The organism is Streptomyces avidinii (assembly GCF_014650695.1).
GTDB lineage: Bacteria > Actinomycetota > Actinomycetes > Streptomycetales > Streptomycetaceae > Streptomyces > Streptomyces avidinii.
Genome location: NZ_BMVL01000002.1, coordinates 701,416 through 755,647 on the forward strand (window position 1 = coordinate 701,416; position 54,232 = coordinate 755,647).

Below are 54,232 nucleotides of genomic sequence, written 5' to 3' on the forward strand. Positions count from 1 at the left end.
ACGACCGGGTCCACGGCCTCACCGCGCCGAAGGGCTGTGTCGAGGCCGAGGGCGGCGGCGCCCGGGCGGTCACCAACGGGACCCGGGGCTCGGCAACGCTCTTCGAGGGCCCCCGGTGCTCGGGCCGGGCCCTACGGGTCCTGCGGCCCGGGGAGGTCGGCCAGGTGCGGCCGTACTTCGCCTCCGTCCGGTTTTCCGTCACCGGGTAGGCGCAGGGGCCGTGACCCCTGGGCCGCCCCCGCGTTGTATGCCATGTCAAATGCCACAGCTTCTGTGGCGCCCCACATATCTCACGAGGAGATCTTGATGTCGCGTATCGCGAAGGCATTCGCCATCACCGCTGTCACCGGCAGCGCCGTTGTCGCCGGTGCGGGTCTGGCTGTCGCCGATGCCGGAGCGCACGGTGCGGCGGTCGGCTCCCCCGGTGTCCTGTCGGGCAACCTGCTCCAGGTTCCGGTGCACGTCCCGGTCAACGTCTGCGGCAACACCGTGAACGTGATCGCTCTGCTGAACCCGGCGTTCGGCAACACCTGCGTCAACGCCTCGGGCGGCGGCGACCACCACACCGAGGGTGGCGACTACGGCCACTGATCGGCTGATCGGCTGATCGACGGAAGGGCCCCCGCCGGACGGCGGGGGCCCTTCCCCGTGTGCGTTCCCGTGGGCGCGGGCCGCGGGGGTCATTCGTAGCGGTACAGGCCCTGGTGGTCGGACATCTCGCGCGGGGTGACGTTCCACGGCGGCATCGGCTCGTCACGGGCGATCACGCGGCCGCGCTGGAGGTCGCCGACGGCCAGGGGCGCGGCGGGCAGATAGCCGGAGCCCGGGTGCCGCTGCTGCCAGCGGTCCCAGATCAGGTCGACGAAGGCGTGGTGCAGCCAGAACGCCGGGTCGTTGGGCGCCGTACCACCCGTCATGTGGCCGCCGATCCACTGGTGGACCTTGTTGTGGTTGCGCCAGCGCTCGCTCTTGGGCGCCGCCCAGCCCTCCAGCTTGTTGCGGAAGCCGCCCGCGGTGGCCGTGGAGTCCCAGGGCGAGACGTCGTAGGTCGGATCGTCCATCGCCCACTGGAGCTCGGCGGCGGTGGGCAGGGCGATCGGGTTCTGCGGCCGGCCGAGGTTGCGGGTGAGGAAGGCGGACTCCGTGATGCCCACCGTCACCGTCCAGTTGCCCTTGTCGTAGGCGAACGGCCCGGTCATCACCTTGCGGTCGCTCGCCCGCCCCGTGCCCCCCAGGAAGTCGTCGGCCCAGAGGGAGGAGACGGGGCTGGTGTCGGTGGTCCAGTCCCAGTAGGGGACGCTGACGCCGGGGTCGATCTCCTGCAACTGCCTCTCGAACTCCAGCAGATAGCGCCGGTGCCACGGGAAGAAGGAGGGGGACATGTGCCCGACGCGCAGCTTGCGGTCGCGGTCCGGCACGAAGTACTTGTCGTGGGTGCGCACCAGCGCGTCGTAGGCGCCGCTGCGCTTGAGCTCCAGCACCGCCGCCGTGAAGCGCTTCTTCTGGGCACTGGTGAGGTTCTTCTGGTTCTGCCGGGTGTGCAATTGCGGGGCTCCTCCCGTTCCCGTGGGTCTGTCAGCCGTGGTGCGGGGCCGCGAGGGCGAGCTGGGTCGTGCCCAGTTCGTCCACGGCGGCCCGGGCCAGTTCCAGTGGCGTCGGATAGGACTGGAAGTGGTTGATCCCGCTGAGGTAACTGCCGTCGGCCCGGCGCATGACGTGCAGCGGCCGCCCGTCGATGCGGACCCCGGCGACGTCGACGGCGATGTGCCGGCCGCGGTACGTCTCCTCGGCGAGCGGCGCCGGGGTGAGGGTCTGCCGGGGGCGCCGGGCGCGCAGCACGGGGGCCAGGGCCGCACCCGTACCGGCGAGCACCGCCGCGGTGAACGCCGTACGGAGAAGCGCGCGACGGGTCAGGGGTGCGGCGGGCGATGCGGCGGACATACGGTCTCCCTCACTCGGTGGCCGGCGGCTACGGGTCTAACGCCGCGCGGCGGACGAGGTCACCCGTGCGCGCTCCGGAGCTGCTTGTAGAACAGGGTCGTGGGGTGCAGCCGGCCCTCGGGGTCGCTGGCGTAGTCGGGGATGGTGCCGGCCTCCGTCCAGCCGGCGGAGCGGTAGACCCGCTCGGCGCCGCTCCCGGTCTCGGTGTCCAGGAACAGCAGCACCACCCCGGCGCGGGCCGCGGCCGCCTCGGCCTCGGCGAGCAGGGCGCGGGCGGTGCCGCGGCCGCGGGCCGACGGGTGGACCATCAGCTTGCGCAGCTCGGCGCGGTGGCGGCCGTTCGCCTTGGTCTCCCGGTACCAGCTGACGGTGCCGTCGATGCGGCCGTCGCCACCGGTGCGGGAGACCCACAGGGCGAGCGAGCCGTCCTCGACCGCGGGCAGCAGCGAGTCCCACCAGGCGGCGGCGTCCCGCTGGTCGAGGCCGGCGAGGAAGCCGAGGGACGAGCCGCCGTCGACCACGGCGAGCAGGAGGGAGGCGAGTTCGTCGCGGTGGGCCCGGAGCCCGGTGGCCGTGAGCGCGGTGATGGTGGCCGTCATGGGCCGAGGATAGGGATCGGCCGGGGGCCCGTAGCAGGCGGGGGCGGCGAGCGCCGGGCAACCACCACGGCGGTGATCGCGACGGCGGTGCGACGGGAAGCGCGAACGCTCTCGCGGGAAGGCGACAAGTACGGGGTGAGGCCGCTACGGCAGGCGGCCGGGGAGGGGAACGCGTGTGAACGCGGACGAAGACGAGCTGCTGACCAGGTCGGCCCGGGACACGGACGCCTTCGAGGCGGTGGTCATGGGGCTGTCGCCGCACCTGCACGGCTATCTGGCGCGAAGAGCGCCGAACGCGGCGGACGACCTGCTGGCGGTCCCCGGAGGTCCCGGGTCGGACAGCGGGGCCGACACGTTCTCGGCCTACATGGCCACCCTGAACCGCCTGCTCACGTTCGCGCCCCTCGCACCACGCCAGCGTGCGGCGGTGTACGAGGTCCTCGCGGACATGCCGGGGCTCCGGCTGGTCGGGCCGGTCCAGGACAGCACAGGCCGTACCGGGACCGCCGTGGAAGCGGACATCCGCAGCGCGCGCATCCGCATGATCATCAGCCCCGGACGGGCGGACTGCTGGAGCAGACCATCCACTACCGCGGCGGGAAGTACGACGGGAAGGCCGCCAAACGCTCGACGATCCTGTCGGCCGGCCCCCAGCAGAGCATCCCCCCGTACCAGGAACGGCTGCCGAAGGGGAGCGCCCTGCCCGGTACGGGCACACCGGCCTCCTAGGGCGCCGGGAGTTCCGCGAAGTCCGCCACCAGGCCCCGGTGGTGGCCCGCCGTGCCGAGCGCCAGGGAGTCGGCCTTGGCCCGTTTGAGGTACAGGTGGGCCGGGTGTTCCCAGGTCATTCCGATGCCGCCGTGCAGCTGTACGCACTCCTCGGCGGCGCGGACCGCCACGCCCGAGCAGTAGGCCTGGGCCACTGCGACGGTCAGCGGGGCGTCGGGGGCCGCCGTGGCCAGAGCGTCGGCCGCGGCCCTGGCCGCCGCGCGCGCGGAGGCCACGTCGAGCCAGAGCCGGGCGAGGCGGTGCTTGAGGGCCTGGAAGGAACCGATGGGGCGGTTGAACTGGTGGCGGCCGCGGACGTGGCCGACGGTTTCCGTCAGGCACCACTCGGCGAGCCCGAGCTGCTCGGAGGCGAGCAGTCCGGCCCCGGAGAGCAGGGCTCCGGCAACGGCCGCCCGGGCCGTTCCCGGGTCGGCGAGGCGGGTACCCGCCGCCGCGTCCAGCGTGACCGTGGCGAGGGGGCGGGTCAGGTCGAGGGGGACCTGCGGGGTCAGCCGGGCCGAGGCGGCCAGGACGGCGTAGAGCCCGGTGTCGGCCAGGACCAGCAGCACGTCGGCGGCCACCGCGTCCGCCACGGAGGTGACCGTGCCGGTCAGGCTCCCGTCGCCGAGGTCCCGGACGGGGGTCGGCGGGGGTGCACCCGGGGCGAGGGTCAGGGGCACGGCCGGTGCGCACACCGTGCGGCCCGAGGCCAGCTCCCGCAGCAGCGAGGTGGCTTCCGCGTTGTCGCAGCCGAGCAGGATTTCCGTGGCGAGCACGGCGCTGGTCAGGTACGGGACGGGTGCCACGGCCCGGCCCAGCTCCTCCAGGACCACGGCCGCCTCGCGGTGGCTCGCGCCCTGCCCCCCGAGCTTCTCGGGCACGAGGAGGCCGGCCGCCCCGATCCCGACGGCGAGGGTGCGCCACAGTTCGGGGTCGTGCGGCCGGTCGGTCTCGGCCCGGGCGAGGACGCTCTTCGCGTCGCAGCGGTCGGTGAGGAGCGCGCGTACGGCGGAGCGGAGCTCTTCCTCGGTCTCCGAGTAGAGCAGGTCGGTGGGCGCCGCGGGGGCCACCGGGGTCGTCGGCGCGGGCGGGGTCGTCGGTGCCGTCGGTGCGGTCATCGGGCGAGGTCCTTCCAGGCGAGGTCCTTGTCGTCGCGTGGCTCGGGGGGCAGGCCGAGGACGCGCTCGGCGACGATGTTGAGGAGGATTTCGCTGGTGCCGCCCTCGATGCTGTTGCCCTTGGCACGCAGGTAGCGATAGCCGGCCTCACGGCCGGTGAAGTCGACGCCGTCGGGGCGACGCATGGTCCAGTCGTCGTACAGGAGCCCGTCCTCCGCGAGGAGTTCGACCTCCAGCCCGCTGATCTCCTGGTTGAGCCGGGCGAAGGTGAGCTTCATGCCCGATCCCTCGGGGCCCGGCTGTCCGGCGACCAGCTGCTGGCGCAGCCGTTCGCCGGTGAGGCGGGCGACCTCGGCCTCGACCCACAGTTCCAGCAGCCGCTGGTGGAGGGCGTGGGTGCGGAGCTCGGGGCGGTCGCGCCAGGCGGCGGCGACGGGGGCGATCATGCCGCCCTCACGGGGGATGCGCATGCCGCCGATGGAGACCCGCTCGTTCATCAGGGTGGTGCGGGCCACGGCCCAGCCCTCGCCGACGGCGCCCAGCCGGTGGGTGTCGGGGATGCGGACGCCGGTGAGGAAGACCTCGTTGAACTCGGCCTCGCCGGTGATCTGGCGCAGCGGCCGGACCTCGACGCCGGGGGCGTGCATGTCGCAGAGGAAGTAGGTGATGCCCTGGTGCTTGGGGAGTGCGGGGTCGGTGCGGGCGATCAGGATGGCCCAGCGGGCGGTGTGGGCGCTGGAGGTCCACACCTTCTGGCCGTTCACGATCCAGTCGCCGGAGTCGGTCTCGCGGACCGCGCGGGTGCCGAGCGCGGCCAGGTCGGAACCGGCGCCGGGCTCGCTGAAGAGCTGGCACCAGACCTCCTCGCCGAGCCACAGGGGGCGCAGGAAGCGGTGCTTCTGCTCCTCGGTGCCGTAGGCGAGGATCGTGGGCGCGGCCATGCCGAGGCCGATGCCGATCCGGCGCGGGTCGTTGTCGGGCGCGCCTGCGGCCTCCAGTTCGGCGTCGACGACGGCCTGGAGGGAGCGGGGCGCGCCGAGGCCGCCGAGGCCCTCGGGATAGTGGACCCAGGCGAGTCCGGCGTCGAAGCGGGCGCGCAGGAAGTCGGTGCGGTCGGTGTCGGCGGGCGGGTGGGCGGCGAGCAGGCCCCGGACCCGCGCGAGCAGCTGGTCTGCGGTGATCGCGGTCATCGGGACGCACCGGGCTGCCGGGGCATGGCCAGGACCACGCGGCCGGTGGTGCTGCCGTCGGCGAGGCGCTGCACGGCGTCGGCGACGGCGGGGAGTGCGATGAGTTCGCTGATCAGGGGCTTGATGGTGCCTTCGGCGGCGAGGCGGGTGAGTTCGGCGTGGCAGGCGAGGATCGCGCCCGGGTCCTTGGCCGCGTAGAGGCCCCAGTGGAGGCCGAGGATCGCGTAGTTCTTGACGAGGGCGTGGTTGAGGGCGGGGGCGGGGATGTCGCCGCTGGCGAAGCCGACGACGACGATGCGGCCCTCGAAGGCCACGCACTTGGCGGAGGCGGTGTACGAGTCGCCGCCGACGGGGTCGTAGACCACGTCGGCCCCGCGTCCGCCGGTGAACTCCTTGACCCGGGACACGACGTCCTCGGTCGTACGGTCGATGACCAGGTCGCATCCGAGTTCCTCGGCCGTACGCGCCTTGGTCTTGCCTCCGACCACTCCGATGACGGTGGCTCCGGCGGCCTTGCCGAGCTGGACGGCGGCGCTGCCGACCCCGCCTGCGGCGGCGTGCACGAGGAGGGTCTCGCCCGGCTGGAGACGCGCCCGGCGGTGCAGGCCGAACCAGCCGGTCTGGTAGCCGATGTGCAGGGCCGCGGCCTCGGCGTCGTTCAGGCTCTCGGGGGCCGGGAGCAGGGCCCGCTCGGAGGCGATCACGTACTCGGCGAAACCTCCGTGGGGCAGGCTCGGGGTGGCGATGACGCGGCGGCCGTCGTCGGTGAGGCCGCAGATCTCGACGCCGGGGGTGAAGGGCAGCGGTGGACGGATCTGGTACTGGCCGCGGACGAGCAGCGCGTCGGGGAAGTTGAGGTTCGCCGCGAGCACCTGCAGCCGCACCTCGCCCTCGCCGGGGACCGGTTCGGGAATCTCTTCGAGGCGCAGGGCCTCTCGGGGTTCGCCGGGGGTATGTACTCGCCATGCCTGCATCCGGGGCCTCCAGCCGCCGTCGAGGAACCACGCTCCGCGGGCATACTAAGCAGTCGCTTGCCTCTCTGGGAACCGTCGGTCGGGGTGGGGAGCCCCTCGGTCCGAATCAACCCGTGCCATTCAGGCCACATCCGGCTCAAGATCAGGCAACATGTGGCGTGCACGTGTCATGACTCAACGGGGAACAGCACCTGTCCAGGGGGGACCACCTACATGAGAAGAAGCATGTCCGCGGCCGGAGCCGCCATCGTTCTGGCCGGCCTGATCACCGCGGCCGGCCCGGCCGTGGCGGCCGACGCGAAGTGCGCACCGAAGATCCAGGTGCTCGGCACGATCGGGAACGAGTCGTACGCCCGCGACGTCCAGCGCAGCCAGGGGGTCTTCGACCTCGGCGCGGGCGACCTCGCCGTCGGCGTCTCGGGCTACCGGCCCGCCTACTGGACCGGCACCACCGTGCACCCGGTCCCGCTGACCGACCCGAACGTCACGGGGCAGGTGCTCGCCGTCAACGCGCACGGCCTGATGGTCGGTGTCCTCCACCACTCCGGCGCCGCCTCCCTGTTCACGTACCGGGCGGGCGCCGCGGCAATCACCCCGCTGCCGGACAGTGACGGCTCCGACCTCGAAGCCGACATCAATGACGCCGGGTACGTGGTCTCCCGCTCCGGCAGCGGGATCGGAACCGTCTGGAAGGACGGCCAGAAGGTCCGCGACCTGCCCGTACCGGCCGACGCCGGACCGGGGACCCGGATCACGACGGTCACCGGCATCAACAACCAGGGCGACATCCTCGGCATGGCCACGCAGGACTACGAGGTCCCGGAGACCGGCGCGCACCTGGAGGGCACCCGCCCGGTGCTGTGGCCGGGGGACGGCTCCGCCGCCCGGCTGCTGGCTCCGGCCGTGAACGACAGCTACGTGCAGGACCTCGACGAGAGCCGCCGGATCGTCGGCTACGACTGGGCCGGACCGTGGCACGAGTACCAGCCGCTGGTCTGGGAGCCGCCGCTCACCGGGCCCGCGACCTCCCCCGGTGGGCTGAGCTCGCACCCGTACGCCACGTTCGAGGCGATCAGTGCGACGACGAATGTCAGCGTCGGCACGGCCAAGTTCCACCCGGACGAGATGACCCGGCCGGACCAGGCCCTGCTGCGGGCCGGCTCCGGACCGGTCAAGGCCCTGCCGCGACTGGCCGCGGGCGGGGCGAGCATGGCCGATGCGGTCTCGGACGCCGACCGGGTCGGCGGGGCGGCCGTGAACGCGAAGGGCAAGCTCAAGCCGGTGATCTGGACCTGCGCGACCAGGCAGGCGTACAACCCGGGGAGTTAGCCCGGTAGCGGCCGGACGGAGGCCGGGCACCGTGCGGGCATGGCGATCTGAGCGCCCACGCGCTATCGATGGGCGCATGGAGAACCCTCTGCACGGGCTGCCCGCGCCACCCGCCCTCGGCGCCGCCGCCCTGCCCCCCGGGACCTACGCGGGGCAGGTGGTCCTCGTGACCGGCGGCGGCACCGGGCTGGGCAAGGCCATAGCGGCCGAGTTCGCCCGGCTCGGCGCCGACGTGGTGATCGCGAGCCGGCGCGCCGAGCAGCTCAAGGCGGCGCGCGAGGAGCTGGCGGCCGTACCCGGCGCGGGCCGGGTGTCGGCCGCCGTCTGCGACATCCGGGACCCCGAGCGGGTCGCCGAGGTCTTCGACGCCGCGCAGGCGGCCTTCGGTCTGCCGGACGTGCTGGTCAACAACGCGGCCGCGAACTTCCCCTCCCCGGCGGAGGACCTGTCCCCGAACGCCTGGCGGGCGGTGGTCGACATCACCCTGACCGGCACCTGGTTCATGACCCGCGAATTCGGCCGCCGGCACCTCACCGCCGGCACCCCCGGCTCGATCGTGAACATCGGCGCTTCGTACGCCTGGACGGGCGGCCCGGGGTTCGCCCACAGCTCCGCCGCCAAGGCCGGGGTGAAGAACCTGGTGGAGACGCTCGCGGTCGAGTGGGGTCCGTACGGCATCCAGATCAACGGGCTCGTCCCCGGGCTCGTCCCGCACGCGGACATGACCGAGGACATCCGGGACGGCCTGGAGCGCGCAGCGCCCGACGCGAAGGACGCCCGGCAGCCCGCGCTGCGGGTCGGCGCGCCGCGCGAACTGGGCTGGGCCGCCACCTTCCTGGCCTCGCCGTACGCCCGGTTCATCACCGGGCACACGCTGGTCGTGGACGGGGCGAACTGGCAGCGCCGGTCGGTGGTCAACCCCGAGGTGGTCCCGGTCCGTACCCAGCTGGGCCGCGGCCCGTTCGCTTCGTAGGCCGGCGCCGAGGCCCTTCCCTTCCGGATCCTGCCGGGCATCGGCTACGGTCCATGGCTGTGAACCGTACCGAGCGCCTGTACGCCCTGGTGGAGGAGTTACGTGCGGTCTCGCCCCGGCCGCGCAGCGCCCGGTGGCTCGCCGATCGCTTCGGCGTCAGCACCCGCACCATAGAGCGCGACCTCAGCGCTCTGCAGCAGTCGGGAGTGCCGCTCTACGCCGAACCGGGCCGCAGCGGCGGGTACGCGGTGGACAAGGACCACACCCTGCCTCCCCTGACCATCACCCCGGCGGAGGCGGCGGCCCTGGCCGTCGCCCTGCACGGGCTGTCCGGTACCCCCTTCGCCGCGGACGCCCGCTCGGCGCTGCACAAGGTGTTCGCCGTCATGCCGCAGCGCGACCGGCACGCGGCGCGCGATCTCGCCGCCCGGGTACGGCTCGCCGCGCCCCCCGTTCGGCCGTCCGCGCTCCCGCACACCCTGCGCGTGGCGCTCTCGACCCGCCGGCTGCTGCACCTGCGTCATGCCGATGCCCAGGGACGGGTCACCGAGAGCACCGTCGAGCCCCTGGGCTTCCTCGGGGGCGACCACTGGTACCTCATCGGCTGGTGCCGGCTGCAATGCGCCGTACGGGACTTCCGCCTCGACCGCATCCATGCGGCGCGGGCACTGGAGGAAACGGCGGAGCCGCGTCCGGTGGACCTGTCCGAACTGGACACCCCCGGAAAGGATTTCGTCGCACTCGACGAACTCTATGGTTTCGCTTGAGTCCCCTCCCGGAGGTCCAAACACCGACAGGGGGCTGTCGCCGACGGCCCGGAGGCTGGGTGACCACGAACCGACCATGGAAGGCACCGCGCCCATGTCTGTGACGACGACCCCCGCCATCGATTCCGCACCGCTGACCCGGGAGGCCGGCACCCGGCTGGTGGAGGGCTGGACGGCGCTCTGGAACGGAGACGTCGCCCTCGCCGAGCAGATCCTCGCCCCCGGCTTCCGGCTGCACTTCGCGGACGACTTCGACGGTACCGGCTCCGCCTACTCCTTCGGCCAGGAGGAACTGACGGCCTTCATCTCGGCCAACAGCCTTGCCCTCACCGGCCTGACGTTCGCCGCCGAATCCGCACCGCTGGTCGACACCGAGCGCGGCGAGATGGCCTGCCGGTGGACCGAGAGCCACGCCGACGGCGACGGAGAGGTCGCCGTCAAGAGCGGCATCGACATGTTCGCGGTCACCGACGGCCGGATCTCCGCCGTGTGGTCACTCACGGGCAACCGCCGCTTCGCCGCCTGACCCGCACCGGAAGCGGCACCGGTAGGGTCCGCGGAGCGGCTCGCCTCCCCCGGGCCTCCCCCGGGCCTCCCCCGGGCCGCTCGTTGTCAGTGGCCGGTGCGAGGATCGGGGTATGTCTCTCCCCGAACTGACCCTCGACCGCTGGCGGTCGCTCGACCTGGCCACCGCCGGACGCATCGCGCACGAGGCCGCCGCGCAGGTGGGCGGCCGGGTGGTGCTGCTCGACGTCGTCGAGCACCTGGGCGGTCCCCTGCACCGCGTGCGCATCGAGCGCGAGGGGCAGGAGTTCGCCCTGATACCCGGCGGGACGGTGCGGCTGGGGTTCGACCTGGACGCCTTCGTCCCGACGCCCGCGCAGAGCGCCGACTACGCGGAGAGTGCGGAGGAGGGGTACGGGTACGGGCGGCCCGACCTGAAGTCCTATCTCGCCGATGTGCTCAGCCCGCTGCGCACCGCGACGCTGGCCACCGTGTTCATGGCCGTGGCGGACGAGGCCCTGACCGAGTCCCCGGACGACATGCCGGCGGCCCTCGCCGCGCGCGGGCTGCGCATGCCGGGCGCCGACGAGTGGGAGCACGCGTGCGGGGCCGGGGCCGGCACCCTGTTCCGCTGGGGGAACGAGTGCCCCCTGGACCAGCCGTCGTACGGGGGCAGCGGCGGCCCGCGACACGAATCGAACGCCTTCGGACTGCACATCGCCTACGACAGCTACCGCACGGAGCTGAGCGGCGACCCGACCGCCGTGCACGGTGGTGACGGCGGCGAAGCCGTCTGCGGCGGATACGGCGACCTGCTCGGGTGGCTGCCGCTGGCCACCGCCAACCGCAATCCGTACACGGCCGAGTTCACGTACGGGCCGGACGGCGTGGGCGTGTACGAGGAGTTCTCGACGCGGCCGGTGCTCAGCCTCCGCTGAAGCGCGGGGGCCGACGGGCCGCCTTGGCCGTGTAGCCCTCGCTGCAGTCCTCCGAGGTGAGAGTCAGGGCCGCGGTCATCGCCACCCGGTCCAGGGCCGCGGGGAGGGCGGCATCGGCGTAGGCGTCGATCGCGCGCTTGATGCCCTGGACTGCGAGGGGCCCGTTCGCGGCGATCTCCCGTGCCACGGCGCGCGCGGAGGACTCCAGGTCCTCGCCGGGGACGACCAGCTGGACCAGGTTGAGGCGCAGCGCCGTCGCGGCGTCGATGCGGCGGCCCGTCAGGGCCAGGTACTTGGCCCAGCCCGCACCCGCCTCGCGGGCGATGCGGAGGTCACCTCCCGCGTCCACCGCCACCCCCAGGCCGGCCTCCGGCAGCGCGAAGACGGCGTCCTCGGCCGCCACCCGGACGTCGGCCATCAGCGCCAGCTCGAAGCCGAAGCCGAGGCAGTAGCCCTGGACGGCGGCCACCACCGGCTGCGGGAGGCGGGCGAGGACCGCGAACCGCTCGTGCACCCAGCGGATGCCCTCGTAGTAGTTGCGGGTGCGCGCCGCCGGGGATCCGCCCGTGATGGCGCCCCCCGGGGCGGTCACGTCGATGCCCGCGCAGAAGGCCCGGCCCTCGGCCCGCAGCAGCACCGCCCGCACGGACGCGTCGAAGCGGATCCGGTCCGCGAGCAGGCCGAGCTGACGGGTGGACTCCCAGCTCCAGCCGTTGAGTTTGTCCGGACGGCACAGGGTGAGGACCGCGAGACCGTCGGCGACCTCCAGCCGGATGCGCTCCTCACCCTCCGCGATCTCCGTGGAGATGGTGTCGATCACTGTGTCCCGCACCCCCGGCCCGATGGCTGACGACCTGACGAACTGACGAATCGTCAGACTAGGGGTGGCCGGTCAGCGGGGGAAGACCTCGAACGGCACGGCCGGACGACCGCCGAACCGCGCCGCCGCCTGCTGGGCGTTCCCGGTGAGGAAGGTACGGACGTACTCCTCGGGGTCCTGGTCCGTGAGCACCTCGATGTACGCCTTGTGCTCCAGCAGGGACTTCACCGAGCGCTCAAGCCCCGGGCCGGCGTCGGCCGCGTGCGTGGGCGTGCTGGATCCGGCCACCGCGACCCAGCGCACGCCGTTCCACGGCTGCAGCCCCTGCTCGATGAGCTCGGGGAAGATCCAGCGGTTGCCGGCGTCACCGGCCGCGTCCAGCACGGCCCGGCCGACGGCCTTGTGGTCGGGGGTGTTCCAGTAGCCACCGCCCTGCGCACCGCCCCACGTGTCGCGGTGGTTGAGGGTGACGATCAGCTCGGGGCGGTGCCGCCGGATGGCCGCGGCGATGTCCCGGCGCAGGCCGAGTCCGTATTCGATGGCGCCGTCGTGGTAGTCCAGGAACTCCACCTCGGACACGCCGACGACAGCGGCGCTCGCCCGCTGCTCCGCTTCGCGCAGCGGACCGCATTCGTCGGGGGCGATGCTGTCGATGCCGGCCTCGCCGCGCGTGGCGAGGAGGTAGACGACCTTCCGGCCCCCGTCCGTCCAGTCCGCGATCGCCGCGGCGCACCCGTACTCCAGGTCGTCGGGGTGCGCGACCACCGCGAGGGCGCGCGTCCAGTCGGTGGGCATGGGCTGCAAGGCGGGCTGCTGATCAGGTTGTTCGGTCATGTCTCGCACAATAGGCGAATGGACCGTCATGGGCAGGTGGTGGCGCTGCTCGACGCCACGGGGATCTTCTTCGAGCCGGCCCGTACCGCCTTTCCGGGGGCGGAGGAGGTCGCGTGGGCCCGGGCCGCGGAGCTGGATCCGGGGGCGTTCGGGCCCGACGGGGCGTGGGCACTGGATTTCCGGTACTTCGCGATCTCCCGGCCCGGCGGGCGCTGGGTGCTGGTGGACGCCGGGGTCGGCCCGGCCCGGTCCCCGGCCGCCGCGTGGGCCCCGGTGCCGGGGCGGCTGCCGGACGCACTCGCGGCCGCCGGTATCGCTCGGGCCGATGTGGAGGCCGTCGTGCTGACCCACCTTCACGAGGACCACGCGGGGTGGTCGTCGGGGGACGACGGGCGGCCCTTCTTCCCGGCGGCCCGGTACGTCGTGCAGCGCGCGGAGGTGGCCGCGCTGCACCGGGCGGACCCGGTGTGGGACTGGACGGTGGCTCCGCTGCGTGCGAGCGGGCAGTTGCACGAGGTCGACGGCGCCCACCGGTTGGCGCCCGGCATCACCCTGTTGCCGACGCCAGGGCACACCCCGGGGCACCAGTCGGTGCTGGTGGATCAGGGGGAGGGAGCGCGGGACGTGGTCGTCACCGGGGACGTGCTGGTGCACGCGGTTCAGCTGGGCGACCCGGCGGTGCCGTACTCCCACGAGCGCGACCGGGACACCGCCCGCGCCTCCCGCCGGGCCCTGCTGGCGCGGGCGAGGGAGCGCGGCGCACTTCTCGCCACCGCACACCTGACCCGCGCCTTCGTCGAGCCGCCCCCGGAGACGACAGCGGGCCGGCGCCCCTGAGCGGAGACGACAGCGGGCCGGCGTCTCTGAGCGGGGACGCCGGCCCGGCCGGTTGACGTGGGATCAGCCGATCGGCCGCGGGGTCGCGTCGATCCCGGTGGCCGTCGCCCGGAACCAGACGGCCTTGCCGTCGGCGCCGACGGCGGACAGGTCGACCAGACCGTCGCGGTCGAAGTCGCCCGCGGAGACCAGCGTCGGGTAGGCCGCCCGGCCGAAGCCCGAGCCGATCTTCACGCGCAGCGCCGTTCCCCAGCTCCTGGGGTCGAGCTGCCCGGCGGCGTCCTTGGCGCCCTTCACGGCGAAGAGGTCGCCGGAGGCGTCGTCGCGCACCCACAGGTCGGCGGCGCCGTCACCGTCGGTGTCGCCCGGGACCAGGACCGCGACCGTGTCCCAGCCGCCGTCGCCGACGAGGACCGGGGCGCCGTTCATGTCGAGGTAGCCGGAGCGGCTGCCCGTGTACGCCCAGAGCTTCGCACCCTGCTTGACCAGCAGGTCGGGCTCGCCGTCACCGTTCAAGTCACCCGCGTCGGCGATGTCCTGGGCGTCCGACCAGTGATCGTTCCCCTGCGCCGGGTCGTCCTCGATGACGCTCAGGACGATGCCGTCGTGCGGACGGACGCTGCCGAGGCCGTTGTTGGGGAAGAGCCGGAGCTGCTTGGCCCCCAGCCCTTCGACCGACTCGAGCACCAGCAGGTCGTTGTATCCGTCCTCGCCCCAGTCCCCGCCGGCGGCGATGCGGCTGCCGGGGGCGAAGGACGCGCCGCCGTCGACCGGTGCGGCGAAGGTGCCGTCGGCCCGGCCGGCCGAGAAGCGGAGCCTGCCGTCGGGGTCCAGGGTCCACAGGTCGCGCAGACCGTCGCCGTTCAGGTCGCCGGCGGCGTCGCGGACTCCTCCGTTCCCGAGGGCCCAGAAGTGGTAGACGGCCTGGTCCGAGCGCCGCCCGGCCTTGTCGACGCTGTACGCGTAGAGCATGTGGGGACCGGAGCCGGTGGGCGTGATCACGGCGCTGGCGCCCGGCGCCACAGTGACCTCGCGCGGCTCGAACTCCGACCAGTACACGATCTTCTCGATGTTGGTGGCGCCACCGGTGCCGAACGTGAACGTGCCCGGGGTGCGGGCCTTGCCGGTGTTGGCGGGGGCGCCGTTCGAGGCGTCGGGGAACTCGGGTGAGCTGATCACCGGCGGCGCGGGGCGGCCGATGGTGGTCTCCAGCTTCGCGGTCGCCGGGGCGAAGCGCTTCCAGGCCGAGGCGTCGGACTCGTTCGCGGCGAACAGACCGACGGTGACGGAGGTCCGGGACTTGGCCGCGGCCTCCGTCACCAACGCGGTGGCGTCGAATTCGAGGTCGCCGGCCGCGCAGCCCTCACGGCCCTTGGCGTCCGTCACCGTCGCCAGCCGGACGGCCTTGGCGGGCTGGTTGTTCCACGTGGTCTTCGCCGAGACGGCGCCGACGCTCCACAGCTCCACCGGACGGCCCGTGCAGGACGCGGCCCCCGTGTTGGTGATCCGGAAGGTCGCCTTGGATACCGTGGCGCCCGCCAGCGCGGTGGTGTCCAGCCGGAGGTACGCGCGGGACAGCCCCTCGGTGCCGGCCTCGTTGCCGACGCGCAGGTCGCCGGCGGCGTTCCAGTAGGAGTGGTTCGGGTACTTCTTGGACACGCGCGTCCAGGCCTGTGCGCCGACGGGGGTCTCCCCCGCCCCCCCGGCGCTGACGGCCGGCGCGGCGACGGCGGCCGTCGCCGGTCCCGCCGCCACCCCGGCCACGGCCAGTCCGCCGGCCAGGGCCAGCGAGACGGCACTCGACATCCTTCTCAGCATGCACGCTCCACACATCGGTCGGTTCCTCGGGTGAGAGCACCCACCCTAACCGTGTGATCAACTTCTGCGGGAACGATTAATCGGGGGCCCCATCACACCCCTGACCTGCGCGGACCGCGACTCACGCCTCGTCGCGGGCGAGGGACAGCAGGCGGTCCAGGACACGGGGGCCGCCGGCACGGACGCCGTCGTGCTCGAACTCGTCCGTCACCCAGGTCCGCAAGCCCCGGATGGAGCGGGCCGTCTCCAACGAGTGCGCGGTGTCCACGTACATGTCGTCGTGGTAGACGGCGGCGGCCACCGGCACCTCATTGGCGGCCAGGCGGGCCGGATCGTAGAGGGGCTGCCAGCCGGTGCGGGCGGCCAGGAGTTCGGCGGTCTCGCGCAGCGGGGCGAGGGCCGGGTCGGTGGTGAAGTGCCAGGGGTGGATGGTCTCGCCGGTGAAGAGCAGCGGCTCGTCGCCCGCGAGGGCCTTGTCCGCGTCGAAGCGGGGGTGGCCGGCGCGCACGCGTTCGGCGGCCCAGGCGGTGGGGGTGGCGGGGTCCTGGGCGTAGATCGCCTCATGGTGCAGCGCGTAGAGGGGGTGTCCGGCGAAGGAGAGCAGGCCGCGGGCGCTCTCCAGGAAGGCGTCGGAGAGGGCGGGTCCCGCGGGGGTCGGGACGAAGGCGTCCTCCAGCAGGTAGTGGAGCTGGTGGCTGCCGTCGCCCCCGCCGAGGAGGATGCCGAGGGACTGGAAGCCCTCGACGGTGAGGCGGTGGCCGCCGGGGAGTTCGGCCGGTGCTTGCGCGAGGTGGGCGGCGATCCGGCGGGCGCGTTCGACGTCCATCGGGTAGCGGGCGTAGTGGGCCAGGTTCTTGCGCTCGATGCGGGGGTACGCGGCCTCGTACACCTCGTCGGCGGTGGCGGTCAGGGACGGCAGGCCACCGGTGATCAGCGCGGCCGTGAGGCCTTCGGGCGCGGTGGAGAGGTAGCGGGTCGCACAGAAGCCGCCGAAGCTCTGGCCGAGCACGGTCCAGGGCGCGCCGCCGGTCAGGCCGGGCCGGATGGTTTCGGCGTCGCGCACGATGGAGTCGGCGCGGAAGTGGCTGAGGTACTCGGCCTGCCGGTCGGGGGTGCCGCGCAGGGGCAGGGTCTGCCGGTTCACCGGGGTGGAGCGGCCCGTTCCGCGCTGGTCGAGGAGGAGTACCCGGTACTCGGTCAGGGCGCGCTCCAGCCAGGCCTGGCGGCCGATGAAACGGCGGGCGCCGAAGCCCGGACCGCCCTCCAGGTAGAGCAGCCACGGCAGCGTCTCGGGGTCCTTGCCGGCGGCGACGACCTCGCGGGCGTACAGCTCGATCCGCTCCCCGTCCGGGCGCGCGTGGTCCAGGGGGACGGAGAACCGGTGGTCGGTGAGGACCGTGCCGGGCTGGCGGTAGCTGTGTGCGGTGGTCACGGACGGCCCCCAGGGGTACGAGGTGATGAAGACCGCGCCCCGGCCGGGTGGCGGCGGGGGCGCGGGGTGGTGGCCCGATTCTAGGCGGGCCGGGTTCGGCCGGACGGGCCGGCGGTGTGCCGGACCGGTGTTGCCGGACGGGGCGTCAGAACTCGACGACCGAGCGGAGGACCTCGCCGCGTTCCATCCGGGCGAAGGCGTCCTCGACTCCGTCGAGCGGGATGGTCTCGGAGACGAAGGCGTCCAGGTCGAGCCGGCCCTGCAGGTAGAGGTCGATCAGCAGGGGGAAGTCGCGCTCGGGCAGGCAGTCCCCGTACCAGGAGGACTTCAGGGCGCCGCCGCGGCCGAAGACGTCGAGGAGCGGGAGTTCGAGCTTCATCTCCGGGGTCGGCACGCCGACCAGGACCACCGTCCCGGCGAGGTCGCGCGCGTAGAAGGCCTGGCGGTAGGTCTCGGGGCGGCCCACGGCGTCGATGACCACGTCCGCGCCGTTGCCGCCGGTCAGGCCCTGGATGGCCTTGACGACGTCGTCGGTCCGCCCGTTGACGGTGTGCGTGGCGCCCAGGCCCCGGGCCCATTCCAGCTTCCGGTCGTCGAGGTCCACGGCGATGATCCGCGAGGCGCCCGCCAGGCGGGCTCCGGCCACGGCCGCGTTGCCCACTCCCCCGCAGCCGATGACGGCGACGGAGTCGCCCCGCCCGACGTTGCCGGTGTTGAGGGCGGCGCCGAGGCCGGCCATCACCCCGCAGCCGAGGAGGCCGGCGGCGGCCGGGGCGGCGGCCGGGTCCACCTTGGTGCACTGGCCGGCGGCGACCAGGGTCTTCTCGGCGAAGGCGCCGATCCCCAGGGCCGGGGAGAGCGGGGTGCCGTCCTCCAGGGTCATGGGCTGGGTGGCGTTGTGCGTGGCGAAGCAGTACCAGGGGCGTCCGCGCCTGCAGGCGCGACAGGTGCCGCACACCGCACGCCAGTTGAGGATCACGAAGTCTCCGGGCGCCACGGAGGTGACGTCCGGGCCGACGGATTCGACGATGCCGGCGGCCTCGTGGCCGAGCAGGAAGGGGAACTCGTCGTTGATGCCGCCCTCCCGGTAGTGCAGGTCGGTGTGGCAGACCCCGCAGGCCTGCACCCGGACGAGGGCCTCGCCGGGTCCCGGGTCGGGCACGAGGATCGTCGTCGTCTCCACCGGTGCGCCCTTGCTCCGGGCGATGACCCCTCGTACGCGATGCGTCACGTCGTACCCCGCTCTGATCGAATCGGTCTGGATCAACGAACGTACACGGGCGGCACCCGGTACGGGAGTTGTGTCACGTCACGGCGCGCGACCCGGCCAGATCCGGTGGTACGGCGGCCCGAAGTGCCGCGCCGAAGGCCGCCACGGCGGGGTGGGCGCCGGCGCCGCTGCGAAAGGCGAGGTTGGTACGGCGCTGCATGAGCAGGCGCGTGAGGTGTACGGCAGGCCGGTCCGGGCCGGTGACCCCGAGCTGGGGCACGACGGCCACGCCCTGGCCCGCCGCGACGAGGGCCAGCACGGTGGCGAACTCGTCGACCCGGTGGCGGACGCGCGGGGTGAAGCCTGCGGCCTGGCAGGCCCGGACCGTCATGGCGTGGCAGAGGGTGCCGGGGGTGGCGGTGATCCAGGGCGCCCGGGCGTGGGTACGCAGGGCCGCTCCCTGGTCCGGTTCCGGTACCCCTGGCCGGCCGGAGGCCGGGTCGGCGGGCGCGGCCAGGTACATCGCCTCGCTGTACAGCGGTTCGGTGGCCAGCCCCGGCTCGGGCTCGGCCGGTACGAAGTCGTACTCGTGCACCAGCGCCACGTCCAGGTCCCCGGCTCGCAGGGCGTGTGCCACCGCGGCCGGGTCGGTCTCCGAGACCATCGGCTCCAGCCCCGGGTGGCGCCGGGCGAGGGCGATCAGCGCGGCCGGGACGATGGCCCGGGTCGCTGTGGGGAAGGTGCCGATCCGCAGGGCACCGGCGAGCCCGCCGCGCGCCTCGGCGAGATCGGCCTCGGCCTGTTCCAGCTGTTCGAGGACGGCCTCGGCGTGCCGGACCAGGTTCTGGCCCGCCGGGGTGAGCCGGACCCGGCGGCCGGTGCGCTCCAGCAGGGGCAGGCCGGCTTCGCGTTCGAGGACGGTGAGCTGTTGGGAGACCGCCGAAGGGCTGAAGGCGAGGGCGTCGGCGACGGCGACGATGGTGCCGCGGCGGGCCAGTTCGCGCAGCAGGCGCAGGCGTCGTACGTCGAGCATCGGCTCAGCTTACGGTTCGGGTAAGAAACGCGAACTGGATTTGATCCTTTCCGCGGGCCAGTCTCGTCGACATGGCACAGGACACCGCAGACACCGCAGACACCGCAGACACCGCAACGACAGCAACGACAGCAACAGCCCTTCCGGCCCGACCCCTGCAGGGGATCCACGTACCGCTCGTCACGCCCTTCACCCGCGCCGGGGAGGTTGCAGCCGAGGCGCTGGAGGCGCTCGCCCACGAGGTGCTCGACGCGGGCGCCACCGGGATCGTCGCGCTGGGCACCACCGCGGAGGCGGCATGCCTCGACGAGGCGGAGCGCGACCTCGTCACCGCCGTGTGCGCCCGGGTCTGCGGAGAGCGGGGCGCGCCGCTGATCGTCGGGGCGGGGGCGAGCGGCACCCGGGCCGCCGAGGCCTCGCTGGCCCTGCTGGCCCGGTGGCCCGCGGTGCGGGCGGCGCTGGTGACGGTGCCGGCGTTCGTCCGACCCGCGGCCGCCGGTGTACTGGCGCACTTCGCGCGGCTGGCCGGTGCGAGCCCGGTCCCGCTGATCGTCTATCACGTCCCGTACCGCACCGGGCAGCCGCTGGACGCGGCCGCGCTGCGGGCGCTCGGATCGCTGCCGGGGGTCGTCGGGGTGAAGTACGCGGGCGGCGGCATCGGCGAGGACGCGGTGGCGCTGCTCGGTGACCTGCCGGCCGGATTCGAGGTGCTGGCGGGTGACGACGTGTACCTGTCGCCGCTGCTGGCGCTGGGTGCGGCGGGCGGGATCCTGGCCTCGGCACATCTGGCGACGGGCCGTTTCGCGGAGCTCGCCGGGGCATGGCGGGCGGGTGACGTGGCGAAGGCCCGGCCGCTGGGGCACGCGCTGGCCCGCATGTCGGCGGCGGCCTTCGCCGAGCCGAATCCGGCGGTGCTCAAGGGCGTCCTGCACGCGCAGGGGCGGATCCCGACCCCGGACGTCCGGCTGCCCCTGCTACCGGCCTCGGAGGGAGCCGTGAAGGCGGTGACGGCAGCGCTGGAGGGGCTGGAGGGGCCGGTGTGACCCGAGGGGTGAACCGGCCGCCGAGCGGAGGTGAGCGGGCGGCGGAGCATCAGCCCCGGACGGCCGGCAATCCGCCGGAAAGAATCCCTAATGGGCGATTCGCCGCCTACGGGCCGGTCGCCCGAATGCGGCACCCGGAGAGCGGACTTGCCCGAATTGGGCGCCCGGTCGTCGACCCGTGATATGAGCCACACCGAACACCTCAACATCATTTCCCGCAAATAGCCGGTCCCCTTTTCCGGAAAGGGAATCGGCTATTGCGCCATGCCGCCTTCAAGGTCATTTACCCGACCGAAAGCGAGATGTCGATCTATCGGTGGAATTCGGGGCTTGTTCGGGCACGGCGCGCTCGCCTACGGTCACCTCGTTCCTGGTGGTCAGGTGCCGAATCCGGCCCCCGCCCGGGATCTCCCGTCCCCCCACGTGAGGAATTCCGCCATGCCTGCAAAGGGTAAGCACCGTCGGCCGAAGCACTACCGGATCACCCGCAAGCTGGCTCTCGCCGGCACCGGTGGCGCGGCCCTCACTCTCCCGCTGATCAGCGCGACCACCGCCGGAGCGGTGGAGACCGCCGCTCCCATGACCTATTCCGTGGTCGCGGGCGACACCCTTTCGGAGATCGCGGCGCAGCATTCCCTCAGTGGCGGCTGGCAGCAGCTCTACGACGCGAACAAGACCGTCGTCGGTGACAACCCGTCGGTCATCCGCCCCGGCATCAAACTGACCATCGGCAAGCAGGCGAAGGCGGCCGCGGCGGCCAAGACCGCCGCCGTCAAGCCCGCCACGGCCTACCCGAACAATCTCGACGGGTGGATCCGAGAGTCCCTCGACGTCATGGCGAAGCACGGTATTCCCGGCTCCTACAACGGAATTCACCGCAACGTGATGCGCGAGTCCTCCGGCAACCCGCTGGCGATCAACAACTGGGACATCAACGCCCGGAACGGAATCCCGTCCAAGGGCCTGCTCCAGGTCATCGACCCCACCTTCCGCGCCTACCACGTACCCGGCACCGCGCAGGACTCCTACGACCCGGTCGCCAACATCACCGCCGCCTGCAATTACGCAGCCGCGCGCTACGGCTCGATCGACAACGTCAACGGGCCCTACTAGGAAACTCCCTGCACCGGTTCACACCGGGCGACGCCGGGCGGCGCGGACGAGGATCCGCAGGGGCGCCGCCAGGCCGTACCCGGTGTCCCGGCGCAGGGCGGCGACCCCCGCGCGCTCCACGGCGGTCAGCTGGTGCGCCATCAGCTCCGTCATGGTCGCGATCACGGGACGCAGCCCGGGCTCGGCGAGGTCGAGGATGCCGCGGGCGGCGTCCAGAGCCGTACGGGCACGCCGGCACTCGGCGGCGAGGAGGGCTCGTACGGCCGGGGTGTCGCGGGCCTGTTCCAGGTCGGCGCGGGTCACCGCGTGGTCGGCGAGACGGGCGCGGGGGATGCAGAGCCGGCCGTCCGCGAGGTCACCGCAGAGGTCTGCGAGGAAGTCCACGCGCTGGGCGGCGTCGACGAAGCGCCGCCAGCCCGCCGCTTGTTCGGGGTCGGGGCCGCCCCGGTACTGGAGCCCGGTGAAGACCAGCACCCCCGGCCACGCGTACGCGTCGAGGTAGGCCTGGAAGTCCTCCTCCGCCTCGAAGCCGTCGAATCCGGCCTCGGCGGTGGCGGCACCCGCCAGGAAGCGGGAGACCCAGTGCGGCGGCAGGCCGCGGGATTCCACCGCGTGCGCGTAGGCCCGCAGCAGCGGGTCGGGACTGTCCCCGGACTTCAGGGCCGCCTCCACCCGCTCGGACAACGCGGCGAGACCGGCGGCCCGTTGCGCCGCGGTACCGGTCTCGGCGACGTCGTCGACCAGGTTCATGAAGGCGAGACCGGCGGCGAGGCAGGGCACCAGCGGCGGCGAGGCGAGCATCCGCAGCGCCAGGTACGGGGCCGGCTCGCGGCGGAGCACCCGGCGGGCGGCGTACGTGTAGTCGTCCCGCAGGCGGGATCCGGACACACCGGCCGCCGTGAGGGTGGTGCGCCAGCTGGGCATGGTGGTCGTGCTCCCTGACCTGTCGGACCGTACGTGCGTACGGGTACAGGATGTCAGGAGCCGACGACCTTCTTGACCTTGCCGTCGATGCCGGCCAGCACATAGCCGCCGCGGCCGTACTCGTCGCTGAGGTAGGGGCGCATGCACGGGACCTGGTCCATCATCCACGGCTCGACGATCACATAGGTCGAGGTCGGCTTCTCGACCCCCAGCTCCTTCTTGGACTGCTCCAGCAGGCCGGGCAGCGCGTCCCAGTTGACGGTCGACATGTCGATCAGCGGCTCACCCTCCTCGACCGTGCCGTCGGGGCCGGTGCGCTTGGCCGCCCCGTCCCGGTACTGCCACGCGTCGACGGTCTCGGCGCCGGGGGCGGTGGGGATCGAGGCGAGCACGTACCCGTCGTAGACCTTGAGGTCCACGAAGGTCGTGGTCCCGGTCTTCTCCTTGAGCGCCGCGAGGGCGGTCCGGATGTTCTGCGGGGTGAGCATGCTGCCGCGGGCCGTGCCGGCCTGGGACGTGCTCGCCTTCGGTCGGGGGGTCAGGACGGGGGAACCCCCCGGGGTGGCGGCGACGGGCCGGGTGGCGCGGGCGTCGACGGCGTCGTCGTCGCCGGAGTTCCCGTCGGGCAGCGACTGGACGATCCCGACGACGGCGGCCGCGAGCACCACCGTGAGCGCGGCGCCGATCAGGGCCGGGCGCCGGCGCGGGGCGGACGCCAGCGGAACGGGCGTGGTCGTGGACCCGTACGGGGAGGAACCGGCGCCGAACGGAGGCGGGGTGGGTGATCCGTAGGGGCCGCCGTACGGGCCGAACTGCCCCGGGACGGCCGGCGCGCCGCCGACCGGCGTGACGGCGGCGAGCGGTGCCGGGACGATCGGCGGTGCCGGGACGACCGGTGCTGCGCCCGCGCCGTAGCCGGACCCGAGAGCGGCGCTCGCGTCCCGGAGCAGCTGTTCCAGCTGCGCCCCGTCGGGCCGCGCCGCCGGGTCCCGTACGAGCAGCCGTTCCAGTACGGGCGCCAGCGGGCCGGAGCGCACGGGCGCCGGGATCGGCTCGTCGAGCACGGCGACGACGGTGGCCAGGCTGGTGGCCCGGCGCAGCGGGTGAACCCCCTCGGCGGCCACGTAGAGCAGCATGCCCAGCGACCACAGGTCGGAGGCGGCCAGTCCCTCCTCCCCGCGGACGCGTTCGGGCGCGATGTATTCGGGCGAGCCGATCAGCACCCCGGTCGAGGTGAGCCCGGTGGATCCGTGCAGGGCCGCGATGCCGAAGTCGGTGAGCACCGCCGACCCGCTGGGGCGCAGCAGCACGTTGGCCGGCTTCACATCGCGGTGGAGCACCCCTTCGGCGTGCGCGGCGCGCAGCGCGGAGAGCACGTCGAGGCCGAGCCGCAGCACGTCCGCGGGCGGCATCGGACCGGATGCCAGCCGGTCGTGCAGCGAGCCGCCCTGGACCAGCTCCATGACGATCCACGGGTGCCCGTCCCCGCCGTCGGGCGGTTCGACGATGTGGTGGATCGTCACCACGTGCGGGTGGGCGAGGCGGGCGAGGGCGCGGGCCTCACGGACGGCCCGTTCGCGCAGCTGGTCGGCGAGACCGGGCTGGGCGGCGGCGGTCGCCGGGTCCGGCGGGCGCACCTCCTTGAGTGCGACCTCGCGGTGCAGGGCGATGTCGCGGGCGCGCCACACCGTACCCATGCCCCCGCTGCCCAGGGGTGCGACCAGCTCGAAACGGCCGTCGATCAGCTGTCTGCCGGCCTCACTCGTATCCATGGCCGCTCATCGTAGGGGGCGGCGGACTCAGCAGCGTCGGCGGTCCACCGTCAGGGTGCCCTGGACGGTGGCCACCGTACGGTCGTAACACCCGCCCAGCACTGTGGACCCGTACAACCGGTAGCGGGCGGAGGTGGTGGCGACCGCGTGCCGCTGGTCGCGCGGGACGTTGGCGGTGTAGGTGGCGTCGCCGGTGTACCGGTCGTCGAGCCGGACGCTGTCGACGGTGCGCCCGCCGCGCACGGTGACGGTGTCCGCCCGGTCCCCGAGCGCGAGGACGGTCCGCAGCCGGTCGCCCTCCCCGAGGGTCGTCTCGCCGTCCATCGTGTAGGTGCGGTCGGTCCGGGTGGTGGTCGGCCCGTGCGTCACACTCTCCTCGTCGGTCCAGGTGGCGGTGAGCCCGTCCTGGTTCTCGCCGTCGGTCCAGCGGTGGACGGAGGTGCTCCGCACGCTGCGGGTGACGGTGGTGGCCACCCGGCCGCGGGAGGTGTTCAGGTGTCCGGCGACGGTCAGCCGGTGCCCGCCCTCGGTGTCCAGGCGGTGCTGTGCGCCGGGGGGCGCGGGCGTCCAGCGGGAGTGGCCGCTCGGATCGCTCTCCTCGTGCCGGGTCAGGGCGCCGGTGACGACCTCCCGGGCCTCGTCCTGCCAGAGCAGCAGATTGGTGGGGGTGCTCCAGCCGCTCTGTCCGGCTGGCACCCCGGCGACCGATACCTCGATCCGGTGCGGGCGGCCGTCGTTGAGGAGGGCGGCGTAGGGGGTGAGGTCGTAGCGGATCGGCTGGACGTCGAAGGCGCGCGGGCCCGGGGTGACGTACCAGAGGAAGGGGTTGGACCAGCCGCCGGTCCAGACCGTGGGGAAGGGCGCGGCGATGCCGGCGAGTTGTCCGTCGACCGAGACGCGGACCTCGCGGTGCGGGCCGTCGGTGGCCTTGCAGGAGTACGGGGCCGCGTCGGGCGTGGTCATGTACCAGTACTCCTCGCAGCCGCCGCCCGAGCCGGTGGCGTAGACCTCGGCGAGGAGGCGCTCCGTGTTGCGCGGGGTGGTGACGGCCGGGGAGGTGAGGGGCAGGACGCGGTCGGGGGTGTCGGGGGCCCGGGTGCCGCCGTCGGCGGCGTAGAAGGTCAGGGTCACCTTGACGTCGATGACGCCGGTGTAGGTGTCGTCGACGACGTTGCCGATGAGCATCTCGACGGGCTGCGGGCGGGCGAGGGTGTCGCGGTATCGGGTGACGTCCTTCTCGACGGACCAGGTGATGCCGTCGGGCGAGGGCTGCGGGGTGGAGGTGCGCAGGATCTCCACCCCGCCGAGGGAGAGGTGGCCGAGGCGGTCGTACTGGCGGCCCTTGACCTTGCCCTCGAGGCGGAGGACCACCTTGGCCCAGGCGTCGGCGCCGCAGCCGGTGGGCGGTGCGTAGTTGCCCCGGTAGGGGGTGAAGTCACTGAACCGGGCTTCCGCGAGGGTCACTTGGCAGGACCGGGTCGCGGGCCGGGTGACGGGCGGGGTCGCGGTGAGGGGATCGTGCCAGTCGGTCCCGAACTCCGCGGGCGGTGGGTCGGCGGGCTGGGTCCCGGCGGGCGCGGGCGCCGCGGCGGCCAGGGTGGCGGCGGTCAGCGCGATGGCGCCGAGCAGACCGGTGATCCGGTGTCGTCGTCTCATGGACCCGCAGTGAAACCCGGCCCGCGACGGCCGTGCCAGGGCCGGGACTTCGGCCCTGGCCGGTTCTGGTCCGCCCGGGCCGGCCGGCAGCGGGGCAAGTCAACCGGGTGCGTCAGCGGGGCAGGACGACCACGCCGTCGTCGTCCGCGTGGACGGTGTCGCCCGTGCGGAAGGTGATGTCGCCGATGGTGACGGGCTCGTCGACCGCGCCCTCGCCGGTCTTGCCGCTCTTGCGGGGGACCGTGCCGAGCGCCTTGATGCCGAGGTCGAGGCCGCCGAGGGCGACGCTGTCGCGGACCGAACCGTTGATGATCAGTCCGGCCCAGCCGTGGGCCTCGGCCGCACCCGCGATGAGGTCGCCGACGAGGGCGGTGCGCGGCGAGCCGCCGCCGTCCACGACGAGGACCGCACCCTCGCCCGGCGTGTGCACGAGGGGGCGCAGCAGCGCATTGTCCTCGAGGCAGCGGACGGTCCGTACGGGGCCCGCGAAGAGCCGACGGCCGCCGAACCGGCGGAACCCGGTGGTGCAGATGGCGAGGGACTCGCCGTACTCGTCGTACAGGTCGGCTGTGGGGACGGGGGTGACGCTCATCGGGTACCGGTTTCCTCGCTGCTCGTACTCGAACTGGGGCTCGTCCATCGCGGTGGTGCGGCCGGCGTAATCGGCGGGTCGTTCGGAGCCCCCGGACGGCCGACCGGGAGCGCGACCGGACCCGCGCGCAGGTAGCGACCAGGGCGGCCGGCAGCGGGAGGCGGCGGTCGGTGGACATCGGCCGGAACCCGTCCCGGTGGTCGGCCCGGGCGCGCCGTCGGGCACGATCGGGACACTACGGCCGGGCGGGAGACGTACAAGGTACCGGCGGCGGGACGGGCCGGCCGGGCGGGACGGGCGCCGACCCGCCGGGGAGCGGGTCAGTCGCGGGAGTTGCCGAACAGGATGCGGTAGCCGATCAGCAGGACCAGCGAGCCCGCGATGGCGGAGCCCCAGGTGGCGAGGTCGAAGAACTCGGTCTGGATCGGCTTGTCCAGGACCTTCGCCGAGAGCCAGCCACCGATGAAGGCTCCGGCGACACCGATGAGGGTGGTGCCGATCAGGCCACCGGGGTCCCGGCCGGGCAGCAGGACCTTGGCGATGCCTCCGGCCAGCAGCCCCAGGATGATCCAGCTGACGATCCCCATGTCCAGTCACTCCGCTTCGGTCGGCCGGTCTTCCGGTCGTTCAGTCGTTCGGACGTTCTCCTCGGAGGACGCGACCGGGGCCGAATCGGTTCTCCGCGGCTCAGACCGCCACGCGGCCGACCGGTACGGGGAGCTCGGCACCCGCGACGGAACCCGCGGCGGTGCCGACGCCCGGACCCGCCGCGGCGGAGGGCGTCCGGGTGAGCAGCATGACTCCGCGCGCGGCGAGCAGGGCTCCGGTGGCCGCCAGCAGCAGCCCTGCCGGTCCGCCCTGGAGCCGTTCGCCGAGCAGGACCATGCCGATGGCGGCGGCGGCCAGCGGGTTGGCCAGGTTCACCACGGCGAGCGGGGCGCCGAGTCCGCCGCGGTAGGCCCGCTGCGACAGCAGCATCCCGCCGACCGCGAACACCATGACGAGCAGGGCCACGGAGACGACGCGGACGCTGAGCAGGGCTCCGCCGCGCCCGGCCGCCACGGCCACGGTCTGGGTCAGGGCGGAGGCGGCCGCGGAGGCCAGGCCGGACGCGGTGGCGTGGCGCAGCCCCGAGCGAGGGTCCTTGACCGCGGTCAGCATCATGATCACGGCGATGGTCGCGCCGGAGACGGCCAGCGCCTCGACCAGCGTGAGGGTGTCGTCGGGGGCCGGCCCGGAGGCCGGGAGCAGCAGCAGGCCGAGCCCGGCGACGGTGGCCAGGGTGCCCCGCCATTCGGTGGCCGCCACCCGGCGGCCGGACCTGCGCGCGCCCAGGGGGACGGCGGCCACCAGGGTGAGCGCGCCGAGCGGCTGCACCAGGGTGAGCGGGCCGTACCGCAGGGCCGCCGCGTGGAGCAGCGCGGCGGCGGCGTTCAGGCCGGCCGACCACCACCAGGCGCCGGAGCCCAGCAGGGCCCCGGCGGTGCGTGCGACGGCGGCCCGGGCGAGGCGCTCCTGGGCGACGGCGGCGGCCGCGTAGGCCACGGCCGAGGCGACGCAGAGCCCCACGGCGAGGGTGGTGTCGTTCATTGTCCTGCTCCTACGGCCGCGTCCGCGCTCCGCGGGCGCGGCAGGCCCCGTACGGGCCCGTCGGGGTCGTTCTCCCGAGCCGCCTCGGGGTCGGGCCCTGCCTCGTCGTCCGGGGCGTCGTCGCGCGGCCTCGGGACCAGCAGCAGAGCCGCTCCGAGGAGGACGGCGGCGACGACGGCGTCAAGCCAGTAGTGGTTGGCGGTGCCGACTATCACGGTCAGGGTCAGCAGCGGGTGCAGCAGCCACAGGAGGCGCCACCGCGAGGAGGTGGCGGCGATCATGCCGAGGGCGAGCATCAGCGCCCAGCCGAAGTGCAGTGAGGGCATCGCGGCGAACTGGTTGGCCAGGGTGTCCTCGGCCGGTGCCGCCCGGTAGACGCTGGGCCCGTAGACCTGCGCCGTGTCGATGAGCTGCGTGGCGTCGAGCAGGCGCGGGGGCGCGAGCGGGAAGGCCAGGTGCAGGACGAGGGCGGCTGCGGTGAGTGCGGCGAGGACCCGGCGCGTCCACAGGTAGTGGGCGGGGCGCCGGACGTAGAGCCAGATCAGGAAGAGCGCTGTCGCGGGGAAGTGGACTCCCGCGTAGTAGGTGTTGGCGGTGGTGACGAGGGCGTCCCCGTGCAGCAGCAGCTGCTGCAGGAGGCCTTCGCCGGGCAGGTGCAGGGCGCGCTCCGCGTCCCATATTCGCTCCGCGTTGCGGAAGGCCTCTTCGGTGCGGTCGGTCGAGAGCAGCCGGCCCGCCTTGTAGACGGCGAAGAAGCCCGCGACGAGCAGCAGCTCGCGTATGAGGCGGCGGCGCGCGGCTCTCGGTCCGGCTGCCGACTCGGCAGGTGTGGTGTGGGAGCTCATCCCCCGGTCTCTCTTCCTGTTTACGCGCACAGCGACACGCCAGTGTATCGATACATTGGCGTATCGATACGCTGGTGTACCGATACGGTTGCGTTCCCGTACACTTCCGTAGTGGAACCTGCCGCCGAGGCGCCCCCGAGGAGAGCCGCATCCATGACGTCGACACCGACCCCCGCACGCCGCTCCAAGATCACCCCGGAGCGTGAGCAGGAGTTCTACGACGCCGTACTGGAGCAGCTGCGCGAGCACGGCTACGAGGCCCTGACCATGGAGGGCGTCGCCGCCCGGGCCAGCTGCAGCAAGTCCACGCTCTACCGGCAGTGGAAGACCAAGCCCCAGCTCGTCGCCGCCGCCCTGCGTGCGGGGCGGCGGGGCACTCTCGTCGCCGTGGACACCGGCTCACTGGCGGGCGATCTGCGCGAGGCGGCCCGGATCGCGGCCGGCACCTCGGGCAGGGACACCCGGCTGACGCAGGCCCTCGGGCATGCCGTGCTCAGTGACGAGGAGCTCCAGGCCGCCCTGCGCGAGGCGCTGGTCGAGCCGGAGCTGGCCGCGTTCGCCGAGATGGTCGGGCGGGCCGTGGCGCGCGGCGAGATCGCAGCGGACCATCCGGCGGTGGAGTTCCTGCCCGCCCAGCTGATGGGCGTGCTCCGGATCCGGCCGGTGCTGGAAGGGCGGTACGCCGACGCCGACTACCTGGTCCGGTTCGTCGACGCCGTCATACTCCCGTCACTGGGCCTCGCACCCTCCCACCCCGCCCGGCCCCCGGCCGGTCAGGCCCCCTGAACCGGCGGGCCGCCGTCCTGATGACCTGACGGCGACCTGCCCGCGCTGCCTCGTGGGGACGGCGGCAGCGCGCCGCCCGGACCGGGCGGCGACCACTCACCCCAGGAGTGGTCGCCGCCCGATCTGTGCGGCTCCCCCGTCCGTGCAGCGCTCCGCCCCCTGGGCCCCGATCCGCTCGACTCCCCGTCGGCCCGGGCGGTCGGCCTCAGCCGAGTGCGCCCATGGTCCGGGCGAATTCGTCCGGGTCCGCATCGGAGCCCCGCAGCCGAAGGTCGAAGGACCAGGCGCCGGACGCATCACGGGTGAACTCGGCGACCGTGGCAGCGGTCGCGGCGGCCACGGCCGCGAAGTCCCCCTCGGCAAGGTCCGTGTGGCCCTCGCGGATCCGGAACCCGGTGCCGGCGATGTCCGCGAAGGTCTTCGTACGACCCTCGGGGCCCGCGTCGGAGTTCTGGATGACCACGCCGACCACCACCCGGCTCGATTCCTGCGCCATCCGGTGCAGCTCGATGGTCATCACCTCGTCGAAGCCGAAGCCCTGCCCGGTGTGGCTGTCCCGGTTCAGTGCGATGGTGCCGTCGGGCGACCGACTGCCGAAGTGCACGGACTGGACGGGCGTCCCGTGGAGGTCCGCAGCGCCGTAGACCGCGGCGACTATGTCGAGGTCGTTCGCGGGCGCGCCGGCCGGGCTGGGATCCCATCGCAGCGCGAACTCCACCTTGGCCAGGCCCTTGCGTACACCGGTCATCGAACTCCCCCTTCACTCACGGGCATTGCCCGTCCATGATCCCACGAGCCCCCCGGCCCGCTCCGGAAGACCGCCCGTTCCCGGCCAGTCCGACCGAACTGGCCGGTTCGACGAAACCGACTCATTCGACCCAATTGACCACTCTGGGAGAAAACACCCAAACCGGGTGTAAATAGAGGAGTACCGAATTCGGGCAGGCGCGTGGTGCCGACAAAAGGTGAGGCTGCCTATTTTTCCCGCTCCGCCCCAGGTCAGCCGCAGAATGCGCCGCAGAACCGGATTGTTATCCTCAAGTTTTCCTCAAATGTAGTGACGCTGCGCCCGTCCGCTTCCTAGCTTCCTCGTACACGCGTCCCCGCGTTACCCGTATTCGCGCGGTTCCACACGCCCCCGGCGATCCCGGTGACGCGCCCCGCGTCCCTCAGGAAAGAGTGCAGCATGAAGGTTCCCCAGGCCGGCGCGGTCGCCGCAGTGATCGCAATCGCCCTGACCGCCTCCGGGTGCGTCGGTGACGAAGGGGACCAGGGGGACGGGACCCTCGCCATCGGCATCAAGTTCGACCAGCCCGGCATCGGAATGCGGGAAACCGACGGCACTTTCACCGGCTTCGACGTGGATGTCGCCACCTACGTGGCCAAGGAGCTCGGCTACAAGGCCAACAAGATCGAATTCAAGCAGGTCTACAGCAACGACCGCGAACTGCTGCTCCAGTACAACGAGGTCAAGTTCGTCGTCGCGAGCTACTCGATAAACGAGAAGCGCAAGGAGAAGGTCGATTTCGCCGGCCCCTACTTCGTCGCGCACCAGGACCTGCTGACCCGCGCCGGCGACGCGTCGATCAACAAGCCCGAGGACCTCAACTCCAAGAGCCTGTGCTCGGTCACCGGTTCCACCTCGGCCGAGAACCTCCGCAAGAACCTCGCCCCCAAGGCCGGCCTGCTGGAGCTCGGCGGCTATTCGGACTGCGTCGTCGCGCTTCAGGACAGCCGGGTCGACGCCATGACCACGGACAACGCCATCCTGGCCGGCTACGCGGCGCGCAAGGGCAACGAGGGCAAGTTCAAGCTGCTCGGCCAGAACCTGAGCAACGAGAACTACGGCATCGGTGTCAAGAAGGGCAACAAGGACCTCCAGCGCAAGATCAACGACGCGCTGAAGAAGATGGTCGCGGACGGCTCCTGGGAGACGGCCGTGAAGAAGAACTTCGGTTCGAACTACAAGTACGAGCCGGCTCCGGCGGTCGCCCCCGTCGGCTGACGGCCACCGGGGCGGTGGCGGTCTCGCGAGCGGCTTGAAACGGGCCTCCACCCCGCACGACCCGACGGCCGTGATCCCCTGACGAAGGGGGTCACGGCCGCCCGTGCGATGCCGCTCAGACCACCGGGGCCTTGCTCCGCAGCACGGTCAGGAACTCGCGCATCCAGCTCGAGTGGTCGGGCCAGGCCCTGGCCGAGACCAGCGTGCCGTCGACCACGGTCTCGGCGTCCTCGAACTCGGCCCCTGCGGCCTCCATGTCCAGTTCGAGCGCCGGGTAGGCGGTCACCCGGCGGCCGGTCAGCCCGCCGGCCGCAGCGGTGATCAGCGGGCCGTGGCAGATCTGGGCGATCGGCTTGTCGGCTTCCGCGAAGGCGGCCAGGATCCGGCGCACCTCGGGGTCGTTGCGCAGATACTCCGGCGCCCGGCCGCCCGGGACGACCAGGGCCGCGTAGTCCTCGGTGACCACGTCCACGAAGGCCAGATCGGCGGGCCAGGTGTAGCCGGGCTTCTCGGTGTAGGTGTCGAACCCCTCCTCGAAGTCGTGCACCACGAACCGCAGTTTCTTCACCTGCGGCGCCGCGATGTGGACCTCGTACCCCTCCTCGCGCAGGCGCTGGTACGGATACAGGACCTCCAGGGATTCGGCCGCGTCGCCGGTCACGATGAGGATCTTCACTGCCATGGGCTGCTCCAGATAGGGCTGGTCATGGTCGGTCCGGCCCCCGCCCGGGGCCATCGCTACCCTGCCCGCGGCGGACAGCCGGCACACACGAAGATCCCCCACTTCCGACACGTGGTTTTCACCTGTTCGGCACATGACAATGTGACCCTCGCTCTGCCACTGACACTCCGCCAATTCCCCGGGCGGGGACGGTGCGTATGGAGAGGTACCCCCCACCCGATGAGAATCTCGCGCCTGACCCCCTGGGCGGCCGCCCTCGCCGCCGCCGCCCTGTTCGCCGTGCCGGCGGCCGCGTCCGCCGGCCAGCAGCGCACGACCGCACCCGAGAGCCCGACGGCCGCCTCCGCGGTGGACCCGTACGCGGACTACTACGCGAGCGCCCAGGGCAAGACCGGAGCCGCGCTGAAGACGGCCCTGCACAACATCATCAAGACCCAGTCGAAGGTGACCTACGACGGCGTGTGGAACGCCCTGAAGGTGACCGACCAGGACCCGGCCAACCCCAACAACGTCATCCTGGTCTACTCCGGCCGCTCCCAGTCCAAGGCGACCAACGGCGGCGGGGTCAACGACTGGAACCGCGAGCACGTCTGGGCCAAGAGCCACGGCGACTTCGGCACCGCCACCGGGCCGGGCACCGACCTGCACCACCTGCGCCCCGAGGACGTCACCGTCAACAGCACCCGGGGCAACAAGGACTTCGACAAGGGCGGCAGCCCCGTCAGTGAGGCGCCGGGCAGCCTGACCGACGGCGACTCCTTCGAGCCGCGCGACGCGGTCAAGGGCGACGTGGCGCGGATGCTGCTCTACATGGCCGTCCGCTACGACGGAGGTGACGGCTTCGCGGACCTGGAGATGAACGACAAGGTCAACAACGGCTCCGCGCCTCTCTTCGGCCGGATCAGCCTGCTGAAGCAGTGGAACCAGATGGACCCGCCGGACGCCTTCGAGCAGCGTCGCAACCAGGTGATATTCGACGTCTACCAGCACAACCGCAACCCGTTCATCGACCACCCGGAGTGGGTCAACTCCATCTGGTGACCGCGGCCCGCGATCACCGCGTGCTGCGGGGGTTGGACTGCCTCAGGCCGGGTATTCCCAGGCCAGAGGCTGCGACCCGCGCCCGACGGCAGCAGCCGGCGGAGGTACGTCGTGATGGACGGAGCCGGACTCTCCGATCGCGAGCAGCGCGCCCTCTCCGCGATCGAGGCCGAACTCAAGGGTGATCGTTCGCTCGACCGGATCCTGCGGTCCACGTCGCACCGGCGTCAGCGCATCGTGGCAGCCTGGCTGCTCGGTGCGCTGGCGGCGGCGCTGTTCGTGGCGGCGTCGGTCACCGTCTCCCGGCTCCTGATCTGGGTCTTCGCCGCCGTCTGGACGGTGGCGGTGATCCTGGCGCTGCCGCTGTCCGTCCAGTGGCTGCGGCGTCGCGGGCAGCGCCCGGGCCGCACCGGCCACCCGTAGGCGATCGTCCGCAGGAAGTTGCAGGAAGCAGCCCGGGCTCGGGGCCGCCCGCAGGCGATCGCCCGGACGGGATCAGAGGCGGTCGGCGAGGGCCTTGAAGTCGGTCCAGGGCAGCTGGGGCGCGCGGGAGTCCCACACCTTCTGGGAGAGCGCGGCCAGCGGCGCCCGGATGCCCTCGGCCACCTGGGCCTGGGTCTGGGCGCCGGCCAGGTCGCTCCAGATGGCGAGGCGCCCGCCCAGGATCTGCGGCCCGTACGAGGCCGGGACGGGGGTGGTGCCGCGCAGCACGAGCGGGGTCCACTGTTCGTAGATCCGCTTCCCGGTGGGGTACGTGAACTGGTTGGGCTGTCCCAGCACGTAGTAGAGGAACTCGTCGTTGAGGTTGACGACCTTGCGGCCCTCGCGCAGGTACTCCAGCGGCGGCCGGGCGCCCGTCTCCTTGCCGGTCCAGTACTCGACCTGGATGTCCTTGGCGGCGCTCGTGACCCCGCCCGCGAAGAACCCGTCGTTCCACGCCTTGAGCGCCTTCCCCGACGGCCGGACCACGTCCGCGCGGTCGTTCAGCCAGCCCGTCGCCAGGTCCTGCACCCGCGCCGAGGGCCCGTACCGCTGCTGGGCCGCTCGCGCGAGCTGGGGGAAGGAGGCCTGCGGATCGCGGTAGACCAGCGCCTGGTACTCGTCGGCGCCCAGGTGCCAGGACCCGCCGGAGAAGAGCGGAATGTACTCGCGCAGCAGCTCGTCCACGAGCTTGGCGGACGCCGGGTTCGATATGTCCACGGCTCCCTTGACCGCCCGCCCCTGTGTGTCGCGGAGCTGGAGGTCGGGGTGGGCCCGCAGGACCGCGCCCAGGTGGCCGGGCGAGTCGATCTCGGGGACCACCGTGATGTGCAGCCGGGCGGCGAGCGCGTTGATCTTGCGGACCTGGGCCTTGGTGAGGTGCGGGGTGGAGACGATCTCGGGGTGCGTGTCGGACTGGATGCGGAAGGCCTGGTCGTCGGAGAAGTGCAGGCCCAGCTGGTTCAGCTTGAGGTCGGCCATCTCGCGCAGCCGGGCCTCTATCCAGTCCGGGGTGTAGTGCTTGCGGGCTATGTCCAGGTTGAGGCCGCGCTGCGGTTTGGCGGGAGCGTCGCGCACCGTTCCCTCGGGGGCCGAACCGCCGCTCTTGACCGCCTGCTTGAGGGTGCGGGTGCCGTAGAAGACACCTGCCTGGTCGGGGCCGTTGATGCGGACCCGGCCGTCCTTGACGTCGAGGGTGTACGACTCGCGGCCTCCGGCGGCGCCCGCGTCCAGGGAGAGCTCCACGTCCCCGGTGCGCGGCGCCGCCGACTCCCCGTATCCGATGCTCAGTTCACCGGCGAGCAGTTTCGCCTCGTCGGACAGTGCGGCGGCGTCGTCCGGCGCGACGACCACGCGGGCGCCGGGGCCGGGCTTCCAGCCGGGGCCGCGGGCGGGTTCGTGCTCCCGTACCGCCGGGATGGTGCGGGGGGCGGTGGACAGGGGGTAGGACGGGGGCGGAGTGGGAGTGGGGGCGGCCTCGGCCGGGAGGGCCGCGGTCGCGGTCGCCGAGGATGCGGTGGCGGAGTCCGCGGCGCCGGGGGCGCGCGCCTCGTCCGAGGCGGCCGTGCAGCCCGGGAGGGCAAGGGTGACCAGCGCGGCGACCGTGGCCGTCGCGATGGTGTGGAGCCTCTTGTGCCGCCTCGGTGTCGTCATCATGTGCCTGTGTCCCCCGTACCAACGTGGCACGGGGGACCTGGGGGCGCGACCCGGCGGCTCAGACGAGGGCGTCCCGCGCGGTCGCGGGGAAGGCGTGGTCCTGGTCGGGGGCGCCGCCGCCGACGCCGACGGCGCCGATGAGGCGGCCGTCGCGGTGGACGGGCAGCCCGCCCGCGTGGGTCAGTGGTGGGCGGGGACGGCCGCCTGGGAGGCGGGCGTTCCGGCGGCTACGACGGCCTCCCGTTCTCCGTGGGCCGCGCGTCCCGCCGTACGGCGCTCCAGCGCACCGGAGACGAGGGCGAGCACCAGGGCGGAGGCGGCCAGTGCCGCGCCGACCCAGTTGGGAGCGGTCCAGCCGAGGCCGGCGGCGATCACGACCCCGCCGAGCCAGGCGGCGAGCGCGTTGCCGAGGTTGAAGGCGCCGATGTTGACGGCCGAGGCCAGGGTGGGCGCGCCGGCTGCCTGGTCGAGGACGCGCTTCTGGAGCGGCGGCACGGTGGCGAAGCCGAGGGCGCCGATCAGCACGACGGTGACGGCCGCGCCGGCCTTGGTGTGGGCGGTGAGGGTGAAGACGGCGAGCGTGACGGCCAGGGCGCCCAGGGCTACGTACAGCATCGGCATGAGCGCGCGGTCCGCGTACCGGCCGCCGATGAGGTTGCCGGCGACCATGCCCAGGCCGAAGAGGACGAGCAGCCAGGTGACGGAGGAGTCGGCGAAGCCGGCGACGTCGGTCATCATCGGGGTGATGTAGGTGATCGCGGCGAAGACGCCGCCGAAGCCGAGGACGGTCATCGCCATCGCGAGCAGCACCTGGACGTTGCGGAAGGCGGCGAGCTCGCGGCGGATCCGTACGCCGCCCTCGGGGCGGGGCAGCTCGGGTACCAGCCGGGCGATGCCGAGCAGGCCCGCGACGCCGAGCGCGGCGACGATCAGGAAGGTGACGCGCCAGCCGAGGGTCTGCCCGACGAGGGTGCCGAGCGGGACGCCGACCACGTTGGCCACCGTCAGTCCGGTGAACATCATGGCGATCGCACCGGCCTTCTTCTCGGGGGCGACGAGTTCGGCGGCGACGACCGCGCCGATCCCGAAGAAGGCCCCGTGGGCGAGGGAGGCGACGACACGGCCGGCGAGCATGAGCCCGAAGGCGGGGGCGAGGGCGGAGAGCACGTTGCCCGCGATGAAGAGGCCCATGAGCAGCATCAGCATGCGCTTGCGGGGAATGCGGGTGCCGAGCAGGGTCATGAGCGGCGCACCGAGTACGACGCCGAGCGCGTAGCCGGTGACCAGGAATCCGGCGATGGGGATCGAGACCCCGTAGGTGCCGGCGACCTCGGGGAGCAGGCCCATGATCACGAATTCGGTGGTGCCGATCCCGAAGGCCCCGACGGCGAGGGCGAGGAGTGCGAGAGGCATGGCGGGAGGTCCTTCAGGGGAGGAGGTGGTGCCGGATGCAGGGGCGGCGGCGGGAGAGCGCGGGCGATCAGGGCTGATCACGACCGATCTCACCACTGATTGCAGTCGCCGGTTGCATGCGTTCACATTAATTGCAGACGCCGGATATTTGCAAGCGCGGGCTATTGCGCGTGTGGACTATCCTGGGGATCACACACCCCAGCCGGGACGCTTCGACGGAGGAGCCCATGACGGCCACGGACAGCGCGCTCACCGCCCTCTCCCAGGGCTGGTGCGCCCTCTCCCTCCTGCACGGGCGGATCGAGGCGCACATCGAACGGGCGCTGCAGGCGGGTCACGGCCTCAGCGTGCGCGAGTACTCGCTGCTCGACGTGCTCAGCCGCCAGCACAGCGGACCGGGCGGGCACCTGCGGATGCACCAGGTCGCCGACTCTGTGGTCCTCAGCCAGAGCGCGACGACCCGGCTGGTCAGCCGGCTGGAGGACCGCGGCCTGCTGAACCGCTACATCTGCGACACCGACCGGCGCGGCATCTACACGGACGTCAGCGAGGCGGGCCTGGCCCTGCTGGCCACGGCCCGCCCCACGAACGACACCGCCCTGCGCGGGGCCCTGGACGAGGCCTCGCTCGATCCGGAACTCGCCCCGCTGGTCACGGCGGTGGAGAACCTCCGACGCTGAGCGCCGAGCCCCGGCAGCCGGCAGCCGGTCTCCGGCCTACCGCGGCGGCGAGGAGGTCACGACGCTTCCGCGCGCCCCGGACGGACTCGCCGACGGGCTCGCCGACGGGGGCACCGTGCCCGACGGCCCGGGCGAGACCGGGGCCGAGGGGCTCACCGACCGGCCGGCGGGCGGTGAAGCCGCCGGGTTCCCCGAGGAGTCCACGCCCGGGCTCCCCGTCCCGGAACGGGACGGCTGCGGTGTGGGCGACGCCGGATGCTCCGAGGACGGGCCGGGGGCCGTGATCCTCGGCGGGGTGGCCGGGAGCACCGGGCCGGGTGCCGGATCCGGGGCCAGTACCAGGTAGCCGATCCCGGCGGCCGCGGCGGCCGCCGCCAGACCTGCGAGCGGCAGCGCGAGGCGCCGCAGCCCGGCCATGCGCAGCCGTCCCGGCTGCTGACCCGGCGGGTCCGCGGGCCTCAGCCTTCGGACGTCGATGCTCTCCGCGCGCGCGTCGAGGGCCTGCCGCAGCCGCCGCTCGACAGGGCGCTCGGCGAGCTCGGCGAGGCGTTCACCGTCACGCGTCATATCCGTCCCTCCAGAATCCGCTCCAGGGCGTCCAGGCCGCGGCTCGCATTGGACTTCACCGCTCCCCGGCTGATCCCGAGGGTGGTCGCGATCTCCGCCTCGCTGAGATCGGCCCAGTAGCGCAGCACCAGGACCTGGCGGCGGCGCGGCGTGAGCCGGCCGAGCGCGGCGAGCACCTCGCGGTGCGCCTCGTCGAGGACCACATGCTCCTCGGCGGACGGGATGTCGGCCGCCGTGGGCGGGGTCCAGGCGCGGACGGTGCGCCTGCGCCTCAGAACGGAGCGCGAGGTGTTGACCACCGCGGTGCGCAGGTAGCCCAGAGCGTTGTCGACCTCGGTGATCTGCTCCCCGTGCCGCCGGTACAGGGCCGTGAAGGCGTCCTGGACCACGTCCTCGGCGGTGGCCAGGTCGTCGACGAGCAGCACCGCCAGCCGGACCATCCGCAGCCGGTGCGCGTGGTAGAGCTCGCTGACGGTGGGCGGCCGCGCCGCGCCGTGGACCGTGTGGTCGTACGTGTGGTCGTACGTGGAGGAGGCGCCGTACGAGGCCCCGTAGGGGGAGCCGTACGGCTCGGGATGCGGCCTCGGGAAGCTGGTCGGGACCGAGCGCTCGCGGCGCAGCAACGACCAAAGGCCCCGCCACGACCGGCCGAAGCCGGGCGTGAGGGGGCCGACGGGTGGTGCGAGTCGGAGCACGGGATTCCTCAGCTGTTCGCGCGGCGCCGCACGGCGTACAGGGCTCCTGCGCCGGCGAGAACCAGGCCGGTGGCCCCCGCACCCATCGCGATGGTGGTCGCCGAGGAGCCAGTATGCGCGAGCTCCGGCGCGCCGGGTGCGGCGGCCGGCTCGGACGGGGACGCGCTGGGCCCGGCGTCCGAACCCGGCGCCGACGGGCGGACACTGGGGGCGGCGCTCGGTGCGGCGCTGGGGGACGCACTCCTCGTGTCCGATCCCGCGCTCGGCGGGGTGCTCACCGACGGGGAGGGCTTGACCGCGCCCGCGGTGGGCGAGGCACCGGCGGGCATGCTGACCGACGGGGAGGGCGCGGCCGAGCCGCCGTTCGCGGCGAATGCGGGACCGGCGAGGGCGACGGCCACCGCGGCGGCGGCAGTGGTGACGGCCGTCCGGCGGGCGGCCAGGGGGACACGCTTCAGGTTCTTCACGGTGGATCTCCACGGTCGGGTCGAGGGCGCGGGACCACGCCCTTCACCCCCGCACGACGCGCGACCCCCCGGGAGGTTGCCGCCGTTGCGGAAAAACTTTCCGAACGGTTTCCGGCGGCCCGCCCGGGACCCTCCCCAGGGCCGTGGCCAGGGTGGCGATGCCGTCCTCGATCTCGCCCGCGGAGCCGGCCGCATAACCGAGGATCAGGCCGGGAGGGCCCGGCCGGACGCGGTGCCAGGACAGGGGGTGGGTCTTGACCCCCAGGGCCAGGGCCGCCGAGGCCAGGGCCGTGTCCTCGAAGTCGGCTCCGTCGAAGGTGACCATCAGGTGCAGTCCGGCGGCCGCGCCGTGCACCCGCGCCCCGGGCAGCAGCCCGTCGACGGCCCGGAGCATGGCATCGCGGCGGCGGCGGTGGCGGCGCCGGACGAAACGCAGGTGCCGCTCCAGTTCGCCCGAGTCCATCAGCCGGGCGAGGACCAGCTGGGCGAGGACCGGATTGCCCAGGTCGGCGTAGCGCTTGGCGGCGGTCACGGCGTCGCGCAGCCGGGGCGGTACCAGCAGCCACCCCAGGCGCAGCGCGGGCGCGAGGAGCTTGGACACGCTCCCGGCGTAGCAGACCCCCTCGGGCAGCAGGGCGCGCAGTGCGGGGACGGGGGCCCGGTCGTAGCGGTGCTCGGCGTCGTAGTCGTCCTCGATGACCAGTCCCCCGGCGGCCGCCCAGCCGAGCAGGTCCCGGCGGCGCTCGCCGTCGAGGACGACCCCGGTCGGGAACTGGTGCGCCGGGGTGAGCAGAACGGCCCCTGCCCCGCTCGCCCTGAGCCCGGCCACGTCCAGCCCGGCCTCGTCCACCCGCACCGGCACGGTCTCCAGCCGCCCGTACTCCAGCTGCTGGCGGGCGCCGAGCGAGCCCGGGTCCTCGACCGCGACCCGGTGGACGCCCTCCTCCCGCAGGACGTGCGCCAGCAGCGCCAGCGCCTGGGCGACGCCCGCGACGACGACCACCTCGTCGGGGTCGGCGCGGATCCCCCGGTTCCGCGCCAGCCAGCCGACGACCGCCTCCCGCAGGGCCGGCGCGCCCTGCGGGTTCCCGTAGCCGAAGTCGGCCGGGGTGAGCTCTGCCAGGACCCGGCGCTCGGCCTGCAGCCAGGCCGTACGCGGGAAGGCGGTCAGGTCGGGAACCCCGGGCGAGAGGTCGATCCGGCACGGGACGGCGCGCAGGGCGTCCACGAGCCCGCCGCGCGCCGGTGCCGGTGTCGGCGCGGCCGCCGGGGGCGGGGCGGCGACGACCACGGTGCCGGCGCGGCCCCGGCCGCTGACCTGGCCGGTCTCCGCGAGGCGCTGGTAGGCCTCGGTGACGAGCCCCCGGGAGACGCGGAGTTCGGCTGCGAGGCGCGGGTGGCCGGGAGGCGGCTGCCGACGGGGAGGGTGCCGTCGGCGATGGCGGCGCGGAGTCGACCCGCCAGCCACTCGGTGCGGCCGCCCGGCGGGGCCCGGCCGAGGTCCAGCTGGAGGAAGTCCGAGCCGCTCGGGCTTTTGGACCCCTCGGAGGTGCTGTGTTTGGACCTGCTCATGGGGCCATTGTGCGACCACGCTGGACCGCATGCAGACACACCGCACTCGTTCTTCCGCTCCCGTACCCTCCCCCGCTCCCGCTCCCGGTCCCCCATCCACCTCGGTACGGGACCTGGCGCCGGGCATCGCCGGGATGGCGCTGGTCGGCAGCAGCGTCACGGTCTCGCGGGCGCTCGTCGACGCCCCGCTGTTCGCCACCCAGGCCGTCCGGTACGCCGCCGCCGCGCTGCTGCTGTTCGCCCTGGCCCGGGCCGCCCGGGTACCGATCCACAGGCCGCGCGGCCGGGAGTGGCTGTGGCTGGCGGGGATCGCGGCGACCGGGCTGGTGCTGTTCAACGTGGCCGTGGTCCGCGGGGTGGCGCATGCCGAGCCGGCCGTGATCGCCGTCGCGGTGGCCTCCGTACCGATTCTGCTGGGTCTGATCGGCCCGTTCCTGGAAGGGCGGCGGCCGAGTCGCCGGGTGCTGCTGGCGGCACCGGTCGTGGTGGCGGGGGCGGTACTGGTCGAGGGGACGGGGCGGACCGACGCCGCCGGGGTGGGCTGGGCTGCGCTCGCGCTGGGCTGCGAGGCCGGCTTCACCCTGCTCGCGGTGCCGGTGCTGCGCCGGCACGGTGCGTGGGGGGTGTCCGTGCACGCGGTGTGGCTGGGGGCGCTGATGCTCGTGGGGCTCACCGTCGTCTGCGAGAGCCCGACCGGGGTGATGTCACTGCGGGCGAGCCAGTGGGCGGCCACCGGATACCTCGCCGTCGTGGTGACGGCGGTGGCCTTCCTCCTCTGGTACCGCACGGTGGCCGCGGTGGGCGCGGGCCGCGCCGGGCTGCTGACCGGGGTGGCGCCCCTGGCCGCGGCCGGGGCGGGGGTACTCGCGGGCGGCGGGGTCCCGGGCCCGGCGGTGTGGCTGGGGCTGCTGGTGGTGGTTGTGGGGCTGGCCGCGGGTCTGCGTCCGGACCGCACGCCGCGGGCGGACGACCGGGCGCCCCGCGGCGACCGGACACCCCCGTCCCTTTGAGTCGCCCGGCTCCGTACGGCGGTCGGACGCGGTGCTCGTGGCCGACGGGATCGTCCGGCGGGCGGCCACGAGGCCGGCCCGGCCGGTCACACGCTCCGGCGGGCGTAGCAGAAGAGGTGTTCCTCCGGGCCCGCCCGGTCGTCGGCGGGCTGGAAGTGCGCGGTGTGGTGGTGCAGCACCTCCAGGCCCCGGTCGGCGAGTCTGGCCAGGTGGTCCGCAGTGGAGAGGCTGCTGACGGTGACCTCGTGGCCCATCCACTCGATGTCCAGCCCCCGGATGTCCCCCGGCACCGTGGCCATCACGAAGTACCCGCCGGGCGCGACCCAGGACGCCATGCGGTCGAGGGCCCCGGCGACCTCCGGCTGGTCCATCACCAGCAGCGGGAAGAAGGAGCACACCGCGTCGAAATCGGCCCGCTCCGGCGTGTAGGTGCGTACGTCGGCCTGCTCGAAACGGGCCTGCGGCACCCTGGTACGGGCCAGTTCGACCATGGCCGCCGAGACGTCGATGCCGGTGACGGCGCAGCCGGCCCGGGACAGCGCCTCCGCCGTGGGCCGGCCGGTACCGCTGCCCACGTCCAGCACCCGTGCCCCGGCGGGCAGTCGTGCGGTGAGCCAGTCCAGCGCGGCCAGCTGACCGGGGACGCGCCCGAACAGCTCCTCGTAGCGCTCGCCCATCTCGTCGAACACCTCTGCCGCGGACTTGCGTTGACTCATCGAGCCGCCCCTTCCTCGCCGGGCCACCACCGTACCGGCGGTGCACGACGGCGCGCAGGAGCATCGTCCTGGACCACGTGACCGGAGGTGCCGGTGGGGATCAGGTGGAGGCGGGGACCAGGACCACTGCCGTGCCGTACGCGCACACCTCGGTGCCGACATCGGAGGCGTCGGTGACGTCGAAGCGCATCATGAGAACGGCGTTGCCGCCGCGCGCCTTCGCCTGTTCGATGAGGCGGTCCATGGCTTGGTTCCGGGTCTCCACCAAGGTCTTGGTGAGGCCCTTCAGTTCGCCGCCGATCATCGACTTCAGTCCCGCGCCGATCTGGCTGCCGAGGTGGCGGGAGCGGACGGTGAGGCCGAAGACCTCGCCGATCACCCGCTCGACCCGGTAGCCGGGAACGTCGTTGGTCGTCACGACGAGGACGCCGCTCTCGTGTGCGCCGGCGCCGCCGCCGTAGTCATCGATACCCATGGCACCCACTCTGGCGCGGGCCGCCTCCGCCCGCACGCCGGACCGCGCGATCAGGGCATCCGGGTGGCCGGGCCGAACTCGCGTGCGGGGACCAGGGCCCGGGCGCGGCCGGACGCCTTCGGCGAGGGTTCGCGGTTCACCGGCCGGGGGCCCTTCCGGCACCCTTCCGGCGCACTCCGGGTGGCCAAATTGGTCATATCGGGTTAAACGGCGGTGCGCCACCGGGGCTACGGCCCCCGTCCTCGCCATAGTCGTCCCTGGCAACCGCCCGGTTGCCAGCCCCGCGCCGCGCGTCGCGGCCGGGCGGATGTCTTCGTAGAGGAGCCGGCTCATGCTGAAGCCCACCAGAACCACCCTCGCTCTCGCCACCGGAAGCCTGGTTCTCGGTCTGGTCGGAGCGGGCGCCGCCGTCGCGGACGACGGCCCGGCGGACGCCCAGGGGCCGCGGGAGATCGTCGTCGGCGGGTCGCAGCCGGGGGTCGTGTACCCCGGCGAGCGCGCCACCGGCCGGGTCGTGTCGAAGGGTCCGCTGACGGTCCGCAGCAAGCCGAGCACCCGCGCGCAGGCCCTCGGCCGCGTGTACCCGAACAGCCGCGTCCAGATCTCGTGCAAGAAGCGCGGCGAGAAGGTCGACGGCAACAACATCTGGTACCGCCTGGCCGAGCGGAACAGCGACTGGAACCAGGAGGCCCAGCCCAAGGTCGCGTACGACAAGGAGCGCTGGATCTCCGCCCGCTACGTCAAGAACCTCTCCGAGGTGAAGTACTGCCGCTGACCCGTATCCGGTCAGCAGGTCAGCAGGTCAGTCCGCCGGGCGTACGGCACGCGGTCCCACGCACTGCGCGCCGTACGCCCGGACCCGTTCCCGCAGTTCACGGTCGGCCGTGACCACGACGCAGCCGCGCTGCGCGTACGCCGCGGCCAGCTCCACGATCCGGTCGTCGCCGCTCCCCGGCGCCGGGTCCACCCGTACACCGGGGACGGACTCGACGCCCCGGGCGGCGCCTTCGACGACGAGGATGATCTCCTCGTCCCCGCCCCGGCCCGCGAGCAGGTCGCGCAGCCGAACGGCCGCGCCCCGCCGGTCCCGCCACCAGCCGTCCGGCACCGAGCCGACGACGTTCGCGGCATCCACGATCAGCACCCCCGTCACGGCGCCGGCCCTCAGAAGTCGCCGTAGTTGACCTGCCAGGTGGGCAGGCCCATCCGGCGCCAGATCGCCACCACCCGGTCCCGGTCGTCGAGCGAGATCCGGACCGCGTACCGGTGGCGCACGTGCGTGTCGAAGAGTTCCGCCTTGACCACGTCGTCGCGCCGCGTGTCACCCGCCGCGCGCATCCACAGCTCGTCGTACGGCACTTCGTGGCGCCGCAGCCAGGACTCGGTCTGCGGGCGGTGCTCCTCGCCGCGGCCCGACAGCAGCACGATCACGTCGCCGTCGGCGCGTCGGAAGGCGTCGAGCGCGTGCCGTACCGACTCGTTGAGCAGGTCGAGTTCGCAGCGCGAGAAGTCGTACGGCCCCCGGTCGCCGGTCAGTGCGAGCGTGCCGTCGATGTCGCACATCACCGCCGCCGGCAGGGACGGGTCGGGCACGTACTGCGTCACGGGCGGCGCGGCCACGCCGCTCGCCCCGCCGTTCATCCACTCCGTGGTCAGCCGCCAGCCGCCCTTGCGCGCCTTCTGGTGCTTCTCGGCCAGGATGCGGATGATCTCCTCTCCGACCTGGCGCTCCCGGGCGGCGTCCCGGCGCAGGCACTCCTCCAGCGGGACGTCGGTGAAGTCGTGCACGACGAAGGTCGCGAGACCGCCGACGGCCGCCTTGAGCCGCTTGGGGATGTGCTTGGTCAGGTGGGTGTTGTCGACGACCACGTCGAAACCGCCGTCGACCGCAGCGCGGACCGCCGCGTCCTGGACGGCCAGTACCGTCTGCTCGTGCGCGAAGCTGCGGCCGCGCGCGGGGTCCGGCAGGTCGAGCATGAGACGCAGGTCGTCGAGGTTGACGCGGCGCATGCGGCCTCCGGCCTCGGCCTGCAGGGCGCGCGCGGCCGTGGTCTTGCCGGAGGCGGGCAGGCCCGTCATCACGTGGACGACGGGCAGCGGGGCCTCCTCGGCGGCGGCCACGGCCGCTGCGGCGTCCACGGGTGCGGGCACGGTGGCGTCTGCGGTCGCGGCGGCGGTGGCGGTGGCGTCCGTAGGGGTGGGTGTCTCTTCGGACACGGGTCAGTTCTCCTCGTCGTTCGTGAAGGGGTCGGACGTCTCCGGCCGCACGTTCCGCCATACGGCCAGTTCCGTGGACCGGCCGTCCAGGCGCAGGAACATCGCGGCCCGGACCTCCCGGTCGGGCAGTGCCTTCACCGCGCGGGCGAACGCCCCCCGGTCTGCGGCCAGGTGCACGAGCCCCGCGTACGCCTCGTCGATGGCGCGCTCGCGCAGCGCGGCCTCGGACTCGATCCGGTCGATCACCTCGCGCACCCACGCGTCGAACTCGTCGGGCACCTGGTCCAGCAGCGCGTCGAGCGGCTTGCCGTCCGAGGCCTCGATCTCGGCGACCGTGGAACCGAGGCCCTGGGCGAGCTGCTTGGCGGGCAGGCCGGCGAACCGCTGGATCCCGTGGGCGCGCCAGATGTCCCGCTCGGTGACCTTGGTGAGCACCCGGTGGAGACGTACGTACTCGGACAGCTTGGCCTTCGCGCGCACACCGGAGGCGAACCGCAGCACGAAGCCCTCCGCCTGGGTTCCGGTCGCGGCGGCGCCGCCGGGCAGGGTGTTGGACTCGGTCAGCGCGATCAGCTCGTCGATGGGCATGGCGGGCCACACCGTGACGACGGAGCCGATCCCCTCCCAGTGCGCCGCGGCCTCGGCGAGCGGGACCTCCGTGCCGTCGTGGCCGAAGGCGGCGAGGAGGACGAGGTCCCGGCGCTCGCCGTAGTCGACGACGATGCGGTTCTGCGGGTACAGGATCTCCGCGAGGTAGGTGGTGCCGGGGTGCAGGGCCGCGGTGTCCCGGCCGTCGAGCCGGCGCTGGGCCCAGGTCGCCTGGGCGCTGATGAAGGAGCCCTTGGACGCGACCCGCCAGCGCCCCGCGTAGTGGAAGACGACGGCGAGGCTGCCGTCGACCTTGTCGTACACCTCGAACGGCTCGTCCGGGAGGGCGGGGGCGTACGGCTGACCCGACTCGTGCTCGCCGACGTTGAAGAACTTGGGCAGCGGCAGTGCCACGATCGCGCCGGTGGTGTCGTCGGCGACGAGTCCGCGGCAGCGTGTGGTGACCTCGTTCCAGACGCGTTCGTACTGGGCCGTCCGTGTGTAGGTGTAGATGGACAGCGGCAGTTCGGGGTGCGACTTGCGGGTCACGTACCCGGCGTCGATCGAGTCCGCCAGCGCCTGTGCGGGCAGCAGGTCATGCAGAGTCAGGGTCTCCTGGCTCATGGGGTCCTCCCGGTTTGAGATGGCTCATTCTCACGCGCGGGAGGGTGTGCCCGGTAGTCAATTATGCCTGGTCGGGGCAGCACCCAGGCGGTTGATGTCGGAGGGCCGCAGGATGTGACCGGGTACCTCGGTGCCGGGGGTGGCGACGGCGATCATGGCGCGGCCGAAGGCTTCGGAGGTGATGACGAGGTTCGGCGCGACCCGCCGCACGAGCGGAACGAGGGGGCCGAGGACCGCGTAGAACATCCGGGAGAGGCGGGCCTTGGAGGGCACGCCGCGCACCGGCTGGACGATGCCGGGTCGGAACATGTATGCGCGGAAGGGGAGTTCGAGCAGGTCGTTCTCGGTCTTTCCCTTGACGCGGGCCCACATGGAACGGCCCCGCTCGGTGCTGTCCGTGCCCTCTCCGGACACATAGACGAAGGTCATGCCGGGATTGGCGGCGGCCAGGGGCCGGGCGACGGCGAGGGTCAGGTCGTAGGTGATGCGGCGGTACGCCTCTTCCTTCATGCCGACGGAGGACACGCCGAGGCAGAAGAAGCAGGCGTCGTACGCGGCCGGGTCGACCCCGGCGGAGACCAGGTCGGCCGGATCGTCCTGGACGCACTCGCGCAACTTGGGATGGCTGACGCCGAGCGGGGTCCGGCCGATGGCGAGGACGCTCTCGACCGAGTCGTCGCGCAGGCACTCGCGCAGGACGCCCCGGCCGAGCATGCCGGTCGCACCGAAGAGGATGACGTTCACGGAGGCAGCCTAGGTCTTTTCCTTCGGATCGGGCCGCTGCGGCCCGCGCCGTGCGGCGCCGTGCCCGACGACGCGGCCGGGTGTGCGGGAGCTACTGGAGACGTGTCGCAGTCCGGATGAGGTCGGCGACGGCTCTGGACCGGCTGTGCGGTGGCCAGGCGATCACGGTGGTGACGGTCGGCGCATCCAGCACGGGCACGGCGGCGAGGTCACCGTGCAGTTGGGCTCGGCACGACTCCGGTGAGACCGCACAGGCACGGCCGAGCGCGACGAGCTGCAACAACTGCGCATGGTCGCGGACCTGCGGGCCGGGGCCGGGCGGGTAGGTGCCGTCGGGGTCGGGCCAGCGTGGGAGGGGCAGGCCCGGCAGCCCGGTGATGTCGGCCATGTGCACATGGGCCCGGGCGGTGAGCGGATGCCCGGCCGGCAGGACCACAACCTGACTCTCCGTGCTGAGCTCTTCGGTATCGAATCCGGCCGTCGAGTCGAACGGCCGGTGCAGCAGCGCCACGTCGGCCCGGCCCTCGCGCAGGAGTCGTTCCTGCTCGGCCGGACCGCACAGGATGACGTCGACGGCGACCGCGCCCGGTTCGGCGGCGTACGCGTCGAGCAGTCTCGCCAGCAGTTCCCTGGACGCGCTGGCCTTCGTGACCAGGACCAGGCCGGGGCGGCCGGTCCCGGAAAGGGCGGCGCGGCGGGTCCGACGCTCGGCGGCCGCGACCGCGTCGAGAGCCGCCCGGCCCTCGACCAACAGCACCGAGCCGGCCTCGGTCAGCGTGACAGTGCGACTGGTCCGATCCAACAGCACTGCCCCGAGCCGGCGTTCGAGCCGCTGGATCGCCCGTGACAACGGTGGCTGCGCGATCCCGAGCCGCTGCGCGGCACGCCCGAAGTGCAGCTCTTCAGCGACAGCGACGAAATACCGCAGTTCCCGGGTCTCCATCCGGCCACGCTATCCCGGATCAATACCCTGACGGTATCGTTTCGCACCCGATCGGTCTTGGACCCCTGCCGAGGCCCGAAGGCAGCATCGTCCCTATGACTGAACGGACGATCGCGCTGGTCACCGGCGCGAACAAGGGAATCGGCTATGAGATCGCCGCAGGCCTGGGCGCCCTCGGCTGGAGCATCGGCGTCGGCGCCCGCGACGACCAGCGCCGAATCGCCGCGGTGGAGAAACTGCGCGCCGCTGGCATCGACGCGTTCGCCGTACCGCTGGACGTGACCGACGACGCGAGCGCGACCGCCGCCGCACGGCTGATCGACGAACGGGCCGGACGCCTCGACGTGCTCGTCAACAACGCCGCCATCGCAGGCGACATGCCACAGGAGCCCACCCGGATCGACCCCGCCACCATCCACACGGTCGTGGACACCAACGTGATCGGCGTCATCCGCGTCACCAACGCGATGCTGCCGCTGCTGCGCCGCTCCGCCGCCCCACGGATCGTGAACATGTCCAGCAGCGTCGGCTCCCTCACCCGGCAGTCGGGACCCGCCGCCGAGCAGACGGCAGGTCCGGTGTCCGCGGCGTACGCGCCGTCGAAGACGTTCCTGAACGCCGTCACCCTCCAATACGCCCGGGAGCTGAGCGGCACGAACATCCTGATCAACACCGGCTGCCCCGGCTACGTCGCCACCGACCTCAACGGCTTCCGCGGCGTGCGCACCCCCGAACAGGGCGCGGCGATCGCCATCGAACTCGCGACCCTGCCCGACGACGGCCCCACCGGACGGTTCTTCGACGACGCCGGCGTAGTGCCCTGGTGATGTGCACGGCGGCCATCACCCGCCGGGCTGATGCCGCTCGCCGGCGCGCATGACATGAAGCGAGGGAGTCCAAAGGGCGGTTGTGACGCCAGACCTGGACCTGGACTCCCTCGCGACCGCGCTCTACGCGGTGATGCAGACCCTGCTCGACCTGCTCCACGCCGAGCCCGACCTCGTAGCCTCCCGACCGGGACGGACCCTCATCGCCGACCGGCACTACTACGCCCGCACCTTCGAGCACGAGCTCACCGAGTGGGGAGTCCGCCTGGTGCGGCCGGCCCGCAAGGGCGAACCCCCACGGGCCGGATCCGGCCTGTTCAAGCCGCTACGACAGGTCATCGCTAGTGCGAGACGCAGAGCTCGTTGCCCTCGGGGTCGGCGAGTGTCGTCCACACGCTGGGGCCCTGCCGGCCCTCGTGGAGGTGTTCGGCACCCTTGGCGATGAGGCGCTGGACCAGGGCCTGCGGGTCGTCGGAGTCCGTACGGACGTCGAAGTGGACCCGGTTCTTGACCGTCTTGGGTTCGGGCACCAGCTGGAAGAGGACGCGGGGCGCGCGCTCCAGGCCCTCCGGGTGGCGGATCGCGGCGCCCGCTTTCCAGACGAGGGTGCCGCGGTGGGTCTTGGTGTCGTCCTCTGTGGCGTGGCCCGCCTCGATCAGGCCGCGGATGAACGGCTCGTCGCTCGGCTCCACCTCCCAGCCGAGGGCGTCCGCCCACCAGTCGGCGAGCGTGTGCGGGTCGGCCGAGTCGATGGTCACCTGGAATGTGTACGCCATGCCGGGACCCTACTGAGGTGCCGGAGCCCTCGCCACACGGCGCGGGCGCGCAGGGCACGGGCGCCGTCCGCGGTCAGCGGCCCGGCGCCGCGCGCCCGGCGGTGAGGTGCGAGACGACCAGTGCGGCGAAGGTGAGCAACCAGGCGCCTACGGCGATCCACAGCAGCACCTCGCCCAGCGGGCGCAGCCAGGCGATCCCGGCCGGGTCCGCCACCGAGAGGCAGGCGGTGGCCGTCATGCCGAGCGGGAAGACCGTGGCCCAGCGCCGGATGTCGTAGCGCGGCCGGGGGTGGCGCAGTTCGGCGGCGAGGAGGACCACGTACCAGACGAGGGACACGGCGAGCAGGGCCAGGGTGACGGTACGCAGGGCGGTGTGCGCCGAACCGGTCCATACGGGTGATGCCGTGAGCTTGGATCCGGCCAGGGCGGAGATGGAGAGCGCACCGCCGGCCACCCAGTGGTCGCCCGCCCCGCCCACCACCTCCCGCAGGTCGAAGCGGAAGAGGGCCGCCACGTAGCACAGCAGCCCGAGGCAGAAGGTGACCAGCGCGGCCCGGGCCAGCCAGTCCTGGTGACCGGCATCGGCGAGGGAGGCGGCGAGGACGGAGAGCCCCTGGGTGGCGACGCAGCCGAGGAAGGCCGCCCCCGGCATGCGCCGCCGCCAGTGTCGTACGACGTTGAGGAGCAGGCCGGGCCACAGCAGCGCAGCCACCGCGAGCAGCACGGCGGCCGCCGTCCGCCAGCCCTGCTGCGCGAGCCGGGTCCCGATGATGGTGGTGGCGGCGACGGCCGTCAGCGCGCCCGGCGTGTCGGCCTCGGCGCGGAACCGCCCGCGGTCGCCGAGCAGCCGGGAGGTGAAGTCGGCGGCGAGCACGAGCCACAGCACCCCGGCGACGACCAGCGCGACCAGTGACACCGCGCCGTACCCGGTCAGGTACAGGCCCACGGAGATGATGCCGGTGGCCATGACGGCGGCTCCCGCCGCGGGCGGGAGTCCGGTCCACCAGTCGCGGCCGGGGAGGATGCTCACGCCTCCAGCGGACCCCACCGGTCCGCGGGACGCCAGCGGACAGGGCCGACCGGCACGGGAACCACATGGGCCGGGCCCCGGACGCGTACGCGGCCCGCTGCCGCCGAGGAGGGGAACGCTGCGCGCGCCATCGGCGCGGCCCTTCCGGCTCGCAGTAGCGTCGTGACCCCTCGGTGGGTGGCCTGAATGCGCACTTGTCAGCCCGATTAGGCCTACCTAACCTATGGCTCGCCCTAGCTCGAGGGCCTCGGCACGACTTCGGGACCCGTCCCCTACCGAAGGAGCCTCCCCCCATGAACACACGTCTCGACCATGCCCAGCCCTATGCCGTCGGCCTGTTCCGGATCGTCACCGGACTGCTCTTCGCCTCGCACGGGGCCGCGTCCCTCTTCGGTGTCCTCGGCGGTGCTCACGGTGGCGGCACCGTCGCGGCCGGCACCTGGCCCGGCTGGTACGCCGCCGCGATCCAGCTCGTCGCCGGCGCCCTGATCCTGCTGGGCCTCGGCACCCGGGCGGCCGCCTTCGTCGCCTCCGGTTCGATGGCGTACGCGTACTTCACCGTGCACCAGCCCGGAGCTCTGTGGCCGCTCCAGAACGGCGGCGAGGCCTCGGCGATGTTCTGCTGGGCCTTTCTCCTGCTGGTGTTCACCGGCCCGGGCGCCCTTGCCGTGGACGGGCTGTTCCCCTCGCGTTCCGCCGCCTCCCCCGGGCGCCGGGACGAGAGCCGCCCCGAGACCGTGACCGCCTGAGGAATCGATTCAGCGCCCCGCCCGCCGCGGCGCCCGCTCCCGGGGCGCGGCCGCGGGTGCCGGCAGCGGCGCCGGCAGCGATGCCCGGTGGCGGTGCCCGGTGGCGAACTCCGCTCGGTCTGCGCGTCCTTCGCGCCCTCCTCGGCGGCGTCGTTCGGGGGGGCGGTCCGGGTCGTCCGGGTGGCCTGGGCGTTCTCGCTGTCTTCGGTGATGCGTCCACGGCGTGACCGTATTCAGCATTCAGCCGCCCCGGTCCGGGCATCGGCCCCCGGGCTTGCACCCGCGAGCCGAGCCGTGATCGTGGTGCTCCAACTCGATGTCTGCGGGCATGCGTTGGAGAGAACGTCGATGGAGTCCGGGTCGCGTCCCGGGCCGTGTCCGCCGAGCCCCGCCAGGCGGGCGGGCGGTAGCGTGCGTGCATGGAGGAACTGGGCGGGGTGGAGATCATCGGCTTTGCGGACGCCGAGGCGTTCGAGCGCTGGCTGGCCGAGCACCACACGCGCCATGAGGGCGTGTGGATCAAGCTCGCAAAGAAGAAGTCGGGCATCGCGTCGGTCACCGATGACGAGCTGGTCGACATCGGGCTGTGCTACGGGTGGATCTCCGGCCAGCGACGCGCCCTGGACGAGCGGTACTACCTGCAGAAGTACGTACCGCGCCGGCCCAGGAGCCTGTGGTCGCAGGTGAACGTGGACAAGGTCGCGGAGCTGACGGCCGCGGGGCGGATGCGTGAGCCCGGGCTCGCCGAGGTGCGCAGGGCGCAGGCGGACGGGCGGTGGACGCACGCCTACGAGTCGCAGAAGACGGCGGCGGTCCCACCTGATCTCGCAGCGGCATTCGAGGCGCACCCGGAGGCCCGGGAGGCGTTCGAGGCACTCGACCGGACCGGACGCTATCTGGTGATCCTGCCGTTGCTCCAGGCACTCACCCCGGAGGCCAGGCGGGCCCGGCTCGACCGGGCGGTACGGCTGCTCCGGGCGGACGGCGGGAGCGGCGGGAGCGGCGGGAGCGGCGGCTGACCCGACGGGATGCGGGGCGTACCGGCGCGGGAGCGTACCCGGCACCGGGCGTACCGGCGCTGGAACGTACCGGCGCCGGGAAGGCGTCAGGCCCGGCTCCCCAGGGGGAAGCCGGGCCCGGCGGAGGTGGAACCGCAGGTCAGGAGTTCTGGCCGTGGGCCTTCTCGGCCCGCTCCGCGTTCTTCTCCTTGATGCGGACCGTCTCCTTGCGGACCTCGGCCTGAGTGGCGCGCTCACGCTGCAGCCACTCGGGGGCTTCCTGCTTCAGCGCTTCGATCTGCTCCGTGGTGAGGGGCTCGGTGACCCCGCCGCGGGCGAGGCCCGCGATGGACACGCCGAGCTTGGCGGCCACCACCGGTCGGGGGTGCGGACCATTGGCGCGCAGCTCCGTCAGCCACTGGGGCGGATCGGCCTGGAGCGCACTCAATTCGCTGCGCGAGACGACACCCTCCTGGAACTCTGCGGGGGTGGCCTCGAGGTACACGCCCAGCTTCTTCGCCGCGGTCGCGGGCTTCATCGTCTGGGTGTTCTGGTGCGACGTCATGGTGTCAAGAGTATCGAGCGTGTGCGCTACCTCCGACCACGACCGGTAACCTTGCGGGGTGACAGGCTCGGAAGTACCCCATTCGTTCCGGCTCGCTTATGTCCCCGGGGTGACACCCAGCAAGTGGGTGCGTATCTGGAACGAGCGGCTGCCCGACGTCCCGCTGACCCTGGTCGCGGTGTCCCCGACCGAGGTGTTCGGCGTACTGCGGGCGAGCGGTGCCGACGCCGGATTCGTGCGGCTGCCGGTGGATCGTACGGACCTCAGCGCGATCCCCCTCTACACCGAGACCACGGTGGTGGTGATCCCCAAGGACCACCTGGTGGCCGCGGCGGACGAGGTGTCCGTCGAGGATCTTGCCGACGAGATCGTGTTCCATCCCCTCGACGACACCCTGGAGTGGGAGCAGCTGCCGGGCAAGCCCGCGATCGAGCGCCCCGCGACGACGGCGGACGCGATCGAGCTGGTGGCGGCCGGGGTGGGCGTGCTCGTCGTCCCCCAGTCGCTCGCCCGTCTGCACCACCGCAAGGACCTGACCTACCGGCCGGTCTCGGACGCGCCCGCCTCGCGGGTCGCGCTGTCGTGGCCGCAGGACGAGACCACCGACCTGGTGGAGGAGTTCATCGGGATCGTCCGCGGCCGGACCGTGAACAGCACACGGGGCCGTGCACCGACCCCGCCGCAGCCCAAGGCGAAGCGCAAGCGCCCGGAAGCGGGAGCGGGTGCGAAAGCGGGATCGGGTGGCAAGGGGGGATCCGGCAGGTCGGCGTCCGGAAAGCCGGCGGGCAAGAACCCCCGCGGTGGTTCCGGGGGCCCCAAGGGCGGCAAGAGCGGCCAGAGCGGCAAGCCCCGCCGCCGTCCGTAACCGGCGCGCGTCCGTAGCCGGCGCCCCGCCCGATACCGGCGGGGCCCTGACGGCCTGGCTTCGGGGCCCCGGATCGCCGCGCGGTGTATGCAGGAGGGATGGAACTCCGGCCGTCGCACCCACGTCGTCACCGGTCCGCGAAGGTGAGCCCCGCACAGCTGGCGGTCCCGTTCGCGTTGATCGCCCTCGTGACCGTGGTCGATGTGCTCGCTCCCCCCGACGTGCACCTCGGGCCGTTCCTGGTCGCCGCTCCGGCCGTGACCGCTTCGTTCGCGGGGCCGTGGATGACGGCCTTCGTCGGTCTGGTCGCCGTGCTGGCCCAGGTGGTGGTCGCGATGGCTCGCACGAGCCTGACCGACCTGAACCACACCTTCCAGATCATTGCGCTGGTGATGATCTCGGTGTTCGTGACCTTCTTCGCCCACCTGCGCGAGGTGCACG

General features: G+C 73.1%; 58 protein-coding genes and 3 pseudogenes (1 of these 61 cut by a window edge). 23 read left to right on the forward strand and 38 right to left on the reverse strand.

All coding sequences use genetic code 11. The features are described 5' to 3' along the window. A partial coding sequence (locus tag IE257_RS07500; RefSeq protein ID WP_373301787.1) for a hypothetical protein occupies window positions 1-209 on the forward strand: 209 nt, incomplete at its 5' end. Between the two features lie 97 nt (window positions 210-306). After that, window positions 307-591 (forward strand): chaplin, encoded by a 285-nt coding sequence (locus tag IE257_RS07505; protein WP_052872877.1) that lies wholly within the window; start codon window positions 307-309, stop codon window positions 589-591. An 89-nt stretch (window positions 592-680) separates the two neighbouring features. Here IE257_RS07505 and IE257_RS07510 read toward each other — a convergent pair whose 3' ends face one another. The 6 genes from IE257_RS07510 to IE257_RS07535 all read right to left on the reverse strand — a co-directional run bounded on the left by IE257_RS07510 (window position 681) and on the right by IE257_RS07535 (window position 6,590). After that, window positions 681-1,544, reverse strand: coding sequence for a tyrosinase family protein (locus IE257_RS07510; protein ID WP_189965891.1), 864 nt, complete (start codon window positions 1,542-1,544; stop codon window positions 681-683). Between the two features lie 31 nt (window positions 1,545-1,575). After that, window positions 1,576-1,941, reverse strand: coding sequence for a tyrosinase family oxidase copper chaperone (locus tag IE257_RS07515; RefSeq protein ID WP_189965893.1), 366 nt, complete (start codon window positions 1,939-1,941; stop codon window positions 1,576-1,578). 59 nt (window positions 1,942-2,000) lie between these two features. Continuing rightward, window positions 2,001-2,540 carry a GNAT family N-acetyltransferase gene (locus IE257_RS07520; RefSeq protein ID WP_189965895.1) on the reverse strand — a complete coding sequence of 180 codons (540 nt, stop codon included), beginning with the start codon at window positions 2,538-2,540 and terminating at the stop codon, window positions 2,001-2,003. Window positions 2,541-3,265: 725 nt separating this feature from the next. Beyond that, entirely contained in the window at window positions 3,266-4,426 is a 1,161-nt protein-coding gene (locus tag IE257_RS07525) for an acyl-CoA dehydrogenase family protein (RefSeq protein WP_189965897.1), read from the reverse strand. Continuing rightward, complete coding sequence (locus IE257_RS07530) at window positions 4,423-5,616, reverse strand: acyl-CoA dehydrogenase family protein (RefSeq protein ID WP_189965899.1); 1,194 nt, start codon at window positions 5,614-5,616, stop codon at window positions 4,423-4,425. The genes IE257_RS07525 and IE257_RS07530 overlap by 4 nt, the downstream gene beginning before the upstream one ends. Further along, window positions 5,613-6,590 carry an NADPH:quinone oxidoreductase family protein gene (locus IE257_RS07535; RefSeq protein WP_189965901.1) on the reverse strand — a complete coding sequence of 326 codons (978 nt, stop codon included), beginning with the start codon at window positions 6,588-6,590 and terminating at the stop codon, window positions 5,613-5,615. The genes IE257_RS07530 and IE257_RS07535 overlap by 4 nt, the downstream gene beginning before the upstream one ends. Window positions 6,591-6,815: 225 nt before the next feature. Between IE257_RS07535 and IE257_RS07540 the strand changes: the two genes are divergently transcribed. From IE257_RS07540 to IE257_RS07560, 5 genes are all read left to right on the forward strand, one after another. Beyond that, window positions 6,816-7,919 (forward strand): hypothetical protein, encoded by a 1,104-nt coding sequence (locus tag IE257_RS07540; protein ID WP_189965903.1) that lies wholly within the window; start codon window positions 6,816-6,818, stop codon window positions 7,917-7,919. A gap of 76 nt (window positions 7,920-7,995) precedes the next feature. After that, window positions 7,996-8,892 carry an SDR family oxidoreductase gene (locus IE257_RS07545; protein ID WP_189965905.1) on the forward strand — a complete coding sequence of 299 codons (897 nt, stop codon included), beginning with the start codon at window positions 7,996-7,998 and terminating at the stop codon, window positions 8,890-8,892. 53 nt (window positions 8,893-8,945) lie between these two features. Beyond that, window positions 8,946-9,659: a helix-turn-helix transcriptional regulator gene (locus tag IE257_RS07550; protein ID WP_189965907.1), complete on the forward strand. Its 714-nt coding sequence runs from the start codon at window positions 8,946-8,948 to the stop codon at window positions 9,657-9,659. Window positions 9,660-9,753: 94 nt separating this feature from the next. Next, entirely contained in the window at window positions 9,754-10,185 is a 432-nt protein-coding gene (locus tag IE257_RS07555; protein ID WP_189965909.1) for a hypothetical protein, read from the forward strand. Window positions 10,186-10,297: 112 nt separating this feature from the next. Then, window positions 10,298-11,101 carry a hypothetical protein gene (locus IE257_RS07560; RefSeq protein WP_189965911.1) on the forward strand — a complete coding sequence of 268 codons (804 nt, stop codon included), beginning with the start codon at window positions 10,298-10,300 and terminating at the stop codon, window positions 11,099-11,101. Here the strand turns inward: IE257_RS07560 and IE257_RS07565 are convergent. Together IE257_RS07565 and IE257_RS07570 are read right to left on the reverse strand one after the other, a co-directional pair. Then, complete coding sequence (locus IE257_RS07565) at window positions 11,088-11,921, reverse strand: enoyl-CoA hydratase/isomerase family protein (protein ID WP_189965913.1); 834 nt, start codon at window positions 11,919-11,921, stop codon at window positions 11,088-11,090. The genes IE257_RS07560 and IE257_RS07565 overlap by 14 nt on opposite strands. Window positions 11,922-11,993: 72 nt before the next feature. Further along, on the reverse strand, window positions 11,994-12,755 hold the full coding sequence (locus IE257_RS07570; protein WP_189965915.1) for a PIG-L deacetylase family protein: 762 nt from the start codon (window positions 12,753-12,755) through the stop codon (window positions 11,994-11,996). Between the two features lie 18 nt (window positions 12,756-12,773). Here IE257_RS07570 and IE257_RS07575 point away from each other — a divergent pair, with 18 nt between their 5' ends. Continuing rightward, complete coding sequence (locus IE257_RS07575; RefSeq protein WP_189965917.1) at window positions 12,774-13,592, forward strand: MBL fold metallo-hydrolase; 819 nt, start codon at window positions 12,774-12,776, stop codon at window positions 13,590-13,592. Between the two features lie 63 nt (window positions 13,593-13,655). Here the strand turns inward: IE257_RS07575 and IE257_RS07580 are convergent, their stop codons facing one another. From IE257_RS07580 to IE257_RS07595, 4 genes are all read right to left on the reverse strand, one after another. Continuing rightward, window positions 13,656-15,398, reverse strand: coding sequence for a DNRLRE domain-containing protein (locus IE257_RS07580; RefSeq protein WP_189965919.1), 1,743 nt, complete (start codon window positions 15,396-15,398; stop codon window positions 13,656-13,658). Between the two features lie 133 nt (window positions 15,399-15,531). Next, window positions 15,532-16,842: an alpha/beta fold hydrolase gene (locus tag IE257_RS07585; RefSeq protein ID WP_189965921.1), complete on the reverse strand. Its 1,311-nt coding sequence runs from the start codon at window positions 16,840-16,842 to the stop codon at window positions 15,532-15,534. 145 nt (window positions 16,843-16,987) lie between these two features. Then, window positions 16,988-18,073: an S-(hydroxymethyl)mycothiol dehydrogenase gene (locus IE257_RS07590; RefSeq protein ID WP_189965923.1), complete on the reverse strand. Its 1,086-nt coding sequence runs from the start codon at window positions 18,071-18,073 to the stop codon at window positions 16,988-16,990. A gap of 73 nt (window positions 18,074-18,146) precedes the next feature. Continuing rightward, a complete protein-coding gene (locus IE257_RS07595; protein WP_189965925.1) occupies window positions 18,147-19,085 on the reverse strand; it encodes a LysR family transcriptional regulator in 939 nt (312 codons plus the stop codon). Between the two features lie 71 nt (window positions 19,086-19,156). On the opposite strand from IE257_RS07595, the gene IE257_RS07600 reads away from it, so the two are divergent. Then, complete coding sequence (locus IE257_RS07600) at window positions 19,157-20,128, forward strand: dihydrodipicolinate synthase family protein (protein ID WP_189965927.1); 972 nt, start codon at window positions 19,157-19,159, stop codon at window positions 20,126-20,128. 438 nt (window positions 20,129-20,566) lie between these two features. Further along, window positions 20,567-21,241, forward strand: a complete 675-nt coding sequence (locus IE257_RS07605; RefSeq protein WP_189965929.1) for a transglycosylase SLT domain-containing protein — start codon at window positions 20,567-20,569, stop codon at window positions 21,239-21,241. An 18-nt stretch (window positions 21,242-21,259) separates the two neighbouring features. Here IE257_RS07605 and IE257_RS07610 read toward each other — a convergent pair whose 3' ends face one another. The 7 genes from IE257_RS07610 to IE257_RS07640 all read right to left on the reverse strand — a co-directional run bounded on the left by IE257_RS07610 (window position 21,260) and on the right by IE257_RS07640 (window position 28,620). After that, window positions 21,260-22,165, reverse strand: a complete 906-nt coding sequence (locus IE257_RS07610; protein WP_189965931.1) for a squalene/phytoene synthase family protein — start codon at window positions 22,163-22,165, stop codon at window positions 21,260-21,262. A gap of 53 nt (window positions 22,166-22,218) precedes the next feature. Beyond that, window positions 22,219-23,937: a serine/threonine-protein kinase gene (locus IE257_RS07615; RefSeq protein WP_209468333.1), complete on the reverse strand. Its 1,719-nt coding sequence runs from the start codon at window positions 23,935-23,937 to the stop codon at window positions 22,219-22,221. A gap of 27 nt (window positions 23,938-23,964) precedes the next feature. After that, the gene (locus IE257_RS07620) at window positions 23,965-25,593 is read right to left on the reverse strand and encodes a peptide-N4-asparagine amidase (RefSeq protein ID WP_189965933.1); all 1,629 of its coding nucleotides are present in this window, start codon (window positions 25,591-25,593) and stop codon (window positions 23,965-23,967) included. Between the two features lie 112 nt (window positions 25,594-25,705). Further along, a complete protein-coding gene (gene rraA, locus IE257_RS07625; RefSeq protein ID WP_372452956.1) occupies window positions 25,706-26,233 on the reverse strand; it encodes a ribonuclease E activity regulator RraA in 528 nt (175 codons plus the stop codon). 272 nt (window positions 26,234-26,505) lie between these two features. After that, window positions 26,506-26,772, reverse strand: coding sequence for a GlsB/YeaQ/YmgE family stress response membrane protein (locus IE257_RS07630; RefSeq protein WP_030390536.1), 267 nt, complete (start codon window positions 26,770-26,772; stop codon window positions 26,506-26,508). 100 nt (window positions 26,773-26,872) lie between these two features. Then, the gene (locus IE257_RS07635; protein ID WP_189965935.1) at window positions 26,873-27,775 is read right to left on the reverse strand and encodes a hypothetical protein; all 903 of its coding nucleotides are present in this window, start codon (window positions 27,773-27,775) and stop codon (window positions 26,873-26,875) included. Continuing rightward, window positions 27,772-28,620 carry a phosphatase PAP2 family protein gene (locus IE257_RS07640; protein WP_189965937.1) on the reverse strand — a complete coding sequence of 283 codons (849 nt, stop codon included), beginning with the start codon at window positions 28,618-28,620 and terminating at the stop codon, window positions 27,772-27,774. The genes IE257_RS07635 and IE257_RS07640 overlap by 4 nt, the downstream gene beginning before the upstream one ends. Before the next feature lie 153 nt (window positions 28,621-28,773). Here IE257_RS07640 and IE257_RS07645 point away from each other — a divergent pair, with 153 nt between their 5' ends. Continuing rightward, window positions 28,774-29,406, forward strand: a complete 633-nt coding sequence (locus tag IE257_RS07645; protein WP_189965940.1) for a TetR/AcrR family transcriptional regulator — start codon at window positions 28,774-28,776, stop codon at window positions 29,404-29,406. Between the two features lie 205 nt (window positions 29,407-29,611). Here IE257_RS07645 and IE257_RS07650 read toward each other — a convergent pair whose 3' ends face one another. Continuing rightward, on the reverse strand, window positions 29,612-30,154 hold the full coding sequence (locus tag IE257_RS07650) for a TerD family protein (RefSeq protein ID WP_189965942.1): 543 nt from the start codon (window positions 30,152-30,154) through the stop codon (window positions 29,612-29,614). A gap of 438 nt (window positions 30,155-30,592) precedes the next feature. On the opposite strand from IE257_RS07650, the gene IE257_RS07655 reads away from it, so the two are divergent. After that, a complete protein-coding gene (locus IE257_RS07655; protein WP_189965944.1) occupies window positions 30,593-31,411 on the forward strand; it encodes a glutamate ABC transporter substrate-binding protein in 819 nt (272 codons plus the stop codon). A gap of 115 nt (window positions 31,412-31,526) precedes the next feature. Here IE257_RS07655 and IE257_RS07660 read toward each other — a convergent pair whose 3' ends face one another. Then, window positions 31,527-32,093, reverse strand: coding sequence for a DJ-1/PfpI family protein (locus IE257_RS07660; protein WP_189965946.1), 567 nt, complete (start codon window positions 32,091-32,093; stop codon window positions 31,527-31,529). Between the two features lie 219 nt (window positions 32,094-32,312). On the opposite strand from IE257_RS07660, the gene IE257_RS07665 reads away from it, so the two are divergent. Next, window positions 32,313-33,134 (forward strand): endonuclease I family protein, encoded by an 822-nt coding sequence (locus IE257_RS07665; RefSeq protein WP_189965948.1) that lies wholly within the window; start codon window positions 32,313-32,315, stop codon window positions 33,132-33,134. A 114-nt stretch (window positions 33,135-33,248) separates the two neighbouring features. Next, window positions 33,249-33,557 carry a DUF3040 domain-containing protein gene (locus tag IE257_RS07670; protein ID WP_189965950.1) on the forward strand — a complete coding sequence of 103 codons (309 nt, stop codon included), beginning with the start codon at window positions 33,249-33,251 and terminating at the stop codon, window positions 33,555-33,557. Between the two features lie 72 nt (window positions 33,558-33,629). On the opposite strand, the gene IE257_RS07675 is transcribed toward IE257_RS07670, so the two are convergent. The 3 genes and pseudogenes from IE257_RS07675 to IE257_RS07685 all read right to left on the reverse strand — a co-directional run bounded on the left by IE257_RS07675 (window position 33,630) and on the right by IE257_RS07685 (window position 36,683). Further along, window positions 33,630-35,267: a beta-N-acetylhexosaminidase gene (locus IE257_RS07675; RefSeq protein WP_189966243.1), complete on the reverse strand. Its 1,638-nt coding sequence runs from the start codon at window positions 35,265-35,267 to the stop codon at window positions 33,630-33,632. A 61-nt stretch (window positions 35,268-35,328) separates the two neighbouring features. Next, a pseudogene (locus IE257_RS38860) lies at window positions 35,329-35,481 on the reverse strand (heme-binding protein); the annotation flags it as partial. Further along, window positions 35,451-36,683: an MFS transporter gene (locus IE257_RS07685; RefSeq protein ID WP_189965952.1), complete on the reverse strand. Its 1,233-nt coding sequence runs from the start codon at window positions 36,681-36,683 to the stop codon at window positions 35,451-35,453. The pseudogene IE257_RS38860 and the gene IE257_RS07685, both read right to left, overlap by 31 nt. Window positions 36,684-36,910: 227 nt before the next feature. Here IE257_RS07685 and IE257_RS07690 point away from each other — a divergent pair, with 227 nt between their 5' ends. Further along, window positions 36,911-37,363: a MarR family winged helix-turn-helix transcriptional regulator gene (locus tag IE257_RS07690; RefSeq protein WP_189965954.1), complete on the forward strand. Its 453-nt coding sequence runs from the start codon at window positions 36,911-36,913 to the stop codon at window positions 37,361-37,363. A gap of 36 nt (window positions 37,364-37,399) precedes the next feature. Here the strand turns inward: IE257_RS07690 and IE257_RS07695 are convergent, their stop codons facing one another. From IE257_RS07695 to pdxR, 4 genes and pseudogenes are all read right to left on the reverse strand, one after another. Continuing rightward, entirely contained in the window at window positions 37,400-37,930 is a 531-nt protein-coding gene (locus tag IE257_RS07695) for a hypothetical protein (RefSeq protein WP_189965956.1), read from the reverse strand. Continuing rightward, window positions 37,927-38,625, reverse strand: coding sequence for an RNA polymerase sigma factor (locus IE257_RS07700; RefSeq protein WP_229920181.1), 699 nt, complete (start codon window positions 38,623-38,625; stop codon window positions 37,927-37,929). The genes IE257_RS07695 and IE257_RS07700 overlap by 4 nt, the downstream gene beginning before the upstream one ends. Before the next feature lie 8 nt (window positions 38,626-38,633). Next, window positions 38,634-39,092 (reverse strand): LPXTG cell wall anchor domain-containing protein, encoded by a 459-nt coding sequence (locus tag IE257_RS38865; RefSeq protein WP_189965958.1) that lies wholly within the window; start codon window positions 39,090-39,092, stop codon window positions 38,634-38,636. Between the two features lie 43 nt (window positions 39,093-39,135). Beyond that, window positions 39,136-40,664 (reverse strand): annotated as a pseudogene (pdxR, locus tag IE257_RS07710) (MocR-like pyridoxine biosynthesis transcription factor PdxR). Window positions 40,665-40,693: 29 nt separating this feature from the next. Between pdxR and IE257_RS07715 the strand changes: the two are divergent. Beyond that, entirely contained in the window at window positions 40,694-41,674 is a 981-nt protein-coding gene (locus tag IE257_RS07715; protein ID WP_189965960.1) for a DMT family transporter, read from the forward strand. Between the two features lie 86 nt (window positions 41,675-41,760). Here IE257_RS07715 and IE257_RS07720 read toward each other — a convergent pair whose 3' ends face one another. Further along, complete coding sequence (locus IE257_RS07720; protein ID WP_189965962.1) at window positions 41,761-42,390, reverse strand: class I SAM-dependent methyltransferase; 630 nt, start codon at window positions 42,388-42,390, stop codon at window positions 41,761-41,763. A 100-nt stretch (window positions 42,391-42,490) separates the two neighbouring features. After that, complete coding sequence (locus IE257_RS07725; protein ID WP_030389243.1) at window positions 42,491-42,865, reverse strand: YbjQ family protein; 375 nt, start codon at window positions 42,863-42,865, stop codon at window positions 42,491-42,493. Between the two features lie 331 nt (window positions 42,866-43,196). Between IE257_RS07725 and IE257_RS07730 the strand changes: the two genes are divergently transcribed. Further along, window positions 43,197-43,640: an SH3 domain-containing protein gene (locus tag IE257_RS07730; RefSeq protein ID WP_189965964.1), complete on the forward strand. Its 444-nt coding sequence runs from the start codon at window positions 43,197-43,199 to the stop codon at window positions 43,638-43,640. A gap of 27 nt (window positions 43,641-43,667) precedes the next feature. Here the strand turns inward: IE257_RS07730 and IE257_RS07735 are convergent, their stop codons facing one another. From IE257_RS07735 to IE257_RS07755, 5 genes are all read right to left on the reverse strand, one after another. After that, complete coding sequence (locus IE257_RS07735; RefSeq protein WP_189965966.1) at window positions 43,668-44,018, reverse strand: NTP pyrophosphohydrolase; 351 nt, start codon at window positions 44,016-44,018, stop codon at window positions 43,668-43,670. A gap of 11 nt (window positions 44,019-44,029) precedes the next feature. Next, a complete protein-coding gene (locus IE257_RS07740) occupies window positions 44,030-45,082 on the reverse strand; it encodes a phosphatase domain-containing protein (protein WP_229920182.1) in 1,053 nt (350 codons plus the stop codon). Window positions 45,083-45,085: 3 nt separating this feature from the next. Continuing rightward, window positions 45,086-46,294, reverse strand: coding sequence for an RNA ligase (locus IE257_RS07745; protein ID WP_189965968.1), 1,209 nt, complete (start codon window positions 46,292-46,294; stop codon window positions 45,086-45,088). A 57-nt stretch (window positions 46,295-46,351) separates the two neighbouring features. After that, window positions 46,352-47,038 carry a Rossmann-fold NAD(P)-binding domain-containing protein gene (locus IE257_RS07750; protein WP_189965970.1) on the reverse strand — a complete coding sequence of 229 codons (687 nt, stop codon included), beginning with the start codon at window positions 47,036-47,038 and terminating at the stop codon, window positions 46,352-46,354. A gap of 91 nt (window positions 47,039-47,129) precedes the next feature. After that, window positions 47,130-47,981: a LysR family transcriptional regulator gene (locus tag IE257_RS07755; RefSeq protein WP_189965972.1), complete on the reverse strand. Its 852-nt coding sequence runs from the start codon at window positions 47,979-47,981 to the stop codon at window positions 47,130-47,132. A 95-nt stretch (window positions 47,982-48,076) separates the two neighbouring features. Between IE257_RS07755 and IE257_RS07760 the strand changes: the two genes are divergently transcribed. Together IE257_RS07760 and IE257_RS39590 are read left to right on the forward strand one after the other, a co-directional pair. Then, window positions 48,077-48,808 (forward strand): SDR family oxidoreductase, encoded by a 732-nt coding sequence (locus IE257_RS07760; protein WP_189965974.1) that lies wholly within the window; start codon window positions 48,077-48,079, stop codon window positions 48,806-48,808. 136 nt (window positions 48,809-48,944) lie between these two features. After that, a pseudogene (locus IE257_RS39590) lies at window positions 48,945-49,154 on the forward strand (IS982 family transposase); the annotation flags it as partial. Here the strand turns inward: IE257_RS39590 and IE257_RS07765 are convergent. Both IE257_RS07765 and IE257_RS07770 read right to left on the reverse strand, forming a co-directional pair. After that, window positions 49,150-49,584, reverse strand: coding sequence for a VOC family protein (locus IE257_RS07765; RefSeq protein ID WP_189965975.1), 435 nt, complete (start codon window positions 49,582-49,584; stop codon window positions 49,150-49,152). The pseudogene IE257_RS39590 and the gene IE257_RS07765 sit on opposite strands and share 5 nt — an antisense overlap. A 73-nt stretch (window positions 49,585-49,657) precedes the next feature. After that, a complete protein-coding gene (locus IE257_RS07770; RefSeq protein WP_229920183.1) occupies window positions 49,658-50,614 on the reverse strand; it encodes a tellurite resistance/C4-dicarboxylate transporter family protein in 957 nt (318 codons plus the stop codon). A gap of 293 nt (window positions 50,615-50,907) precedes the next feature. Here IE257_RS07770 and IE257_RS07775 point away from each other — a divergent pair, with 293 nt between their 5' ends. Then, window positions 50,908-51,363: a DoxX family protein gene (locus tag IE257_RS07775; protein ID WP_189965977.1), complete on the forward strand. Its 456-nt coding sequence runs from the start codon at window positions 50,908-50,910 to the stop codon at window positions 51,361-51,363. A gap of 419 nt (window positions 51,364-51,782) precedes the next feature. Then, a complete protein-coding gene (locus IE257_RS07780) occupies window positions 51,783-52,382 on the forward strand; it encodes a YdeI/OmpD-associated family protein (RefSeq protein WP_189965979.1) in 600 nt (199 codons plus the stop codon). Window positions 52,383-52,521: 139 nt separating this feature from the next. Here IE257_RS07780 and IE257_RS07785 read toward each other — a convergent pair whose 3' ends face one another. Continuing rightward, a complete protein-coding gene (locus IE257_RS07785) occupies window positions 52,522-52,926 on the reverse strand; it encodes a DUF5997 family protein (RefSeq protein WP_189965981.1) in 405 nt (134 codons plus the stop codon). 58 nt (window positions 52,927-52,984) lie between these two features. On the opposite strand from IE257_RS07785, the gene IE257_RS07790 reads away from it, so the two are divergent. Further along, the gene (locus IE257_RS07790; protein WP_189965983.1) at window positions 52,985-53,791 is read left to right on the forward strand and encodes a LysR substrate-binding domain-containing protein; all 807 of its coding nucleotides are present in this window, start codon (window positions 52,985-52,987) and stop codon (window positions 53,789-53,791) included. 98 nt (window positions 53,792-53,889) lie between these two features. Next, window positions 53,890-54,232 carry the start of a PP2C family protein-serine/threonine phosphatase gene (locus IE257_RS07795; protein ID WP_189965985.1) on the forward strand. The gene runs 770 nt beyond the window's last position, so 343 of the gene's 1,113 nt are visible here — the first part of the coding sequence; its start codon is at window positions 53,890-53,892; its stop codon lies off the right edge, out of view.

Coding starts and splice junctions, on each gene's coding strand:
- IE257_RS07600 (WP_189965927.1), top strand. CDS start 19,157: ATGGCACAGGACACCGCAGACACCGCAGACACCGCAGACACCGCAACG.
- IE257_RS07560 (WP_189965911.1), top strand. CDS start 10,298: ATGTCTCTCCCCGAACTGACCCTCGACCGCTGGCGGTCGCTCGACCTG.
- IE257_RS07665 (WP_189965948.1), top strand. CDS start 32,313: ATGAGAATCTCGCGCCTGACCCCCTGGGCGGCCGCCCTCGCCGCCGCC.
- IE257_RS07555 (WP_189965909.1), top strand. CDS start 9,754: ATGTCTGTGACGACGACCCCCGCCATCGATTCCGCACCGCTGACCCGG.
- IE257_RS07765 (WP_189965975.1), bottom strand. CDS start 49,584: ATGGCGTACACATTCCAGGTGACCATCGACTCGGCCGACCCGCACACG.
- IE257_RS07695 (WP_189965956.1), bottom strand. CDS start 37,930: ATGACGCGTGACGGTGAACGCCTCGCCGAGCTCGCCGAGCGCCCTGTC.
- IE257_RS07675 (WP_189966243.1), bottom strand. CDS start 35,267: ATGACGACACCGAGGCGGCACAAGAGGCTCCACACCATCGCGACGGCC.
- IE257_RS07755 (WP_189965972.1), bottom strand. CDS start 47,981: ATGGAGACCCGGGAACTGCGGTATTTCGTCGCTGTCGCTGAAGAGCTG.
- IE257_RS07655 (WP_189965944.1), top strand. CDS start 30,593: ATGAAGGTTCCCCAGGCCGGCGCGGTCGCCGCAGTGATCGCAATCGCC.
- IE257_RS07615 (WP_209468333.1), bottom strand. CDS start 23,937: ATGGATACGAGTGAGGCCGGCAGACAGCTGATCGACGGCCGTTTCGAG.
- IE257_RS07575 (WP_189965917.1), top strand. CDS start 12,774: ATGGACCGTCATGGGCAGGTGGTGGCGCTGCTCGACGCCACGGGGATC.
- IE257_RS07650 (WP_189965942.1), bottom strand. CDS start 30,154: ATGACCGGTGTACGCAAGGGCCTGGCCAAGGTGGAGTTCGCGCTGCGA.
- IE257_RS07520 (WP_189965895.1), bottom strand. CDS start 2,540: ATGACGGCCACCATCACCGCGCTCACGGCCACCGGGCTCCGGGCCCAC.
- IE257_RS07645 (WP_189965940.1), top strand. CDS start 28,774: ATGACGTCGACACCGACCCCCGCACGCCGCTCCAAGATCACCCCGGAG.
- IE257_RS07515 (WP_189965893.1), bottom strand. CDS start 1,941: ATGTCCGCCGCATCGCCCGCCGCACCCCTGACCCGTCGCGCGCTTCTC.
- IE257_RS07685 (WP_189965952.1), bottom strand. CDS start 36,683: ATGCCTCTCGCACTCCTCGCCCTCGCCGTCGGGGCCTTCGGGATCGGC.
- IE257_RS07730 (WP_189965964.1), top strand. CDS start 43,197: ATGCTGAAGCCCACCAGAACCACCCTCGCTCTCGCCACCGGAAGCCTG.
- IE257_RS07530 (WP_189965899.1), bottom strand. CDS start 5,616: ATGACCGCGATCACCGCAGACCAGCTGCTCGCGCGGGTCCGGGGCCTG.
- IE257_RS07595 (WP_189965925.1), bottom strand. CDS start 19,085: ATGCTCGACGTACGACGCCTGCGCCTGCTGCGCGAACTGGCCCGCCGC.
- IE257_RS07570 (WP_189965915.1), bottom strand. CDS start 12,755: ATGACCGAACAACCTGATCAGCAGCCCGCCTTGCAGCCCATGCCCACC.
- rraA (WP_372452956.1), bottom strand. CDS start 26,233: ATGGACGAGCCCCAGTTCGAGTACGAGCAGCGAGGAAACCGGTACCCG.
- IE257_RS07605 (WP_189965929.1), top strand. CDS start 20,567: ATGCCTGCAAAGGGTAAGCACCGTCGGCCGAAGCACTACCGGATCACC.
- IE257_RS07640 (WP_189965937.1), bottom strand. CDS start 28,620: ATGAGCTCCCACACCACACCTGCCGAGTCGGCAGCCGGACCGAGAGCC.
- IE257_RS07620 (WP_189965933.1), bottom strand. CDS start 25,593: ATGAGACGACGACACCGGATCACCGGTCTGCTCGGCGCCATCGCGCTG.
- IE257_RS07535 (WP_189965901.1), bottom strand. CDS start 6,590: ATGCAGGCATGGCGAGTACATACCCCCGGCGAACCCCGAGAGGCCCTG.
- IE257_RS07670 (WP_189965950.1), top strand. CDS start 33,249: ATGGACGGAGCCGGACTCTCCGATCGCGAGCAGCGCGCCCTCTCCGCG.
- IE257_RS07660 (WP_189965946.1), bottom strand. CDS start 32,093: ATGGCAGTGAAGATCCTCATCGTGACCGGCGACGCGGCCGAATCCCTG.
- IE257_RS07775 (WP_189965977.1), top strand. CDS start 50,908: ATGAACACACGTCTCGACCATGCCCAGCCCTATGCCGTCGGCCTGTTC.
- IE257_RS07690 (WP_189965954.1), top strand. CDS start 36,911: ATGACGGCCACGGACAGCGCGCTCACCGCCCTCTCCCAGGGCTGGTGC.
- IE257_RS07545 (WP_189965905.1), top strand. CDS start 7,996: ATGGAGAACCCTCTGCACGGGCTGCCCGCGCCACCCGCCCTCGGCGCC.
- IE257_RS07725 (WP_030389243.1), bottom strand. CDS start 42,865: ATGGGTATCGATGACTACGGCGGCGGCGCCGGCGCACACGAGAGCGGC.
- IE257_RS07760 (WP_189965974.1), top strand. CDS start 48,077: ATGACTGAACGGACGATCGCGCTGGTCACCGGCGCGAACAAGGGAATC.
- IE257_RS07610 (WP_189965931.1), bottom strand. CDS start 22,165: ATGCCCAGCTGGCGCACCACCCTCACGGCGGCCGGTGTGTCCGGATCC.
- IE257_RS07505 (WP_052872877.1), top strand. CDS start 307: ATGTCGCGTATCGCGAAGGCATTCGCCATCACCGCTGTCACCGGCAGC.
- IE257_RS07720 (WP_189965962.1), bottom strand. CDS start 42,390: ATGAGTCAACGCAAGTCCGCGGCAGAGGTGTTCGACGAGATGGGCGAG.
- IE257_RS07525 (WP_189965897.1), bottom strand. CDS start 4,426: ATGACCGCACCGACGGCACCGACGACCCCGCCCGCGCCGACGACCCCG.
- IE257_RS07580 (WP_189965919.1), bottom strand. CDS start 15,398: ATGTCGAGTGCCGTCTCGCTGGCCCTGGCCGGCGGACTGGCCGTGGCC.
- IE257_RS07635 (WP_189965935.1), bottom strand. CDS start 27,775: ATGAACGACACCACCCTCGCCGTGGGGCTCTGCGTCGCCTCGGCCGTG.
- IE257_RS07715 (WP_189965960.1), top strand. CDS start 40,694: ATGCAGACACACCGCACTCGTTCTTCCGCTCCCGTACCCTCCCCCGCT.
- IE257_RS07780 (WP_189965979.1), top strand. CDS start 51,783: ATGGAGGAACTGGGCGGGGTGGAGATCATCGGCTTTGCGGACGCCGAG.
- IE257_RS07550 (WP_189965907.1), top strand. CDS start 8,946: ATGGCTGTGAACCGTACCGAGCGCCTGTACGCCCTGGTGGAGGAGTTA.
- IE257_RS07785 (WP_189965981.1), bottom strand. CDS start 52,926: ATGACGTCGCACCAGAACACCCAGACGATGAAGCCCGCGACCGCGGCG.
- IE257_RS07630 (WP_030390536.1), bottom strand. CDS start 26,772: ATGGGGATCGTCAGCTGGATCATCCTGGGGCTGCTGGCCGGAGGCATC.
- IE257_RS07540 (WP_189965903.1), top strand. CDS start 6,816: ATGTCCGCGGCCGGAGCCGCCATCGTTCTGGCCGGCCTGATCACCGCG.
- IE257_RS07745 (WP_189965968.1), bottom strand. CDS start 46,294: ATGAGCCAGGAGACCCTGACTCTGCATGACCTGCTGCCCGCACAGGCG.